Here is a 57,671-nt window from a genome sequence, read left to right on the forward strand (position 1 = left end):
AACTATGTGATGCATACCAATGATGGGCGGACCATCGTTACCGACGGGAAACCGCAAACCGATAATGACACTGGCATGATCTCGTATAAAGACGCGTGGGGCAACAAACAGCAGATCAATCGCTCTGACGTGAAACAGCTGGGTGAACTGGACGAGTAAGGCAGTAAAAAGGCAAAAAAAAGCACCGCGCGTTGCGGTGCTACATTAAATCACTATGGACAGACAGGGTAAATGTACAGGAAGTGAAAAGGGGTAGCTTTGCTACCAGGGTCTGCAAAGACAGACCAATTGCAAACACAACAACACAACATCACAACCGTAAGCCAAAAGCTTGATGGAACACGCATTCCAAAAAAAGCTTCTCGTTCCGGCTCAGGAAGTGCCGCCACTATAGGTATTTGCTGGTAGAACCTCAACGGACAATTTATAATGGCTCAGATAAAAAAAACTAATAGGTTAACCATTGTTTCCTATTTGTTAAATTGAGTTAACATCTAAGCCAGAATAACCATGTCGAAGCGATTACCACCTCTGAATGCATTACGTGTTTTTGATGCAGCCGCACGTCATCTCAGCTTCACTCGGGCAGCCGATGAGCTTTTTGTGACGCAGGCCGCAGTCAGCCATCAAATCAAGTCTCTCGAGGATTTTCTGGGCCTTAAGCTGTTCCGTCGACGCAATCGTTCGCTGCTGTTAACGGAAGAAGGGCAGAGCTATTTTCAGGATATTAAAGAGATTTTTTCGCAACTGACGGAAGCAACGCGTAAACTGCAGGCGCGCAGCGCCAAAGGGGCATTAACGGTCAGTTTATTGCCAAGTTTCGCCATTCAGTGGCTGGTGCCAAGACTCACAAGCTTTAACTCAGCTTATCCGGGAATCGACGTCAGGATCCAGGCAGTAGACCGTCAGGAGGATAAGCTGGCGGACGATGTCGATGTGGCGATTTTTTACGGCCGCGGCAACTGGCCGGGCCTGCGTGTGGAAAAATTGTACGCCGAGTATCTGCTGCCGGTCTGTTCCCCGCTCTTGCTCACCGGCGACAAAGCATTGAAAACGCCTGCCGATCTGGCGCAACATACGCTGCTTCACGATGCGTCCCGCCGCGACTGGCAAACTTATACCCGTCAGCTTGGTCTAAGCCATATTAATGTGCAGCAGGGGCCGATTTTCAGCCATAGCGCGATGGTGCTGCAGGCGGCCATTCACGGGCAGGGCGTGGCGCTGGCCAACAACGTCATGGCGCAGTCCGAAATTGAAGCCGGTCGCCTGGTGTGTCCGTTTAATGATGTTCTGGTCAGTAAGAATGCGTTTTACCTTGTTTGCCATGACAGTCAGGCAGAACTGGGTAAAATAGCCGCTTTCCGGCAGTGGATCCTGGCGAAAGCGGCAAGTGAACAAGAAAAATTCCGCTTTCGTTATGAACAATAATTACTTGTAGGGTAACAACATGACCAGCCGTTTTATGCTGATATTCGCCGCAATTAGCGGCTTTATCTTTGTGGCTCTGGGCGCTTTTGGCGCGCATGTATTAAGTCAATCGCTCGGCGCGGCGGAGATGGCCTGGATCCATACCGGCCTGGAGTATCAGGCCTTCCATACCCTGGCGATTTTTGGTCTGGCGGTGGCGATGCAGCGTCGGATCAGTATCTGGTTCTACTGGAGCAGCGTATTTCTGGCGTTAGGGACCGTGCTGTTCAGCGGCAGCCTCTATTGTCTGGCGCTCTCTCATTTACGTCTGTGGGCGTTCGTGACCCCGGTGGGCGGCGTAAGCTTCCTCGCCGGTTGGGTTTTAATGTTAATTGGTGCAATTCGTCTGAAACGTAAGGGCGTTGTTCATGAATAAGGTTGTCCTCTATTGTCGCCCTGGGTTTGAGAAAGAGTGCGCAGCAGAAATTACCGATAAGGCAGCCCGCCTTGAGGTGTTTGGTTTTGCCCGGGTCAAAGAAGACTCTGGCTATGTAATTTTTGAAGGTTATCAGCAGGACGATGGCGAGAAGCTGGTGCGCGATCTGCCGTTCAGCTCGCTGATTTTCGCCCGTCAGATGTTTGTGGTCGGCGAATTGCTGCGCGACCTGCCGCCGGAGGATCGCATCACACCGATCGTCGGCATGCTGCAGGGTGTAGTGGAGAAGGGTGGCGAGCTGCGTGTGGAAGTGGCGGATACCAACGAAAGCAAAGAGCTGATGAAGTTCTGCCGCAAGTTTACGGTGCCGTTACGCGCGGCGCTGCGCGAGGCGGGCGTGCTGACCAACTATGAAACGTCAAAGCGACCGGTGGTGCATGTGTTCTTTATCGCACCCGGCTGCTGCTATACCGGCTACTCATACAGCAACAATAACTCACCGTTCTATATGGGCATTCCGCGGCTGAAGTTTCCGTCCGACGCCCCGAGCCGTTCCACCCTTAAGCTGGAAGAGGCATTCCACGTCTTTATTCCGGCGGACGAGTGGGACGAGCGCCTGGCGAACGGCATGTATGCCGTCGATCTCGGCGCCTGCCCGGGCGGCTGGACCTATCAGCTGGTGAAGCGCAACATGTGGGTCTCTTCGGTCGATAACGGCCCGATGGCCCAGAGCCTGATGGATACCGGCCAGGTGACCTGGCTGCGCGAAGACGGTTTCCGCTATCGTCCGAACCGCAACAACATCTCGTGGATGGTCTGCGATATGGTGGAGAAACCGGCGAAGGTGGCGGCGCTGATGGCGCAGTGGCTGGTCAACGGCTGGTGCCGGGAGACCATCTTCAACCTCAAGCTGCCGATGAAAAAGCGCTATGAAGAGGTGTCGCAGAATCTGGCCTATATTCAGGCCCAGCTGGACGAGCACGGCGTTAACGCCCAGATCCAGGCGCGTCAGCTGTATCACGATCGTGAAGAAGTGACCGTTCACGTGCGCCGTCTGTGGGCCGCCGTCGGCGGACGTCGCGACGAGCGTTAATCCTTCCCCCTCAGGCCGGAGATGCGTGCGCGTCCTCCGGCCTTCCCCTTAAGGCTGCGGCGCATCCGACACAATATGCGTCACGTCATCCAGATGACCAATCCTCGCCTCGCCGGAGCGGTTGAACTTGCTTTTGTCGATCAGCAGCAGCGACTGCGCCGCCCGCTTAAGCAGGATTGATTTGAAGTCGGCATTGAACGCATTGGAGTCCCACAGCGCGCCCTGCGGGTCGATGCCTTCGCAGGAAAAAATAAACAGATCGATCTCCAGCGATTTCAGCTGGGAAATCAGCGCCGGGTTAACGTAGCAGCCATATTTCCGCTGCAGAGTACCGCCGGAGCAGGTGAGTGTGATTTGGTCGCGTTTGGCCAGCTCCTGGCAGATGGGCTGACTGTTGGTAAAGACGTGCAGCGGGCGGTCCGGCAGCTGGCGGGCGAGATACCAGCAGGTGGAGCTGGCATCGAGGGCGATCACCATCCCTTCGTCAATCCAGGCCAGCGCTTCGCGGGCGATGTCGGCTTTATGCGCGTAATGGCTTTTCAGGCGCATGTGGAAAGGATCGCCGCTGTCCTGGCTGCGCTGGTGGATCACTTTGGCCCGGCCGTGGTTGCGCAGCACTTTGCCCTGCGCCTGCAGCTCGCTCAGATCGCGGCGAATAGTTTCCCTGCTGACGTTGAGCTGTTTTGACAACGTTTCGGTGGTCAGGCTGCTGTGGGTGATCAGGAGATCGACGATTGCCTGCTGGCGGGCTGCTTTCATTTATTCTCATCCCATCATTGCTTGAGCGTCTGCATCAGGCAGACGCTCCGGCATGAGATTACGGTGTGACTCCTTTTTTTAAAAGGATATTTCCGTACTTAGCGCACTCTCCTGTGATAACGATCGCAAAGGCTTTTTGCGCCCGGTCGTAGAAGGCAAAGCGGTCAATCCGCACGATATCCGGGCAGGGGGCCTGCGCCGAGAGCGCCTGCCGATAGCGCTGTTCCACCGTCGGGTCGAGCGCATCGCCTTCGACGGCGGCCATCATCACCAGCGGCGGCGCATAGCTGTCTAATTCGAACAGCGGGATAATTGCCTGCAGCAGATCGCTGACTCGCAGGCCATCGGCGCGGATCACCTGCGGACCCATGCTGTGCGCCGGGAAGTGGGCATCGGAAAAAATGATTTCATCCCCATGGCCCATTTCAGCCAGCACTTTCAGCAGTTCCGGCGATATCAGCGGGGAAATGGTTTTGAGCATCTCAGGCTTCCTCTATCAGTTCAGGTTCAGTTTGCGGCCAGAAATAGCGGTAGCGGTACGCGACCTGCGCTCTGGCCTCTTCCGGAGAAGAGAACTCGCCCACGCCATACCAGCCAAACATCGCCGCGCCGGCCACGGTGGTTTCGGCATCATCAAGGACTTTGATCGGTATCCCGAGTCGGTTGGCTTTGATCTGGTTCCATAGCGCGTTGCGGCTGCCGCCGCCGACCAGCAGCAGCTCTTTCGCCCTGAAGCCGCCGATTTTTTCCAGGGTTTGCAGATGCTGCGCCAGCTGGCCGCTTAACCCCTCCAGCGCGGCGCGGTAAAAATGGCCGCGGGTGGTGTTGAGCGTGACACCCTGCCAGCCGGCGTGCTGGCTGGCGAGCAGGTCACACTGCATCCTGACGCCCTGGGCGCCGGACGGGATCGCCTGCGCTTCGTCAATCAGTGTCTGCCATGGGGTATCAGCGCTATACAGTAGTTTGCGCACCCACTCGAGCACGCCGGAGGCCAGCCACTGCATCCCCGGGTTATAGCGGCCCGGCTGGCTGTCCAGCTCGCAGGTGGAGCCGTTATAGTCACAGAGCAGCGAGGTGTCGACCTGCGCGCTGCGCACCATCAGGATCTCCCAGGTCCCGGAGGAGAGCACCGGCTCATCCTGCCTGGCGCCGGCGCCAAACAGGGCGAACTGGGTGTCATGCCCGGCCGAGATAACCGGGATCCCGACGGGAAGGCCCAGCAGCGCAGCGGCATCCGGCAGCAGGGCGCCGATGGGCTGGCCTGCTTCAACCAGCCGCGGGAACAGGCGGCGCGGTAGGCCGGTCGCCTGCAGGATTGGCGCGCTGAAATCGCGCTGCCGGAGATCGAGCATCTGGCTGGTGCCTGCCATGGTGAGGTCGGTGGTGAACTCCCCGGTCAGCCGATGGTTGATCAGCGATGAAATAAACAGCCAGGCATGGGCCTGCGCCAGCAGCTGCGGGTGGTTCTCTTTCAGCCACACCAGCTTATACAGGGTGTTGAATGCAAACGCGCCGACGCCGGCAATCTGCTGCAGCTGGCGCGCGGGCATATACTGGCTGATATTCTCCATCACCGCCGCGGTGCGCGGGCATTTCCAGCTGATGATCGGATACAGCAGGGCACCCTGCTCATCCACCAGCGCGCCATCGACGCCAAAGGTCGTGACGGTAATGCCGCGCACCGTGCAGGAGGCCAGCTGGTCATGGATCTGCCGACAGCAGTCGGCAAAGCGCTGCATAATGGCCTCCAGCGACCACTGGTGCCAGTCGCTTTTTTCCGCCGCGATGTCGCTGGCGTTAGCCGTTGCGGCGCGGGCGATAATTTTCCCTTGTCGATCCACGGCCATCGCCCGCACGTTCGTGGCGCCGCAGTCGAGGACCAGGATAACGTCTTGCTTCATAGTGACTCCCGAAACAACATTGCCGGATGGCGCAGCGCTTATCCGGCCTACAGACCGCGCGCGTCTGTAGGCAAGGTAAGCCTGCGCCTCCGGGCGAAACCAACCTGTTAATGCTTATACAGCGGCCCGTAGTTCTGGCAGGCGCGGTAGTCCTGGCCCTCGATATCCATGCCGTGCGCGGCCCAGGCGGAAGGGCGGTAGATTTTCGCCTCTTCCACGTTGTGCATGCAGACCGGAATGCGCAGCATGGCGGCGAGGGTAATGAAATCTGCGCCAACGTGGCCGATGGTCAGCACGCCGTGGTTGGCGCCCCAGTTGGCCATCACCGAGTACACATCGCTGAACGGGCCCTTGCCGGTCAGGCGTGGGGCAAACCAGGTGGTGGGCCAGGTGGAGTTAGTGCGGGCGTCGAGCTGGTCGTGCATCGCTTTGGGCAGCGCCACGCTCCAGCCTTCGGCAATTTGCAGCACCGGCCCCAGACCTTTGATGATGTTCACCCGGGTCATGGTGAACGGCACGCCGCCTTCGGTCAGGAAGCGGGAAGAGAAGCCGCCGCCGCGGAAGTATTCGTGGATCGCCGGGCACCATTCGGTCGCCGCGAGGCAGGCATCCGCCTCGTTCTGTTCAATCTCCCAGTGAGGTTTCATCGTCGGGTTGCCCTGCGCGTCGCGCTGCTGGCAGGAACCGTCCAGCGCCGCAGAGCCGGAGTTAATCAGGTGAATGATGCCGTGCTCCGCCCGCCCGGTGAGCGGCTGCCCGGTGACCCGTTCAACGGCATCCGGCGACCAATAGGTGCGGACGTCGGCAAACACCTGGGCGGTGCCGGTGAGCTGGTGGCCCATCAGCATGGCCACGCCGTTGAGGCTGTCGTTTTCGGTAGCGACGACAAACGGTTCGCGCACCCCGTTCCAGTCAAAAGAGCTGTTGAGCAGCGCTTCGGCGGTATCACCATTGGGGTATTGATCGGTCCAGTGGCGCTGACCCTGGAAACCGGCGGCGATAGCGTTGTAGCCCAGCGACTCCTCCACCAGTCCTTTTTCCGCCAGCTTCGGGTTGCCTTGCATCATGTCGCGGATGCACATCGCCATCAGCAGGCTCTCTTTCAGCACCGCGCGGCTCTGCGTTTCATTGCGCTTATACTGCTCAGCGTTCTGATCTTCGCCGTAGCGGAAGTGTGTATCCGCCCACGCCAGCGCCATCTCCAGCTCAGTTTCATCATAGATTTTTTGATCAATTCGCCGGCGCAGCTCCGTCATGTCGACAGCCTGAACCTTCATGCCGAGCCAGGATTCAAAGAAATTGTGGTCGACGATGGAGCCGGCGATGCCCATTGAGACGCCGCCCAGCGACAGATAGCTTTTCCCTTTCATACTGGCGACAGCCAGGCCGGCGCGCGCGAAGCGCAGCAGTTTTTCTTCGACATCCGCCGGGATCGAGGTGTCATCGGCATCCTGCACGTCATGTCCGTAGATGGAGAACGCCGGGATCCCTTTCTGGCTATGGGCCGCCAGCGCCGCGGCCAGGTAGACCGCCCCCGGACGCTCGGTGCCGTTAAAGCCCCAGATGGCCTTCGGGCGCAGCGGATCCATGTCGATGGTTTCGCTGCCGTAGCACCAGCAGGGGGTGACGGTGATGGTGACGCCGACGTTCTGGCTGCTGAATTTCTCTTCACAGGCGGCCGACTCGGCCATGCCGGCGATGCAGGTATCGGCAATCACGCACTCCACCCGGGCGCCGCAGGCGTGGCGCAGTTTCTCGCTAATAAGCGCGGCGGTGGCTTTCGCCATGTTCATGGTTTGCGCTTCCAGCGACTCGCGGACCCCCATGCGACGACCATCGATTACCGGGCGGATACCGATCTTCGGTAAGCTGATTTTTTTCATTACAGATCCCTCAGGTTATGCGGATAACAGGTTTAGTTCGTCGCCGCTTGTGAACGGAAACGGGCAAAAATAAAGATGATGGCGAAGCACAGCGCCGGGACCAGTTCGGCGGTCGGGATATTGCCGGCGGCGTCGCTGACAAAGCCCATCACCGGGGTAACGATCCCGCCGCCGATAATGGTCATGACGATAAATGACGAACCATATTTGGTGTCCTGGCCCAGATGCTTAATCCCCAGCGAGAAGATGGTGGGGTACTGAATGGACATAAAGGCGCTGCACAGGGTCAGGGCCAGCAGACCGACGTGGCCGCCGCTGAAGGCGGAGAGCAAGCAGAGCAGCATGGCGATAAACGCATAGATAGCGAGCACGTTATGCGGCGCGAAGCGGCGGATAAGCCAGGTGCCGGTAAAACGGCCAATAAAGAAGCAGACCATAGTGGCGGTCAGGTAGTTGGCGGCGAAACCGGCCGTCATGCCCGGGATCTCTTCGATAGCGTAGCGGATCAGGTAGCTCCAGCAGGCGGTTTGCGCGCCGACGTAGCAGAACTGGGCCAGTACCGCCCAGCGCCAGTGGCGGATGCGCATCAGGCGCGTCAGCGAGGCGAAAAAAGTGCTCTGCGCGCTGTCGCTGTGGTCATCGCTTTGCAGGGAGGGGAAGCGGGTGCAGACGATCAGCAGGGCGACCAGCAGGACGATAGCCACGATAATCATATAGGGGGTTTGTACCGACAGGACCAGACTGTGTTTCCAGGCGCTGAGCTGTTCCGGCGTCATTTTATCCAGCACCTCCTGCGGCTGATGCGGGACGTTAGACAAAATAAGACTCTGGCCAAATACCACGGCAATAATGGCGCCGAATGAGTTAAAGGTCTGGGCCAGATTAAGGCGGAAGTGACCGCCGCTTTCCGGACCGAGGACGGTGACAAACGGGTTGGCCGCGGTTTCGAGACAGCCAAGTCCGGCGGCAATAATAAATAATCCAATGAGAAATAAGGTGTAATTCATCACTTCGGCGGCAGGCCAGAACAGCGCGGCGCCGCAGGCATATAAAAACAGCCCCGTAAGAATGCCGGCTTTATAGCTGAACTTTTTCATCAACATTCCGGCGGGGATGGGAATAATAAAATAGCCAAAGTAAAAGGCCGATTGAATTAATCCGGCCTGGAAATTAGTCAGGGTAAAGGCCTGTTGAAATTGCGGTAATAAAATATCATTCAGATTATTAGCCACGGCCCACAGAAAAAAGAGGGAGCACAGCAGAGCGAAAGGAATAATGTAGCTCTTACTCTGCCCGCTCTCCATGGCACGGTAACTTTGCGTTGGTATCGTTGTGTTTCCCATAGCGTCCTCATCAGTTCAGAAGCATTTACAACAGCATTCAGGGCGCAGTCTGGTGCTGCAGCAGACCGCAAAATTAAGTGAGCTCAGGTGACGCGCCGGTGAGTGAAATGAAAGTCACGGCGGAACTCATGGCTTCATTTTCAAATAAAAACCGCCTGTTAATATGATGATGGTCACACTTAACGTACTGTGGGTCATTTTATGTGATAATTGTCACTTTAATTTTTCAAAAACGCTGACCGTTTGAGAAAATAAATTCACAAAACCACAACGCTAATGACCGAATGAATATATATTGTGGAAAACGGGCAAATGTTACAAAGAAATAAAATGCCCGCTTGATGAAATATTATTAAGAACGGGCATTTTAATCACTCTCTTAATGGGCATGGTTTCTTTATTCATGGCGGAATAATTGACGCGGCTCACAAAATATAATCATGAAAATTCCCCTTTGAGTATTCAGGTTGATGATGAAGACCATTATTCACCCTATCCCACGGTAGCCGACGATATTTCTGTTGCCCTGCCGTTGATGGATGATGAGTCACCAAAAGAGGAACGCAATGGAAAGAAACAGACTGGCCCGGCAGATTATCGATACCTGCCTGGAAATGACCCGCCTGGGGTTAAATCAGGGAACCGCCGGCAATGTCAGCGTGCGCTATCAGGGAGGAATGCTGATCACCCCCACCGGCATCCCGTATGAAAAACTGACGGAAGACAAGATCGTCTTTATCGATGCCGACGGCCAGCATGAGCAGGGAAAACTGCCCTCCAGCGAATGGCGTTTTCATCAGGCGGCCTACCAGACGCGACCCGATGCCCAGGCGGTGGTCCACAATCACGCTGTCCATTGTACGGCGGTGTCGATCCTCAACCGGCCCATCCCGGCCATCCACTATATGATCGCCGCGGCTGGCGGGAATTCGATCCCCTGCGCGCCCTATGCCACCTTCGGCACCCGCGAACTGTCTGAGCATGTCGCGGTGGCGCTGAAGCACCGCAAAGCCACGCTGCTACAGCATCACGGCCTGATCGCCTGCGAGGCCAGCCTGGAGAAAGCGCTCTGGCTGGCGCACGAAGTGGAAGTCCTGGCCCAGCTCTATCTCAGTACGCTGGCGATTACCGACCCGGTCCCGGTGCTGGATGACGAGGCGATCGCCATCGTGCTGGAGAAGTTCAAAACCTACGGATTACGCATTGAAGAGTGATGCCGCAACGCTAACAGGAGAGACGCGATGGCAAACAGAATGATCCTCAACGAAACGGCGTGGTTTGGCCGGGGGGCGATAAACGCATTAACCGATGAAGCGGTGCGGCGCGGCTATCGCAAAGCATTGATCGTCACCGACAGCACCCTCGTCCGCTGCGGCGTGGCGGCGAAAGTCACCGACAAACTGGATGCCGCCGGGCTGGCATGGGATATGTTCAGCGACGTGATCCCTAACCCGACCATTGCCGTGGTCCAGCAGGGGCTGCAGGCCTTTCAGCGCAGCGGGGCGGATTACCTGATCGCCATCGGCGGCGGTTCGCCGCAGGATACCTGTAAGGCGATCGGTATTATTCAGCGTAACCCCGAATTCGCCGATGTCCGTAGCCTCGAGGGGCTCTCGCCGACCCGTCAGCCCAGCGTGCCGATCTTCGCGGTGCCGACCACCGCGGGTACCGCGGCGGAGGTGACGATCAACTATGTCATCACCGATGAAGAACAGCGGCGCAAGTTCGTCTGTGTCGACCCGCATGACATTCCGCAGGTGGCCTTTATCGATGCCGATATGATGGACGCCATGCCGCCAGCGCTGAAGGCGGCCACCGGCGTGGACGCCCTGACGCATGCTATCGAAGGGTACCTTACTCGCGGCGCCTGGGCTTTGACCGATGCCCTGCACCTCAAGGCCATCGAGATCATTGCCGGGGCGCTGCGCGGCTCGGTTGCCGGAGACGCCGGCGCGGGGGAAGCTATGGCGCTCGGCCAGTACGTCGCGGGGATGGGATTTTCCAACGTCGGGCTCGGGCTGGTGCATGGCATGGCGCATCCGCTCGGCGCTTTTTACAATACGCCGCACGGCGTGGCGAATGCCATCCTGCTGCCGCACGTGATGCGCTTTAATGCTGAGGCGACGGGGGAAAAATATCGCGACATCGCCCAGGCGATGGGCGTCAGGGGGGAAGCGTTAAGCCTGACCGCCGCGCGCGAGGCGGCAGTGGAGGCGGTCTGCCAGCTAAACCGCGATGTCGGTATACCCGGCCATCTGCGTGAGGTGGGCGTCAGGAAAGAGGATATTCCGGCGCTGGCCCAGGCGGCGCTGGCGGATATGTGTACCGGCGGCAACCCACGCGAGGCGAGCCTGGCGGATATCGTCGCGTTATATCAGGTGGCCTGGTGATTGCCTGGCCCGGGTAAAGCAGGCAGTGCCGGAGGCAGTTACCCTGCACCGGCGCACTGCTTAACGATGGTCAGCGCGTCAGCCGCAGCTGCTGCAGATTACCGTCCAGCTGGAGGTCGGTCTGCAAGCGGGCCACCTCCCGGCAGATGAAGGCCATCTCCTGATGCGCGGCCAGTTTTTTGCGCCACTTTTCCGGAACCTCGGCCAGGCGGGCGTACAACCCCTCCAGGTCCTGAAACTCGTTCAGCAGCTGGGCGGCGCTTTTGGGACCAATGCCCGCTACGCCCGGCACCTTCGAACTGCTGATCCCCGCCAGCCCCCAGTAATCCGCCAGCTGCTCCGGGGTGACGCCGAACTCACTGGCGATGAAGGGCGCGTCCAGCCAGCGTTTCTGAAAGTAGTCGCGGATGCGGATGGTGGGCGACAGCAGCTGACAGTAGCCTTTGTCGGTGGAGACGATGGTGGCCTGATGGCCCGCCTGGGCCACCTTCACCGCCAGGGTGGCGGCGAGGTCGTCCGCTTCGCTGCCCGGCGAGGCCCAGCAGCGGATCCCCCGCTGCTCGAAAGCGGCCCGCAGCGCTGGCATCTCGGCGACCAGCGTCTCCGGCATCGGCGCGCGGCCGGCTTTGTACTCCGGCAGACGCTGGTGGCGCCAGCCGTGGGCGCGATCCTCATCATCAAACACCGCCACCGCGTGGGTGGGCTGACTGTGGACGATCAGCTGCTCCAGCGCATGCAGGCAGGTATCGACGCAGGGCGAACCCTGCACCGCGTGGATGCGGCGGATCAGATTTAACGCGTCGACGATTAACAGATGAACAGCCACAGATACCCCCTTATTCTTAGCGCCTTTAGGGTAACATCGCCATCGGATCGAGGCTATCTGCGCCTGAACAATCAGGAAGATAACGCGCAAATTTCGCTAACTGACCGCCATCAGCGGGCTGATGACGCCCGGCGCAGGTTCGCCGTACCACACCGCTTCGCGCACCGGGACCGGTTTGGCGATAAGCCCGAGGGCGTAAAAGCGATCGGCAATGGTCTGCTGGGCGCGGATCACCGACAGATCCATCGGCCTTGGGCGATGACTGCGGCGGGCGAGGGCGATGCGCAGCGAGCGGGCGTCAATCCCCAGCTCTGCCGAGAGTAAGCGGGCCGCTTCGCCGCGATGCGAGTCGATAAAATGCCCGGTGTGGGTCAGCTCTGTCAGCAGGCGGCGCATGATATCGCCATGCTGAGCGAGATAGTCCCGTCGCGAAAGATAAAACTGATGGTTGTTGACCCGGCCTTCGCCGCTGGCGACCACCCGCAGCTCGCCAGTGTGTTCGGCGTCGCTGAGCAGCGGATCCCACATCATCCAGGCGTCAACCGCCAGATAGTCGCTGGCGGTCAGCGGGTATTTCGGCGGGGTATAGACCACCCGCACGTCGTTCAGCCCCAGACCGGCGTCCTCGAGGATCTGCAGCAGCAGCCAGTGGACATTCGACCCTTTATTGAGGGCGATGCGTTTTCCGCGCAGATCGCTGAGCTGGCGGATGTCGCTCTCCTGCGGGACGACCATCGCCACGCTGCGCGGCGCCGGCGGCTCCCATGCGACGTACATCAGTTCGCTGTTGCTGGCCTGGGCGAACACCGGCGGCGCTTCCCCGGTGGTGCCAAAGTCGATTTCGTTGCAGGCGAGGGCGTGGAGAAGCTGCGGTCCGGCAGGAAACTCACTCCATAGCACGTTGACGCCGAGGCTGGCGAAGGCGGTTTCCAGACTCTGGCGGGCTTTCAGGATCCCGAGGCTGCCGAAGCGCTGGTAGCCAATGCGCAGTTCGCGATCGGCCCCGGTCGCGCTGGCGAACGCCCGCGGCGGCGCGGGCGGGCGGCGACGGCTTTTGATCAGCCCGAGATTAGCGAGCTGGGTACGCAAGGTGTGCCGACTGATCCCCAACAGCGCGGCCGCCTGGCTCTGGTTATCGTCGCAATGCGCCATGGCGTGGCGAATCAGGGCGCTGGTCACTCGCTGCCACAGCGGCTCGCCGGGAAGCGCCAGCTGGTGGCGAATAAAGTCGTCCAGTTCATGATCGCTTGCTGGCGCCGGGGCGTCGTTGAGCGTCGCCAGGCGCAGCTGGGCGGGGCTAATCTCCTCCTCTTTACTGAGCAGCACCGCGTTGTGCAGGGTGTTTTCCAGCTCGCGAATATTGCCCGGCCACGAATAGTCCATCAGCCGGGCCAGTGATTCCGGCGCCAGACGCAGGGTTGGCCGCCCGAGGCGCCGGGCGTAGAGCGATAAAAAGTGGTGCGCCAGCAACGGGATATCCTGCCGACGCTGGCGCAGGGGCGGCAGCGGCACCACCGCGATATTCAGCCGATAGTAAAGATCCTCGCGAAAGCGGCGCTCGCGGATCGCCTGGGCCAGGTCGACGTGGGTGGCGGCAATCACCCGGACGTTGACTTTGATGGCCTTGCGCGAGCCGACGCGGGTAATCTCACGTTCCTGCAGCACCCGCAGCAGTTTGACCTGCAGCGGCAGGCTTAATTCGCCGATCTCGTCCAGCAGCAGCGTCCCCCCTTCCGCGGCTTCAAACCAGCCGGGTTGTCCCTGCTGCGCGCCGGTGAAGGCGCCTTTCTCATGGCCGAACAGTTCGGCTTCGGCAAGGCTCTCGGTTAGCGCGCCGCAGTTGACCGCCAGAAACGGCTGCTGGCGGCGGGCGCTGTGGTGATGGAGATAGCGGGCCACCACCTCCTTACCGGTGCCGGTTTCGCCCACGATCAGCACGGTAGCCTCCGTCGGCGCGAGCTTGTCCAGCAGGCTCTGGAAAGCCTTCGACGCCGGGTCGATCAGCGCGGGAGCGGTGGAAGGGGATTCTGGGTTCAGCATAGCGGGCCTCCGGTCGTTGACGCCTTGAACTTATCCTGCGGCGGCGGCAGAAACCAGAGGGGGAAGGCCCGCGGCTGTTGCAAATGCGCCAGCGGATGCGCGGCGGCTGCGTAATTTGCAACAGCGTGGCGCAATAGGGATATTTCCAGTGCCTTGATTTTAAATGGTTAATTTTTTATTCACCATTGGCATGATTATCGCTAACACCCATATAACCAAATTAAAACATCTCTTCGATAAATATCGGATATGGTTATATAGGAAATAGATAATGACGCAGCAAGCTCCCGACAAGATCAATGTCTTCTGGTTCTTACCTACCCATGGCGATGGCCGCTATCTGGGCACCACCGAGGGTGGACGCCCGGTCGATTTACCTTATCTGCAACAGGTGGCGCTGGCGGCCGACAGTCTGGGCTATTACGGCGTGCTGATCCCCACCGGTAAAAGCTGTGAGGATTCGTGGCTGGTGGCCTCGGCGCTAGCGCCGTTGACCCGTCGTCTACGCTATCTGGTGGCGGTCAGACCGGGCCTGCAGCCGCCGACGCTGGCGGCGCGGATGGCGGCCACCCTCGACCGTTTATCGGAAGGTCGGCTGCTGATCAACGTCGTCACCGGCGGCGACCCGGTGGAAAACAAAGGTGATGGCATCTTTCTCAGCCACAGCGAACGCTACCAGGTGACTCGCGAATTTCTCGATGTTTACTCCCGCCTGCTGCGCGGGGAGAAAGTGGACTATCACGGCGAGCATATTCATGTCGAGGGGGCGGAAGTGCTGTTTCCGCCGGTTCAGGAAAATGGCCCGCCGCTGTACTTCGGCGGCTCTTCTGAGGCGGCTATCGATGTGGCGGCCGAACAGATCGACAGTTATCTGACGTGGGGCGAACCGCCGGAACTGGTGGCGGAGAAGCTGGCGGTTGTGCGTGAGCGCGCCGCGGCCCGCGGACGCACCCTGGAGTACGGCATTCGTCTGCACGTCATTGTGCGCGAAACGGAAGAAGAGGCATGGGCCGCCGCCGACCGGCTGATTGCCCATCTTGACGACGACACCATCGCTCAGGCGCAAAAGATCTTCGCCCGCATGGACTCGGCTGGCCAGGCGCGGATGAGCGCCCTTCATCAGGGGTCGCGCGACAATCTGCGCATTGCCCCTAATCTGTGGGCCGGCGTCGGGCTGGTGCGCGGCGGCGCGGGAACCGCGCTGGTGGGTAATCCGCAGCAGGTGGCGGAACGTATCCGCGAATATCAGGCGCTCGGCATCAGCAACTTTATCTTCTCCGGCTACCCGCATCTGGAAGAAGCGCACCGCTTTGCCGAGCTGGTGATGCCTCTGCTGCCGCTGGAAAACGCGGCCTCGTCGAAGGCGCGCAGCGTGAACACCGGTCCGTTTGGCGAAACCATCGGCGGTGATAAGCGCCCGGTGCGCCAGGTCAGCGCCAGCTGATGGCCCGGAGCGCGACCATGAGACAGCATACCGGAGGAGGGCAGCGATGAGTGCAGAACCGCATATCGTGATTATCGGCGGCGGCTTCAGCGGCGCGGCGGTGGCGATTGAGCTGCTGCGCCTGGCACCGAACGGGGTGCGCGTGACGCTGCTCGAGCCGCGCCAGTTCCCCGGGGCCGGGGTGGCCTACTCCACCGCGGAGCCGACGCACCGGATTAACGTCCCGGCCGCTCGCATGCAGCTGACCGGCGACGAAGAGGGCGCCTTCGATCGCTGGTACCGCCATCAACCGGCTTTTGCCGCTGATGCCCAGGCCCTGCGCCCGGACGGGTCCGTCTATCCTCAGCGCGGCCAGTTTGGTCGCTATGTGGCACAACGTTTTGCCGATGCCGCGGCGTCCAGCGGCGGACGGCTGCGCCACCTGCGCGATCGGGCGCTCGCTTTTCATCAGGGGACGGTCACCACCGAGGGCGGACTACAGCTTAAGGCCGACCTGCTGGTGCTGGCGATCAGCCATCCACCGCCTTCGCTGCCGGCGCAGGCCGAAGCCTGGCGTCATCATCCGGCGCTGATTGCCAACCCGTGGCAGCCCGGCGCGCTCGACGCCATCGCCCCGCACGCGCGGGTGGCGGTGATGGGCACCGGATTAACCATGGCCGATACGGTGGCGACGCTGGACCGACTGGGCCACCGCGGCAGTATCGTCGCCTTTTCTCGCCATGGCCTGCTGTCGCGCGGCAACCTTAGCGGTGCGGGGGTAACCTGGCCGGGCGACTATCAGCAGGGCAGCCTGCGTCAGCGCCTGCGCCAGATCCGCCTCGATGTGGCGTATGCGGCGCAGCAGGGCCTGAGCTGGCAGGTGGTGCTGGATGCGGTTCGTCAGCAGGGGCAGCGGATCTGGCAGGCGCTCAGCGTCGCCGATCGCCAGCGTTTTCTGCGCCATCTGCGCCATTACTGGGATGTCCACCGCTACCGCGTGGCGCCGCAGGTCGCCGAGGTGTTGGAGGCGCGCCAGCGCACGGGCAGTCTGCAGGTGCAGGCGGCCAGGCTACTGTCGATAAGCGGTGAAGGCGAAACGCTGCGTCTGACGCTGGCGCGGCGCGGCGGCGGCGTGCAGACGCTGAGCGTCGATCACCTGATCCTGACCACCGGACCCGCACACCGCGCCCTGACCGACAGCCAGCCATTTTTACAGGACCTCGCCCGCCGCGGCCTGATTCGCGCCGATGCCCTCGGCATGGGTCTGGAGGTGGACAGCCGTTCCCGGGCAGTGGCTGAGCCGCACGTTGAGGCACTGCCGGTGCTGGTGGCCGGTCCGGCCGCCCGTGGGCGTTTTGGCGAACTGATGGGCCTGCCGCAGGTAGCCGACCATGCCGCTGACGTGGCGGCGCAAGCATTACTCACGCTCGGGATCCCGCAGGACTCCCGATGTCCAGCGTACTGAATACCTCCCTTTATTTTCCCTGATTCATTTTGCCGCGTGCGCCCCGGCGACGGGCCGCGCTATGGAGATTGCTATGTCATCACAACGTGAAATTCGTCTTAACGCTTTCGATATGAACTGCGTCGGCCATCAGTCGCCGGGCCTGTGGGCGCATCCCCGGGATCGCTCCTGGCAGTATAAAGATCTGGAGTACTGGGTGGATCTGGCGCGACTGCTGGAGCGCGGCAAGTTCGACGGGCTGTTTATCGCCGACGTGCTGGGGATCTATGACGTACTGAACGGCAGCGGCGATGCGGCGATCCGCCAGGCGACGCAGGTCCCGGTTAACGATCCGCTGGCCCTGATCACCCCGATGGCGCTGGTGACGGAGCATCTCGGCTTCGGCCTGACCGCCTCGCTGTCGTTTGAGCATCCTTACCCCTTCGCTCGTCGTCTGTCGACGCTCGATCATCTGACCAAAGGGCGGGTGGGCTGGAATATCGTCACCTCCTATCTGGAGAGCGGGGCGCGCAATATCGGCCAGCAGACCCAGACCGACCATGACACCCGCTATGACTATGCCGATGAGTATTTGCAGGTGATCTACAAACTGCTGGAGGGAAGCTGGGAGGACGGGGCGGTGCTGCGCGACAGAGAGCGGAAGATCTTCAGCGATCCGCGAAAAATCCATCCCATTAACCATCAGGGACAGTTCTTTTCCGTGCCGGGGATCCACCTCTGCGAGCCATCCCCGCAGCGCACGCCGGTGCTGTATCAGGCAGGGGCGTCCAGTCGCGGCAAACAGTTCGCCGCCGGCCATGCCGAATGCGTCTTCGTCGCTGTGCCGTCGAAGGTGCTGCTGAAGAAGACGGTGGCGGATATTCGCCGCCGGGCGGCTGAGGCGGGGCGCGATCCGCACAGCATCCTGATCTTCAACCTGCAGACGGTGATCGTCGGCGACACCGACCGCGAGGCGCAGGCGAAGTGGCAGGAATATAAGCAGTACGTCAGCTATGAAGGCGCGCTGGCGCTGCTCTCCGGCTGGACGGGGATCGATTTCGGCCAGTATCAGCCGGATCAGGTGCTGAAGTATCTGCACACCAACGCCATTCAGTCGGCGGTGGAGGCCTTTTCCACTGCGGACCCAAACCGGCAGTGGACGGTGCAGGCCCTGGCCGATTGGGCGGGGATCGGCGGCTTCGGTCCGCTGGTGGTCGGCAGCGCGCAAACCGTGGCGGACGAACTGCAGTCCTGGGTCGAAGAGACGGACGTCGATGGCTTTAACCTCGCCTATGCCGTCACTCACGAAACCTTCCGCGACGTCGTCGAGCTGCTGGTGCCTGAGCTGCAAAAGCGCGGCGTCTTTAAGCAGGAGTACCGCGAGGGGACCCTGCGCGAAAAACTGTTCGGCGCCGGCCCGCGTCTGGCCGCGCCTCACCCGGGCGCCAGCTACCGCCGCGATGCGCGCACGGCGGCATCGGTAGAGGAGAAGGTGACATGATCGCTATCGATGACCTGCATAAAAGTTACCGCACGGCGGATGGCCGGCTCAGCGCGGTGCTGAAAGGGCTGTCGCTGCAGGTGCCTGAGCGCTCCATCACCGCGGTAGTGGGACCGAGCGGCGCCGGTAAATCAACCCTGGCGCGCTGCATCAGCCTGCTGGAGCAACCGGACAGCGGCAGCATTCGTATCAATGGTCAGGACCTGTCGGCGCTGTCCGGCGAGGCGCTGCGCCGGGAGCGGCGGGCGATTGGCACCGTTTTCCAGTCTTCGGCGCTGTTGAGCCGCAGGACCGCCTGGGAGAATGTCGCCCTGCCGCTGGCGTGGCTTGGTGTGGTGGAGCGCGATATTAAAGCGCGAGTCGGCGAGCTACTTGAGAGCGTCGGCTTGAGCCACAAAGCCGATGCCTGGCCGGCGCAGCTCTCCGGCGGCCAGCGCCAGCGGATCGGCATTGCCCGCGCGCTGGCGCTGCGCCCGTCGGTTCTGCTGGCGGATGAAGCCACCTCCGGCCTCGATCCCCAGGCCACGGCCTCGGTGCTGTCCCTGCTCAAGCAACTGCGTGACGAGTACCAGCTGGCGATCGTCCTGATCACCCATGAAATGGACGCCGTGCGCTCGGCGGCGGATGCGGTGGCGGAGATCCGCGACGGGACGATCGTCCAGTACGGGCGGATCGAAGAACTGCTGGCGCGTCCCGATTCCCTGCTCGGCCAGCAGCTGTTGCCGCTGACGCCGGCGGTTGCAGCCCACAGCGATCTGCTGCTGCGGCTGAGCTACCGCTGGGATGTGCCGGTGGCCACCGACTGGATCAGCCGCCTGAGCCAGCAGTGGGCGCTGCAGATCGATCTTCTTGGCGGCCACGTCGAGGTGATCAATGGTCGGCTGGCCGGTCGCCTGCAGGCCGGAGTACGCTTTCAGGGCGAACGCCTGTCGCCCGCGCGACTTCAGGGTCTGCTGGCGCAGCTCGGCATTACGGCAGAGATCCTCGACAGCGCGCCGTTGCTCAGGGAGGCGGTATGAAACCGACAGTCATCAGTCAGGATACCCCCTGGGGCGAAATCCCTTCGCTGCTGCTCCCCGCCTATGGCGAAACCTGGCTGATGGTGGCCATTGTGATGCTGTTTGTCGTCACGCTGGGAGGGCTGGTGGGGGTGGTGTTGTTTAACGCCTCGCCGCGGGGCTTATTTCCGCACGCCCTGCTGTACCGGCTGCTGAACTGGGTGGTCAATATGGGACGTTCGCTGCCGTTTCTGGTGCTGATGGCCGCTATTATCCCGTTCACTTACTGGCTGACCGGCACCACGATTGGCATCCCCGCCGCGGTGGTGCCGATGATCGCCGCCGGCGTCCCGTTCTTTGGCCGTCTGGTGGAGAACGCGCTGCGCGAGCTGCCGGCGGAGGTCACCGCAGTGGGGGTCGTCTGCGGCGGGTCGCGCTGGCAAATCATTGCCAGCGCGCAGCTCAGTGAAGCCTTGCCCGCGCTGGTGGCGGCGGTGACGCTAAACCTGGTCTCGATGATCGAGTATTCGGCTATCGCCGGGACCATCGGCGCCGGCGGCATCGGCTACTTGGCCGTGGTGTACGGCTATCAGCGCTTCGACAACCACATCATGATCGCGACGATCGTCGCCCTGATCGCCACGATCCAGTTGATTCAATTTTTGGGTGACCGTCTGGTCAACCGTTTACGCCACACGCAGGGGAACCTTGTATGACAACAGAGCAATTTGAGTTACGTAAAGCGCGGCGCTGGCCCTGGCTGGCGGCGCTGGCGGTGATTATCCTGCTTGCCATCGCCTTCTGGTGGTGGCGGGGACATACCCAAAGCCAGCAGGTGGTCTTCGGCAGCACGTTAAAAATTCACTACGAGCCGGCGATGGCTGGCGAGCAGCGGATCATTGAGTATATTAATCAGCATATTGCGCCCGATTACGGCCTGAAGCTGGAGGCGGTGGGGGTGCAGGATCCGGTCCAGGCTGACCGCGCGGTAGCGGAAGGACAGTATGCTGGGACGATCTATCAGCATCAGTGGTGGCTTAAACAGGTGGTGGACGCTAACGGCTTTGCGCTGTCGACCACGGTGCCGGTGTTCCAGTGGGCATTTGGCATCTATTCCGACCGCTACTCGTCGGTACAGGCGTTGCCCAACGGCGCGACCATTGTCGTGCCTGATGATGGCGCCAATCAGGGGCAGGCCCTGTGGCTGCTCCAGCGCATTGGGTTGATCTCGCTCGACCCGGCGGTGGAGCCGCGCACGGCGAAGCTGAAAAATATTGTCGGTAACCCGCATCAGTTTGTCTTTAAAGAGCTGGATCTGCTGACCATGCCGCGGGCGTTAAATTCGGTGGATGCCGCCATCGGCTATGTCTCGCAATTTGACGCCGGGAAAGTCCCGCGTGAGAAAGGCATATTATTCCCGCCGGCGCCGCGCACCTTTGCTTCGCAATTAGTGATTGGTACACCGTATTTATCGCAGGAAAATATCGTCAAATTAAAACAGGCTTTTTCTGACCCGCGGATCCAGACGTGGTTAAAAACCACCGATGACCCGCTGGTAAAAGACGTGTTAGTTCCAGTGTCCGCGGAATAAGCGTCCTGCACGACGTCTATTTTCGTTGTTATTTATTTCCCTTGAGGATGCGCGAAAGCGCGTCCTTTTTGTGCTGGTAATTTTTATTAACTTATTGATTATATTGATTTTTATAGAATGATTTGTTGTTTTGATTCTCGCCGCGCGCGGTCTATAACCGCTAATGACCTGCACAAAATAATAAGGTGAAAAAATGAGTACATTACCAGTGGATAATCCCGGTATCGCTTCGGTACCGGTCAGTAGCGTCGGGGATGTGGCGCGGCTAATTAATTCCGGCAAGGAACAAGCGAAATATGCGCGGATGATTGTTTTCCTCGCGCTGGGGGGCGTTTTTCTCGACGCGTATGACTTAACTACGCTCTCCTACGGTATTGATGACGTTGTACGTGAATTTCAGCTCTCTCCGCTGCTGACCGGCCTGGTAACCTCTTCCATTATGGTCGGGACCATCGTCGGCAATATTATCGGCGGCTGGCTGACCGATAAATATGGTCGCTATTCGGTCTTTATGGCCGATATGTTCTTTTTCGTGATTTCGGCTATCGCCGCCGGGCTGGCGCCGAATGTCTGGGTGTTGATTGGCGCCCGCTTCCTGATGGGCATCGGCGTTGGCATCGACCTGCCGGTAGCGATGTCCTATCTGGCCGAGTTTTCCCGCTTTGCCGGCAAGGGCAATAAAGCGGCTCGCCTCGCGGCATGGTGCCCAATGTGGTACGCCGCCTCAACCGTCTGCTTTCTCATTATCTTCGGCCTCTATTTCCTGCTACCGCAGGAGCATCTTGACTGGCTGTGGCGCGCCTCCCTGCTGTTCGGCGCCGTGCCGGCACTGCTGATTATTGCCGTCCGCAGTCGGTTTATGAATGAATCCCCGCTGTGGGCGGCGAACCAGGGCGATTTGACCTCCGCAGTGCGTATTTTACGCGACTCCTGGGGGATCCATGCCCATGAGGTTCCGGCGGCGAAGCCGGCGCCAGCGCCGAAAGTGAGCTTCCGCGTGCTGTTCGAAAAGCCCTACCGCGAGCGGACTATCGTCGCCGGGGTGATGAATATCTGTATCTCCTTCGAGTACACGGCGATTGCCTTTTTCCTGCCGTCAATTCTTGCCCAGTTCCTCGGGGCTGGCGTCTTCGAAACTATTTCGGCATCGCTGGGGCTGAACGCCCTGTTTGCTTTTACCGGCGGGCTGCTCGGTATGCATCTGGCGTGGAAATATCCTTCGCGTCATGTGGCGATAGCCGGCTTCGCCCTGCAGTTTGTGGCGCTGATTGTGCTGGCGCTGGTGGGGCAACCGCACGCAACGGCAGGCATCGTGCTGGCCATCGCGATGCTGGGGCTGTGGCTGTTCGCCGAAGGGTTTGGCCCGGGTGCGCAGCTGATGATCTACCCGGCGCTTTCCTATCCCACCGCCATTCGCGCCACCGGGGTCGGCTTCAGCCGGGCGCTCTCCGGGATCGGCAGCGCGCTGGCGCTGTTTATTCTGCCGCTGCTGCAGGCCTCGCTCGGCACGCAGATGTTTTGGGTGGTCTCGCTTGCCGCCATTATTCCCATTTTCTTCCTGCTGGCGGTCCGTCATGAACCGACGCGAGAAGATATCGACGCAATCCATGAATAAGGAACTGACAATGACCTTGCTCTCCACTGGCACCGATTATGATGCGCTGGCGGCTGCCTTCCGCCCGATATTCACCCGTATCGCCCAGGGCGCTGCGGAGCGCGAACAGCAGCGTATTCTGCCAGAGGAGCCGATCCGCTGGCTGAAAGAAGCGGGCTTCGGCACGCTGCGTATCCCGCGCGAGAAGGGCGGCTGGGGCGCTTCGCTGCCGCAGCTCAGCGCGCTGCTGATCGAGCTGGCGCAAGCGGACTCTAACCTGCCGCAGGCCCTGCGCGCGCACTTTGCTTTTGTGGAAGATCAGCTTAATCAGCCGGATTCCGCCGGGCGCGACCGCTGGTTTCGTCGCTTCCTCGACGGCGAGCTGGTGGGCAGCGGCTGGACGGAGATCGGCGCGGTTAAGCTGGGGGAGGTGAACACCCGGGTGACGCCGGAAGAGGGCGGCTGGCGACTCGACGGCGAGAAGTTCTACAGCACCGGCGCGCTGTACGCTGACTGGATCGATGTGTTTGCCCGGCGCAGTGACACCGCCGGCGATGTGATAGTCCTGGTCAGCACCCAGCAGACCGGCGTGGTGCGGGAAGATGACTGGGATGGCTTTGGCCAGCGGTTGACCGGCAGCGGGACTACCCGCTTTACCGGCGCCCGGGTGGAACCCGACCATGTCTATGATTTTGCCCAGCGCTTTCGCTATCAGACCGCCTTCTACCAGCATGTGCTGCTGGCGACCCTCGCGGGCATTGGCCTGGCGGTTGAGCGGGATGCGGCGCAGGGCGTCAAACAGCGTTCCCGGATGTACAGCCACGGCAACGCCGCCGTGCCGCGCGATGATGCCCAGGTACTGCAGGTGGTTGGGCAGATCAGCAGCTGGGCATGGGCGACCCGGGCTGCGGTCCTGCAGGCCGCGGAATCGCTGCAGCAGGCCTATGTGGCGCACATCAGCGACGACGACGCGTTGATTGCCCGGCGTAACCAGCAGGCGGAAGTGGAAGCGGCGCAGGCGCAGGTGATCGCCAGCGACTGGATCCCGCGGGCGGCGACGGAGCTGTTTAATGCCCTCGGGGCGTCGGATACGCGAACCCGTCTGGCGTTGGATCGCCACTGGCGCAATGCGCGGACGGTCGCCTCGCATAATCCGGTGATTTATAAGGCACGCAATATTGGTAACTGGCTGGTGAACGGTGAAGCGCCTACCTTTATCTGGCAGATAGGCAATGGAGAGAAAACGGCGGGGTAAGCCTGTCGGCGACGGGAGGCGCAGTGCTTCCCGTCGTCAGGAAAATCAAGGTTTATCCAGCGACCAGGTGGCGCTGCGCACGTCGACTTTCACCGGCAGCAGGCCGATGCGCGTAAAGGTATCCGCCAGCGCCTGCTGTTCGTTATACACCGCCGGGGTCATGCGTTCGGCGCCGTAGGGCAGGCGGGCCAGGGTCTTCAGCCAGATGGCTTTATCCAGTCCGGTTGAGGTCGACAGCAGCCCGGCGGCCTCGTCCTGATGGCTGTTCGCCCACGCGCTGAGTTTACCCAGCTCATCCACCACCTGCTTTGCTGTCTCCGGGTAGGTATCTGCAAACTTGCGGCTGGCGAGATAGAAGGTGTAGTGCGGCACCAGCCCCTCGGCATTGCGGATCTGTCGGGCTTTCGCGTTGGTTTCCACTTCTGCGAGGAACGGATCCCATATCACCCACGCATCAATCGCACCGCGCTGGAAAGCGGCGCGGGCGTCCGCCGGCGGCAGATAGACCGGGGTGATGTCTTTATAGCTGAGGCCCGCTTTTTCCAGTGCGGCAACCAGCAGGTAGTTGACGTCAGACCCCTTGTTCAACCCCACGCGCTTGCCCTTCAGGTCGGCCACGCTGTGGATTGCCGACTGTTCAGGCACCACAATCGCTTCCGTTTTCGGGTTAGCGGGGGAGTGGGCAAGGTAGACCAGATCGGCTTGCGCCGCCTGGGCAAAGGCCGGAGGCGCATCGCCGGTCGCGGCCAGATCGATACTCCCGACGTTGAGCCCCTCCAGCATTTGCGGCCCGGCGGGGAATTCGACCCAGCGTACGGCAATTCCCTGTTTTTTCAGGCTTTCATCCAGCGTGCCGCGATATTTCAGCAGCGCGAAGATGTTTGCCTTTTGATAGCCGATGTTGACGGTCTCCGGCGCTTTGGCCAGCGCGGAGGCGGAAAGGGCGGCGAGGACCAGCAGCCAGGCGGGGCGGAATCGGTTGGACATTGTCTGTTCTCCTTAGCGGTTTTGCGTAAGGTAACAAACAGCGCTTATAACCATTAAATAACTAAATTTTAATTGATATAACCAAAGGTGGGGGTGAGAGGGCCCGACACGCCGACGCGTGCCGGGTTAGAAGATTAATCGCAGGCGACGATCTTCATCGCCAGGCCACCGCGAGAGGTTTCCCGGTACTTGGCGTTCATGTCTTTGCCGGTTTCGTACATAGTTTCAATGACTTTATCGAGACACACACGCGGCTCGCTGGTCCGGCGCAGCGCCATTCGCGCGGCGTTGACCGCTTTCACGGCGGCGATAGCGTTGCGTTCGATGCACGGCACCTGCACCTGGCCGGCAACCGGGTCGCAGGTCAGGCCGAGGTTATGCTCCATGGCGATCTCTGCCGCGATGCACACCTGACCCGGACTGCCGCCCAGCAGTTCCGCCAGACCGGCCGCTGCCATCGAGCAGGCGACCCCCACTTCACCCTGGCAGCCGACTTCGGCGCCGGAGATGGAGGCGTTCATCTTATACAGCGAACCGATGGCGCTGGCGACCAGCATATAGCGGGCCAGGGAGTTGCTGTTCACCTTGCGGATAAACTTGTCGTAGTAGGCCAGCACCGCCGGCACGATACCGCAGGCGCCGTTGGTTGGCGCGGTAACGACCCGGCCACCGGCGGCGTTCTCTTCGTTCACCGCCAGGGCGAACATATTGATCCAGTCGACCACCGCCATCGGATCGCTGTTGGTGGTGTCCTGGCTCACCAGCATGCGGCGCAGCGCGGCGGCCCGGCGCGGGACGCGCAGTTTGCCCGGCAGGACGCCTTCGGTGGTGATGCCGCGCTCGATACCGGCGCTCATCACTTCCCACACCGCGGCGAAGTGTTGTTCAAGGGCTTCTTTGCTGTGCAGCGCCAGTTCGTTCTGCATCATCAGGCCGGAGAGCGACAGCCCGGTTTCACGGCAGTGACGCTGCAGGTCGGCGGCGTTTTTGTAAGGGTAAGGAACGGCAACCGGCGCCTCGGTAGTCTGGCCGAAGTGCTCCTCATCGACGATAAAGCCGCCGCCGATAGAGTAATACGTCTGGCTGTAGAGCACCTTGTCGCCGGCCAGGGCGGTGATACGCATGCCGTTCTCATGCAGCGACAGGTTGTCGGCATGGAAATTCATGCACTGATCCACCGGGAAGTCCACTTCGTGCTGACCGTTGGCCAGCATCAGGCGGCCATGGGTATTAACGTCCTGAATAAAGCCCGGAATGGCGTCGATGTCGACGGTGTCCGGCAGGTTGCCGGCGAGTCCCATGATAATCGCGATATCGGTATGGTGGCCTTTACCGGTCAGGGAGAGGGAGCCGTAGACGTCGACGACGACTTTGCTGACGTTGGCCAGCAGGCCGCGCGCGATCAGGTCGTCAGTGAATTGTTTGCCCGCTTTCATCGGTCCAACGGTATGGGAGCTGGAAGGGCCAATGCCGATTTTAAAGATATCGAATACGCTGATCATATGTATTCCCGTGCTGTCGGAAAGCGCGCCGCCGTAAAGCGGCGCGGGGGGAGGCGTTGAATGAATTAGCTGAACAGCGAGTAGAAAATCGCGGAGATGGCAATCAGGCCCATAATCACCACGAAGACGTTGCTGATATGGCCGCTGTATTTACGCATCGCCGGGACTTTCTGAATCGCGTACATCGGCATCAGGAACAGGATCATCGCGATAATCGGGCCGCCAAGGGTCTCGATCATACCGAGGATGCTCGGGTTCAGGGTTGCCACAATCCAGGTGGTGATCAGCATGAACAGCGCGGTCAGCTTGTTCAGTTTGTTGATTTCAATCGATTTGCCTTTACTGCGCAGGGATTTAATCACCATGCCGTTAAAGCCTTCGCGGGCACCCAGATAGTGGCCGAGGAAGGATTTAGTGATGGCGATCATCGCGATGATCGGTGCCATCCAGGCGATAACCGGCGCGTTAAAGTGGTTTGCCAGGTAAGACAGAATCGAGATGTTCTGCTCTTTCGCTGCGGCGAGGTCAGCCGGAGAGAGGCTCAGGACGCAGCTGAAGACGAAGAACATCACGGTCAGCACCATCATGATGTGAGCGCGAGCGAGGATACTGGAACATTTCTTCTCGGCGCCTTCGCCGTACTCTTCACGCTTAGCCACCGCGAAGGAGGAGATGATCGGCGAGTGGTTGAAGGAGAAGACCATCACCGGGATCGCCAGCCACAGGGTCATCAGCAGGCCATTGCCGGTTGCGGAGGCGCTGCTCAGGGAGAGCGTCTCCAGCGCTGCGCCGTTCCACTGCGGGATCAGATACAGAGCGAGCACCATCAGCGCGATGACGAACGGGAACACCAGCACGCTCATCGCTTTCACAATCATCTGCTCGCCGAAACGCACGATAGTCATCATGCCGACGATCAGGATCAGTGACAGAATGGCACGCGGCGGCGGCGTCATGTGCAGCTGGTGCGCCATGAAGGTTTCGACGGTGTTAGTGATGGCCACGCTGTAAACCAGCAGGATCGGGTAGATAGCGAAGAAGTAAAGCAGGGTAATCAGCTTACCTGCGCCTACGCCGAAGTGTTCTTCCACTACTTCGGTGATGTCTTCGCCCGGGTTTTTCCCGGAGAGCACGAAGCGGGTCATGCCGCGGTGGGCGAAGAAAGTCATCGGGAAGGCCAGAATCGCCATGATAATCAGGGGGATCATACCGCCGACGCCGGCGTTGATCGGCAGGAACAAGACGCCCGCGCCAATCGCTGTACCGTACAGGCCCAGCATCCACATGGTGTCGGTTTTACGCCATCCGCTACGGGTTTCGCCCGAAACGATGGTGCTGGTTTGAGTGGTTTCCATCTGTATCTCCTGGAGGAATCAACAAAATCTAATGAATAAATACAATTGCGTAACACGAAATTTGTCTAATTACGGTTTTTTTAGAAATTTTCTCCGTAATAATTGGGCCGGAAAGATACATTTATATGGTTTATGCATCAGTGATCGCGATCTCAAATGCAATAATCCACTTTCAATGTGCGTATTTTTAGTCCAACAGCCTGTTTCTGGTGATCAGCCAGCGATTTGTGGCGCGCAGGCTACCATTTGCAGCATATGAGATAAAAGCGGAGCGGCGTAATAACGAGGGATTTACTGTAAAAAAGAGATGTAGTCGACGTTTTTGCGCTTAAAACCATTTTTTGCAGTGATAATTGTCGCAGTTTTTACCAACGCAAACGTTTGGCTATGTAGAAATGATTCAGGTGCTTGATTGGTAACTGAAAGCTTTTTGGCGCGTTCTGGAAGCCAGAGGAAAAGGGCCCGCCGGGGCAGGCGTCAGGCGAGGCCCCGGCGGGAGAGCAGGAAATCAGGCAATGATTTCGTAGCAGGGAATATAGGCGGTGCCGCCCGGGAGCTTCATGCGGTGCTGGGCGACGAAGCCTTGCAGCAGATCGTCCATGCGGCGCATCATCTCCGGGTCGCCGTGCAGTTTGTAAGGGCCGTATTGCTCGATGGCCCGGATACCTACCTCTTTGACGTTACCCGCGACAATGCCGGAGAAGGCACGACGCAGGTCGGCAGCCAGCACTTCTACCGGCTGGTCCGGGGAGAGTTTGAGGTTGGCCATGTTCTCGTGGGTCGGATCAAACGGCATCTGCAGGTCCGGCGAGATGCGAATCGACCAGTTAAAGCTATAGGCGTCATCGGTCTCGCGACGGCTCTCTTTTACCAGCGGCATCGCTTTTTTCATCTGTCGCGCCACTTCCGCCGGATCGTCGATGATGATCCGATAGTGGCGACGAGCGGATTCGCCCAGAGTATGGGTGATAAACTCGTCCAGCACGCGGAAGTAGTCGGCACTCTCCTTCGGTCCGGTGAGGATCAGCGGCAGCACCTGCGCTTTGTTCTCCGGATGCATCAAAATACCCAGCAGATAGAGCAGCTCTTCAGCGGTGCCGACGCCACCCGGGAAGATAATGATCCCATGGGCGATGCGCACGAAGGCTTCCAGACGTTTTTCGATATCCGGCATGATGATCAGCTCATTGACCAGCGGGTTTGGCGGTTCCGCGGCGATAATGGACGGCTCGGTCATGCCAATAAAGCGACTGTCTTTGTAGCGCTGCTGCGCGTGGCCGACGGCGGCGCCTTTCATCGGGGCCTCCATCGCGCCAGGCCCGCAGCCGGTGCAGATGTTCAGTTCCCGCAGACCCAACTGCGTACCGACGCGGCGGGCGTAGAGGTATTCGTTTTCGTTGATGGAGTGGCCGCCCCAGCAGACGATCATATTCGGTGCCTCGCCGACGTGCAGCGCGCGGGCGTTGCGCAGGATCGAAAATACCAGGTTGGTAATATGGACTGAACTTTCCAGATCGAGGTTCGGGAAGCGAACCGTATTGTGGATCTGGCCGTAAACGAACAGGATATCGCGCAGCACGGCGAACAGGTTGGCCTGCAGGGAACGGATGATGCGCCCGTCAACAAAGGCCTCTTCCGGCGGGTTGATCAGTTCCAGCTTCACGCCGCGTTCGCGACGCAGCACGTTAATATCGAAATTTTCAAAACGGGAGAGCAGCTCCTTGCTGTTATCGGTCAGGCTCCCCGAGTTGAGCACCGCAAGCGAGCAGTTGCGAAAGAGTTGATACAGGTCGCTGCTGGCGGTGCGCTTAAGCATATCCACTTCCAGCTGCGACAGCATATCCATTGAACCAAGCGGGCTAACATGTGTAATCAAGTGAACTCCTTACAGGACGCTTATCGTCTTCCTGTGATTACAATAGCCCTGTGAACCGCGTTTTCACAACCTTGCGCGCGCCTAAACGCACGCAAATTGTGAAATTGTTTATTATTGTCGGGCGAGGCGGCCGGTAGCGGGGGAGAAGTCGCCGTTGCTGCGCCAGGGGTTGATATCCAGACCACCGCGTCGCGTATAGCGGGCGTAAACGGAAAGTGATTCCGGCTGGCAGAAACGGAGAATATCGTTAAAGATGCGTTCGACGCACTGCTCATGGAATTCGTTATGGTGGCGGAATGAGACCAGATAGCGCAGGAGCAACTCGCGGTCGATTTTTGCTCCCCGATACTGGATCTGCACCGAGCCCCAGTCCGGCTGGTGGGTGATCAGGCAGTTGGATTTCAGCAGATGGCTGACCAGCGTCTCTTCCACGATTTTGCCGCTGGCGGCGCCCTGCAGATAGTCGGCGCTGAACTGATAGTTATCGATCTCGATATCCTGATCGTCGATGCAGGTGCCGTGCAGATGGGCGATCGGCTGGCCTTCCAGTTCATCCAGCCGATACAGCGACACCTTAACTTCACCCTGCGCGCAGGCGCTGAGATCGCGCGTCAGCGTCTCTGCAACGTCCTGCCAGCTGGCGAACCGCGTCTGGTTAAAGCTGTTGAGATAGAGCTTAAAGCTTTTCGACTCCACCAGGTTGACGCTGGTATCAGGCAGCTCGACGTGGCCGACCGCCACCTGCGGCAGGCCTTTGGCGTTCAGCCAGGAGAGTTCATACAGCGTCCAGATATCGGCGCCGTGAAAAGGCAGGTTATCGGCATGCAGGCCCAGCGGGTCGCGGTTTAAACTGCGCGGCACGCCCTGCAGCAGCGAGGCGTCATAGGTATCGCGGTAATCGGTTGATTTACCGAGCGTCAGGCCGGCCAGCGCCTGATGATTATCGTAAGAAGACATGTTTCACCATAGTAAAGCGGGTACACTATCTTCCCAGTGTATCCTGTCTAACGTGAAGAGAGAAACCGGTGGACCATCAGACCGCAGAAGCGCTGCGCGCTTTTACCCAACGTTATTGCGACGCCTGGCAGCAGCAGCGCCACAGCCTGCCGCGCAGTGAAGAGCTTTACGGCATCCCGTCGCCTTGCGTCGCTGATACCCAGGGCGAGGCCGTATTCTGGCAACCACAGCCGTTTACGCTGGCGCAAAATATCAGCGCAGTTGAACGCGCCCTGGATATTGTGGTACAACAGCCGCTTCATTCTTATTATACCACTCAGTTTGCCGGCGATATGACCGGCCGGTTTGCCGGCGAAACGCTGACGCTGTTGCAGACCTGGAGTGAAGAGGATTTCCAGCGGGTGCAGGAAAATTTAATCGGGCACCTGGTGGTACAAAAGCGCCTGAAGCTGGCGCCGACGCTGTTTATCGCCACCCTCGAGAGTGAACTGGATGTGATTTCCGTCTGTAATCTCAGCGGCGAGGTAGTCAAAGAGACCCTCGGCACCGCCAAACGCATTACGCTTTCTCCCTCGCTTGCGAGTTTCCTCAGCCGGCTTGAGCCGGTTCTGTAAGCCAGTCTGCTTAGTCATTTGTGAGAGATCTCTTACAAAACCTGTAAGAGATCGTCATCATTTAAGGCAAATTTAATCCATCCTTTTTTGGGTAAGTTATTGGTATTGAATTAGATCTTAATTTTTTCGTCCTTTTGAGTGGGGACTAATCTTAAGAGATTGTCTCAAGAAGGGTTGTAAGACGAGGCAGAATCAGTGATCCTATGTCTGTCGACAGGGAGTCGCGAAATGAAGCGAACATCAGGATGATGGCGCTTCTGCAGGACCCGCCAGGATGGCGTTGCAAGGACAGGCTTCAGGATGAAGCAAGGATAACGCAGGATAGCGTAACGGACACCTCCAGGATGGAGAACGAGAGCCGCTCAGGATGAACGGTGGATCAGGAAGATCGGGACAAACTTAAGGATAAGTCATTTCGCATCGGGGTGGTGTGAAAGCAGGATGCACTTGTTTAAGGATGAACGTGGTCAGGAGACCTCAGGAAAAGTTTTCAAGGACGAGCAGGGAGCACCAATGTAGCGGGACTGCTGCAAAACGAACCGGGAGCACTGTTTATACAGTGCTCCCTTTTTTTATTTCTCCTGCGGATTTGCTATCCTGCGCGCGGTTTTTAACTCATCGAGGTTTCCCCATGACTCTTCACGATAGCGTGCGCGATCGCCTGCGCGCCATTGAAGCCCTGCTGCGCGAAACAGATCACTGGCAGGAGATGGCCCCGGATAGCAGCGCCTTTGCCAGCGATAAGCCGTTTTGCCTGGATACCCTTGAGCCGCTGGAATGGCTGCAATGGGTCCTGATCCCGCGTATGCACCAGCTGCTGGAGAGCGGTCAGCCGCTGCCGCAAAATTTTGCCGTCGCGCCTTATTATGAGATGGCCCTGGATCAGGCGCACCCGGTTCGCGAATCCATGCTGGCAGAACTTCTGCTGTTAGATGCGCTGTTTGCCGGTGAGCAGGCCTGATGCTGGAGATTATCTACCAGGACGACTGGCTGGTGGCGGTCAACAAACCGTCGGGCTGGCTGGTGCATCGCAGCTGGCTCGATCGCGATGAGAAAGTGGTGGTGATGCAGACTGTGCGTGACCAGATTGGCCAGCACGTTTTTACCGCCCACCGCCTCGACCGGCCCACCTCCGGCGTCCTGTTGATGGGGCTGTCAAGCGAGGCGGGGCGGCTGCTGGCGCAACAGTTCGAGCAGCATCAGATCCAGAAGCGCTACCATGCGATCGTCCGCGGCTGGCTGATGGACGAAGCGCTGCTGGATTACCCGTTGGTGGAGGAGCTGGATAAAATCGCCGATAAGTTCGCCCGCGAAGATAAAGGGCCGCAGCCGGCGGTAACCCACTACCGCGGTCTGGCGACAGTGGAGATGCCGGTCGCCACCGGGCGTTATCCCACCACGCGCTACGGGCTGGTGGAACTGGAGCCGAAAACCGGCCGCAAGCACCAGCTGCGTCGCCATCTTGCCCATCTGCGTCATCCGATCCTTGGCGACAGCAAGCATGGCGATCTGCGGCAAAACCGCAGCGCCGCGGAACATTTCGGCTGTCACCGCCTGATGCTGCACGCCAGCGAACTGACGTTAACCCATCCATTTACCGGCGAGCCGCTGACGTTGCGCGCCGGTTTTGACGATGTCTGGATGCGCGCGCTGTCGCAGTTTGGCTGGCGCGGGCTTCTCCCGCTAAATGAAAGGGTTGAGTTTGCCGACGACTGCGGTCAGGATGAAGAGAATAAGGTCAATCCAGGGAGACAATAGCATGGCGGAAGTCGGAATTTTTGTCGGCACCATGTATGGCAACTCGCTGCTGGTCGCGGAAGAAGCAGAAGCCATTCTGAGCGGGCTGGGGCATAAAGCGACAGTATTTGAAGACCCGGAAGTGAAAGACTGGGAATCTTATACGGGGAAATATGTGCTGGTGGTCACCTCCACGACCGGGCAGGGCGATCTGCCGGACAGCATCGTCCCGCTGTATGAGGGGATCAAAGATATGTATCAGCCTCACCTACGGTACGGCATTATCGCGCTGGGCGACAGCACCTATGCCAACTTTTGCGGCGGCGGCCTGAAGTTCGATCAACTGCTGCAGGAGCAGGGCGCGAAACGCATCGGCGAGATGCTGCAGATTGACGCCAGCGAAGATCCGGAACCAGAAGGTGTCTCTAATCCATGGGTCGAGCAGTGGGCTACCCTGCTCGAATAAAAGCGCTGCCCTCTCCCTACGCAGAGGGCGCCCTTTACTCACGTCGCGGCCAGATATGCGGACGCAGAAATTGTAGCGCTTTCCGCGCACCACGCCTTTAGGCAAACGCCACAATATCCTTAGCAATATCATGGGGTAAGCCAGCCAGTTTCACCGGGTCAAGAGAGGTATTTCACACTCTGGCCCTTTTTGCCGCGCTTTTGACTACCCGCAGCGCTGGCTTTTCATTTCCGTGAACTTCCCCCCATTCTTTCAGGCATACGCCATAAATCACCTGCAACAGCGGCGCAAAAGCTGTGTAGATGCACGGTGAGCTGCGGAGAGCCTCTTCATATACTGCTCCAGCCAGTGACAAATGCAGTGCCAGATATAACGACAACTATCAAAACACGACCACGTCATTCTGATTACCCTACAGGTTGTGCTGTTCAGAATGAACGTAGCTAAACGCTATGATTCAGGAGTACAACAATGAGTTCATTAAGTCAGGCGGCGACGGCGGCTGAAAAGCGCACCAACGCCCGCTACTGGATAGTGGTGATGCTGTTTATCGTCACTTCTTTTAACTATGGCGACCGGGCGACGCTGTCGATCGCCGGTTCGGAAATGGCCAAAGATATCGGCCTGGATCCGGTGGGGATGGGGTATGTGTTCTCCGCCTTCTCATGGGCTTATGTCATCGGCCAGATCCCGGGCGGCTGGCTGCTCGACCGCTTCGGTTCGAAGCGCGTCTATTTCTGGTCAATCTTCATCTGGTCGATGTTTACCCTGCTGCAGGGCTTCGTCGATATCTTCAGCGGCTTTGGCATTATCATCGCGCTGTTCACTCTGCGTTTCCTCGTCGGCCTTGCCGAGTCGCCGTCATTCCCCGGCAACAGCCGTATCGTCGCCGCCTGGTTCCCGGCGCAGGAGAGGGGAACGGCGGTATCGATTTTTAACTCCGCCCAGTACTTTGCCACCGTTATCTTCGCGCCGATCATGGGCTGGCTGACGCATGAGGTGGGTTGGTCACACGTGTTCTTCTTTATGGGCGGGCTGGGGATTGTGATCAGCTTTGTGTGGCTGAAAGTGATCCACGATCCGAACAATCACCCGGGCGTGAACAAGAAGGAGCTGGACTATATCGCCGAAGGCGGGGCGCTAATCAACATGGATCAAAAGGGTAGCGCGCAGAAAGTACCGTTCAGCGTCAAAATGGGTCAGATCAAGCAACTGATCGGATCGCGGATGATGGTCGGTATCTATATCGGTCAGTATTGCATCAACGCCTTAACCTACTTCTTTATCACCTGGTTCCCGGTTTACCTGGTGCAGGCGCGCGGCATGTCGATCCTCAAAGCGGGCTTTGTCGCCTCCATTCCGGCGGTGTGCGGCTTTGTCGGCGGGGTATTGGGCGGAGTGATCTCCGACTGGTTAATGCGTCGCACCGGCTCGTTGAACATTGCGCGCAAAACGCCGATTGTGCTGGGGATGCTGCTCTCCATGACCATGCTGATGTGTAACTATGTCAACGTGGAGTGGATGGTGATCGGCTTTATGGCGATGGCCTTCTTTGGTAAAGGCATCGGCGCGCTGGGCTGGGCGGTAATGGCGGATACCGCGCCGAAAGAGATTAGCGGTCTCTCCGGCGGTCTGTTCAATATGTTCGGCAATATCTCCGGCATTGTCACCCCTATCGCCATCGGCTATATCGTCGGCACCACCGGCTCGTTCAACGGCGCGCTGATCTACGTTGGCATCCATGCCCTGGTGGCGGTGCTGAGCTACCTCGTGCTGGTGGGCGATATCAAACGTATCGAACTGAAACCTGTAGCGGGACGTTAATCATGACTACCCAATCCAGCCCAATTATTACTGAGATGAAGGTCATTCCGGTGGCCGGGCACGACAGTATGCTGCTGAACATCGGTGGGGCCCATAACGCCTGGTTTACCCGCAATATCGTGGTGTTGACCGATAATGCCGGACACACTGGCGTAGGCGAAGCACCCGGCGGGGAGGTTATCTACCAGACGCTACTGGCGGCGATCCCGCAGGTGGTGGGCCAGGAGGTCGCCCGACTCAATCGCGTGGTGCAGCAGGTGCATAAAGGCAATCAGGCGGCGGATTTTGATACCTTCGGCAAAGGGGCGTGGACCTTCGAACTGAAGGTTAACGCGGTGGCGGCGCTGGAAGCGGCGCTGCTCGATCTGCTTGGTCAAGTGCTGAAGGTGCCGGTCTGCGAGCTGCTGGGGCCGGGTAAGCAACGTGATGCCGTCACGGTGCTGGGCTACCTGTTCTATATCGGCGATCGGCAGAAAACCGACCTTGGCTATCTGGACCATACGCCGGGCGATCACGAATGGTATCGCCTGCGCCACCTGCAGGCGTTGAGCAGCGAGGCGGTAGTGCGTCTGGCGGAAGCCGCCCAGGATCGCTACGGTTTCAAAGACTTTAAGCTCAAAGGCGGCGTGCTGCCCGGCGAGCAGGAGATCGACACCGCCCGGGCGCTGAAAAAGCGTTTCCCGGATGCGCGCATCACCGTCGACCCGAACGGCGCCTGGCTGCTGGATGAGGCCATCGCGCTGTGCACAGGCCTGCAGGATGTCCTGACCTACGCCGAAGATCCGTGCGGCGCCGAGCAAGGCTTCTCCGGCCGGGAGGTGATGGCCGAGTTCCGCCGCGCCACCGGGCTGCCGGTCGCCACCAATATGATCGCCACCAACTGGCGCGAAATGGGCCATGCGGTGATGCTCAACGCCGTCGACATCCCGCTGGCGGACCCGCATTTCTGGACGCTCTCCGGTGCGGTGCGGGTGGCGCAGCTGTGCGACGACTGGGGGCTCACCTGGGGCTGCCATTCCAACAACCACTTTGATATTTCCCTGGCGATGTTTACCCACGTCGGCGCCGCCGCGCCGGGCAACCCCACCGCCATCGATACCCATTGGATCTGGCAGGAGGGCGACGCGCGCCTGACCAAAAATCCGCTGCAGATTATTCACGGCAGCATTGCCGTGCCAGACGCGCCGGGGCTCGGCGTGGAACTTGACTGGGAGCAGGTGCGCAAAGCCCATGAGGCCTATAAAGCGCTGCCGGGCGGCGCACGCAACGATGCAGGCCCGATGCAGTACCTGATCCCCGGCTGGACATTCGACCGTAAACGTCCCGTTTTCGGTCGTCACTAATTAAAAAGGATGATGCTATGACGACTTTCACTTCAACACCTATTGTTACGACCATGCAGGTGATCCCGGTTGCTGGCCATGACAGTATGCTGATGAACCTGAGTGGCGCGCACGCCCCGTATTTCACCCGTAATATCGTGATTATCAAAGATAACGCTGGCCATACCGGCGTCGGTGAAATTCCGGGAGGTGAAAAAATTCGCCAGACGCTGGAGGATGCCATTCCGCTGGTGGTGGGCAAAACGCTGGGCGAGTATAAAAACGTGCTCGGCGCGGTACGCAACCAGTTTGCCGACCGCGACGCCGGGGGCCGGGGCCTGCAGACCTTCGACCTGCGTACCACCATTCACGTGGTGACCGGCATCGAAGCCGCACTGCTGGACCTGCTGGGCCAGCACCTTGGCGTCAATGTCGCTTCCCTGCTCGGCGATGGCCAGCAGCGCAGCGAAGTGGAAATGCTGGGCTATCTGTTCTTTATCGGGAATCGCCATGCGACGCCGCTGGCCTATCAGAGCCAGCCGGATGAGCAGTGCGAGTGGTATCGCCTGCGTCATGAAGAGGCGATGACGCCGGATGCGGTGGTCCGCCTGGCGGAAGCGGCGTATGAAAAATACGGCTTCAACGACTTTAAGCTGAAGGGCGGCGTGCTGGCCGGTTTTGAAGAAGCTGAAGCGATCAGCGCCCTGGCGAAGCGCTTCCCGAACGCCCGTGTCACCCTCGACCCGAACGGCGCCTGGCTGCTGGAGGAAGCCATTCAGATTGGTAAACAGCTGAAGGGCGTGCTGGCCTATGCGGAGGATCCGTGCGGCGCTGAACAGGGCTTCTCCGGCCGCGAAGTGATGGCCGAGTTCCGCCGTGCGACAGGCCTGCCGACCGCCACCAATATGATCGCCACCGACTGGCGGCAGATGGGACATACGCTGTCCCTGCAGTCGGTGGATATCCCGCTGGCGGATCCGCACTTCTGGACCATGCAGGGGTCGGTGCGCGTAGCGCAGATGTGTCATGAATTCGGCCTGACCTGGGGTTCGCACTCTAATAATCACTTCGACGTGTCGCTGGCGATGTTTACCCATGTTGCCGCGGCGGCACCGGGTAAAATTACCGCTATCGATACCCACTGGATCTGGCAGGAGGGTAACCAGCGTCTGACCAAACAACCTTTTGAAATCAAAGGCGGTATGGTGCAGGTTCCGAGTACCCCGGGCCTGGGGGTTGAGCTGGATATGGACCGCGTGATGCAGGCAAATGAGCTATATAAGAAACATGGTCTTGGCGCCCGCGACGATGCGATGGCGATGCAGTATCTGATCCCGGGCTGGACCTTTGACAACAAGCGTCCCTGCATGGTGCGCTAAATGGCCGCCGGCCTCTGCGGGGGCCGGCATTGCGCGACAGCGCCAGGAGTTGGCTCAGAGTAAGGACAGCACATGAAAATAGTGATCGCACCGGATTCCTGGAAGGAGAGTCTGAGCGCGCTGGAAGTGGCCACGGCGATAGAGCAAGGCTTTCGCGAGATTTATCCTGATGCGGAGTACGTCAAGCTGCCGGTTGCCGACGGTGGGGAAGGGACGGTGGAAGCTATGGTGGCGGCGACCGGCGGGCATCAGGTTCCGCTGATGGTCACCGGGCCGCTGGGAGAATCCGTTGAGGCATTTTATGGGCTATCCGGCGATCGCCAGTGCGCCTTTATCGAAATGGCGGCCGCCAGTGGGCTGGAGAGCGTCCCGCCGGCGCAACGTAATCCGCTGCTGACCACTTCCTGGGGCACCGGGGAGTTAATCCGCCATGCGCTGGACGCCGGCGTGCGGCAGATCATTATTGGTATTGGCGGTAGTGCGACCAATGACGGCGGCGCTGGCATGGTGCAGGCGCTGGGGGCGAAACTGTTGACCGCCGATGGCGAGCAAATCGCCTCCGGAGGTGGTGCGCTGGAGACGCTGGCGCGTATCGACCTTAGCGAACTCGATCCGCGGCTGGCAGATTGCCAGATTGACGTCGCCTGCGATGTCACCAACCCGTTGACCGGCCCGCAGGGGGCCAGTGCGGTGTTCGGCCCGCAAAAAGGAGCGACGGCGCAGATGATCGACCGGCTCGACAGCGGCCTGCAGCACTATGCCCGGATCATCGCCCGCGATTTAGATATCGACGTGCTGAGCCTTGAGGGCGGGGGTGCGGCGGGCGGCATGGGCGCGGCACTGTATGCGTTCTGTGGTGCTCAGTTGCGTCCGGGCATTGAGATTGTCACCGATGCGCTGCAGCTGGCTGAGCGGGTGGCGGATGCCGATTTAGTGATCACCGGCGAAGGGCGTATCGATAGCCAGACGATCCACGGCAAGGTCCCGGTGGGAGTGGCGAAGGTAGCGAAGCGTTTTAACGTCCCGGTGATCGGCATTGCCGGCAGCCTTACCGCCGATGTTGGCGTCGTGCATCAGCACGGGCTGGATGCGGTATTTAGCGTGTTGTATACCATTTGTACCCTCGATGAAGCGCTGGCCAACGCTGCCGCCAACCTGCGAATGACGGCGCGTAACGTAGCCGCGGTTTTGCAGATGGGTGATAAGCGGTAATGGGTGCATCCCGGCTGGCGCAGTGGTATTTGTAGCCCGGATAAGGTGCGTAGCACCGCGATCCGGGAACCGTCCCCGGTGGCGCTTACGCTTACCGAGGCTACCAACCGAATACCGGACCGTAACACTGCGATCCGGGAACCGTCCCCGGTGGCGCTTACGCTTACCGGGGCTACCAACCGAGTACTGGACCGTAACACTGCGATCCGGGAACCATCCCCGGTGGCGCTTACGCTTACCGGGGCTACCAGCCGAATACCGGACCGTAGGGCGTAGCGCCGCTATCCGGGGTTTACACCCCCATCCGGCACGCTTCGCGCGCCACATTATCCATCTCATCTAACAGCTCAAGCAGCTCCGGCTCCAGATCCTCGGCGGCGGTGCCTGCCCGCAGCTGACTTTCCAGGGTATGACAAAGCTTTTTGAGTCGCGGCACGCCGCTATAGCTGCAGCTGCCGTGCAGTTTGTGGATCAGATCCACCAGCCCTTCCGGCTCTTCGCCGACCAGTTGCTCTTCCACTTTATTTCTCACCTCCGGCATAAAGGCGATCAGCATTTGCAGCATTTCCCGGGCCAGATCCGGCTTCATAGCCGCCTGACGCAGCGCCAGCTGCCAGTCGAGCGTCTGGTTATGGTCGATAACCGGCTCGGCAGGCGCTACCGCCGCCGGGGTGACGTTATGCAGGCCGGGCTGATAGCGTAGCAGCAGAGCGTGCAGTTTCTCTTCTTCAATTGGCTTCGCCAGATAATCGTTCATGCCGGCGCTCAGTAACTTCTCACGCTGGCCTTCCAGAGCATGCGCGGTGACCGCAATAACCGGCGTTTGTTGATGATGTGACAGGTGATGAATAAGCTCGCAGGCGCGGATGCCGTCCATATCCGGCATCTGAATATCCATCAGGATCAGATCCATCTGCAGCTGCTTGGCCTTGTCCACCGCCTGCTGGCCGCTGTCGCAGAGGATCACCTGCTGCACGAGGTCGTCCAACAGGGCGCCAATCAGCTTCAGGTTAGCCGGGTTGTCGTCGACGGCCATCACGGTCATTGGCAACTTATGACTGTCGACCTGCATCAGCGGTGCGGAGGCAAGCGCGTGGCTGGTAGCCACCAGCGCCGGTAACAGACGGGTGGTGGTGAGCGGTTTCAACAGGCAGGCAGCAACGCCATCGCGCTTCAGGGCTTCGGCGCTGACCTGGGCATGACATGGCAGAGCGAGCAGCACGTTGTCAGACATTGCGCAGGCTTTGACTAATTTTTCCCGGTGCGGCGATAAATCGCGCATTGAGACCGGGATGCCGACCAGCAGAATGTCATACTGCGCTTCCGCCAGCGAGGAGAAGGTAGGGCTATAAACCACCTCAAGCGGCGTGGCGGCCAGCATCTCCAGCGTACATTGCGCCGCCGTCGCGTTGGCCTCCACATAGGCCAGACGCTTGCCCGCCAGCCCGTCGGTGTTTAGCATATCCGGAATAGCGTTCGGGTTGAGATCGAGGCTGATATGGAACCAGAAGGTAGACCCGCGGTTCGGCTGACTGTGGAACGAAATATCCCCGCCCATCTCCTTGACCAGCCGCTGGGTGATCACCAGCCCAAGCCCGGTGCCGCCGTGACGGCGTGAAATGCTGGCATCGGCCTGACGGAAGGCCTGGAACAGTCGGGACTGATCGCGCTCGGGGATGCCGATGCCGGTATCGTGGATCTGAATTTCGATCTGTACCCGCGAATTACTGATGGCCCGCTGCTCCACCAGCACGTCGATATTGCCGTGCTCGGTAAATTTGATGGCGTTGCCCACGAGGTTGGTCACAATCTGCTGCAGACGCAGCGGGTCGCCGATGACGTTATCCGGCACATTGTTCTTAATGTTCAGCGTCAGCTCCAGCCCTTTATCATGCGCGGAATGCGCCAGCAGGGTGACCACTTCATCAAGCGAGGTGCGCAGCAGGAACGGAATACTCTCCAGAATGAGCTTCCCGGCTTCCAGCTTGGAAAAGTCGAGCACGTCATTGATGATCGCCAGCAGATTGTTGGCCGAACGTTCGATGGTGGTCAGGTGGTCGCGCTGCGTGGCGTTGAGATCGGTTTTCAGCGTCAGGCGGGTAAAGCCGATCACCCCATTGAGCGGGGTGCGCAGTTCGTGGGACATATTGGCCAGGAACTCAGACTTAATGCGCGCCGCCTCCTGGGCGCGCTTTTTCGCCAGGTCCAGCTCGACGTTCTGGATCTCCATCTGCTCAAGCGTTTCCCGTAGATCGGAGGTCGCCTGGTCGACGTTGTGCTGCATCTCCTCATGATACGCCGCCAGCGACATGGCCATCGAGTTAATGCCATTTTTTAGCATATCCAGTTCGCCGAGCATAAAGCCCTCGACGCGGCTGTCCAGCTGCCCGCGGCGGATGCGGTCAACGGTATTGACCATATTGCGGATGGGGCCAGTGACGTCGCGCATCAGGCGCCAGCCGAAGATCAGCGCGATGCCGATGCAGAACAGCATCATCACGCTGGAGATGAAAATTTCTTTGTACTGCTGGAGGCGGACCGATTGCAGATCTAGCTCCAGCGCGACATAGCCCAGCATATTGCCCGGCATTTTGGCATCAGATTCGGGGGATTCATCCGGAGAATAGCTTTCCGAAACAATCGGCGTGCGCAGGATCATCATGTCGCCGTCGCGGATGACGCTGAGATGGCGGGGGAACGCTTCGCCTTTCGGGATCTGGAGTTCGCTGGGATTCAGATGGTAATTGGAGGTGACAAACAAGCGGTTATGCGAATCGTACACCGAAATGGCCCGCACGATCTCGGAGTGACGACGATGCAGAACGCTGATCAGCTGGCCGATGGATTCGCGGTTTTGCAAGTTCATGCCATATTCGCTGGAGACCGCCAGTGGTTCGATAATACTGGCGCCAGCGTCCTCCAGCTGGCGTTGCAGGTCGTTATAACGATGAGCAACAAAGAAAATACTGAGCAACAACCCAATCAGGACGGTTGGCGCCAGAATCAGAATCATCATGCGAGCACGCAGGCTGTAGTTGGTCATGCGGTTCCATTATGGGAGAATATAGACATCATCGTTCGGTGCGCGTCGGTGCGCCTCGCGGCGCTGTCGCTCTGAACGAGCTCGTTTTATTTGATTGAGACAACTCTCTACGATGGCGCAATTCTACTCTGCAAAACGGCGTGTGACGACGCGCCAGATCATAACCGTTACAGTCAATGACCTCGATCCCTTTGGTCAGGGCGTTGCCCGCCACCAGGGAAAAGCGCTGTTTGTCGGCGGCGTGCTGCCCCAGGAGCAGGCCGAGGTGGTGCTGGTGGAAGACAAAAAACAGTATGCCCGCGCCGAGGTAAAACGCCGTCTAACCGACAGCCCGCAGCGCCAGGCGCCGCGCTGCCCGCATTTTGGCGTCTGCGGCGGCTGTCAACAGCAGCATGCCAGCGTGCCGCTTCAGCAGCAAAGTAAACGCGCCGCGCTGGGGCGACTGATGAAGCGCGAGGTGGATGAAGTCATCGCCGGCGCGCCGTGGGGCTACCGCCGTCGCGCGCGCTTGAGCTTGAATTATCAGCCGAAGACCCAACAATTGCAGATGGGTTTTCGCCAGGCCAATGCCAAAGCGATCGTCGATGTGGTGCAGTGCCCTGTTTTGGTGCCCCAACTTGAGGCATTGCTGCCCGCCGTGCGCGAGTGCTTAGGCGCGCTGAGCGCATTACGTCATCTCGGCCACCTCGAGCTGGTGCAGGCGGATAACGGCCCGCTGATGGTACTGCGTCATACCGCGGAGCTGCCGGCAGTTGACAGGGAAAAACTGGAACGCTTTTCGCAAACTCACGGTCTTTCCCTGTACCTCGCGCCGCAAAGCGAGATACTGGAACATATTCATGGCGAAGCGCCATGGTATACCTCAGACGGACTACGCTTAGTGTTCAGTCCGCGGGATTTTATCCAGGTCAACGACGGTGTGAATCAGCAGATGGTGCGTACCGCGCTGGAATGGCTGGAGCTGCAACCCGAAGACCGGGTGCTGGATCTGTTCTGCGGGATGGGCAATTTTACCCTGCCGCTGGCGACGCGCGCTGCTCATGTGGTGGGCGTGGAAGGGGTGCCGGCGCTGGTGGAGAAAGGGCGGGAAAACGCTGCCCGCAATGGTTTATCAAATGTCACTTTCTTCCATGAAAATCTGGAAGAAGACGTCACCCGTCAGGCTTGGGCGAAGCACGGCTTTGATAAAGTGCTGCTTGACCCGGCCCGCGCCGGCGCGCCGGGCGTGATGCCGCATATTATAAAGCTGGCACCGCGGCGGGTGGTGTATGTTTCCTGCAACCCCGCGACGCTGGCGCGAGACAGCGAAACCCTGTTGCAGGCTGGATATCAGATTCAACGCCTGGCGATGCTGGATATGTTCCCGCATACCGGCCATCTGGAATCAATGGTGTTGTTTGAGCGCAGGCTTACATAAGGTCATTCACAACGTCGCAGAAGAGCCGCCCCGGCCATCAATGCTGACGCGACCTGCAGGATGACATGTAGAAAGTTGAGGCTTGCCGACTTCGGCAGGCCGGTCCCTTAAGGAGAGGACAATGGTTGCGGTAAGAAGTGCACATCTTAATAAAGCTGGTGAATTTGACCCGAAGAAATGGATCGCGAGTCTGGGAATTTCCAGCCAGCAGTCGTGTGAGCGCTTAGCCGAAACCTGGGATTATTGTCGCGAAAAAACGCAAGGACACCCGCAGGCGGACCTGCTGCTGTGGCGGGGCGTCGAAATGGTGGAGATCCTGTCCACCCTGAGTATGGACATCGATACGCTGCGCGCGGCGCTGCTGTTCCCGCTGGCCGACGGCGAAGTCGTCAGCGAAGAGGTCATGCAGGAGACCGTGGGTAAATCGGTCGTGACCCTGATTCACGGGGTGCGGGACATGGCCGCTATCCGCCAGCTGAAAGCCACCCATACCGACTCGGTCTCTTCCGAGCAGGTGGATAACATTCGCCGCATGCTGCTGGCGATGGTTGACGATTTCCGCTGCGTGGTCATCAAACTTGCCGAGCGTATCGCGCATCTGCGCGAGGTCAAGGACGCGCCGGAAGATGAGCGCGTTCTCGCGGCGAAAGAGTGCACTAATATCTATGCTCCGCTGGCGAACCGCTTAGGTATCGGCCAGCTGAAGTGGGAGCTGGAAGATTACTGCTTCCGCTATTTGCACCCGGCGGAATACAAGCGCATTGCCAAACTGCTCCACGAGCGCCGTATCGACCGCGAGCATTACATCGAAGAGTTCGTCGGCCACCTGCGCTCAGAGATGAAAGCTGAAGGGGTCAAGGCCGAGGTCTATGGCCGGCCGAAGCATATCTACAGTATCTGGCGCAAAATGCAGAAAAAACACCTCGCTTTCGACGAGCTGTTTGACGTTCGCGCGGTGCGTATTGTGGCTGAGCGTTTGCAGGATTGCTATGCCGCGCTGGGGATCGTCCATACTCACTACCGCCATCTGCCGGATGAGTTTGACGACTACGTAGCTAACCCGAAACCCAACGGTTACCAGTCTATCCATACTGTGGTGCTGGGGCCGAGCGGCAAGACAGTAGAGATTCAGATCCGCACCCGGCAGATGCATGAAGATGCCGAGCTGGGCGTGGCCGCGCACTGGAAGTACAAAGAGGGCGCGGGAGCGGGCACCGGCGGTGGCCGTGGCTATGAGGATCGCATTGCCTGGCTGCGCAAGCTGATTGCCTGGCAGGAAGAGATGGCCGACTCCGGCGAAATGCTCGACGAAGTGCGCAGCCAGGTCTTTGACGACCGGGTGTATGTCTTTACGCCAAAAGGCGACGTGGTGGACCTGCCGGCGGGGTCGACGCCGCTTGACTTTGCCTACCATATCCACAGCGACGTCGGCCATCGCTGCATCGGCGCCAAAATTGGCGGCCGCATCGTGCCGTTCACCTACCAGTTGCAGATGGGCGATCAGATCGAAATTATTACCCAGAAGCAGCCGAACCCGAGCCGTGACTGGCTGAACCCGAACCTCGGCTATGTAACCACCAGCCGCGGACGTTCGAAGATCCACGCCTGGTTCCGTAAACAGGACCGCGACAAGAATATTCTCGCCGGTCGGCAGATCCTCGACGACGAGCTGGAGCATCTGGGCATCAGCCTGAAGGATGCGGAAAAGCACCTGCTGCCGCGCTATAACTTCAACGAGCTTGATGAACTGCTGGCCGCCATCGGCGGTGGCGATATCCGTCTCAACCAGATGGTCAATTTCCTGCAGGCGCAGTTCAACAAGCCGAGCGCCGCCGAGCAGGATGCGGCCGCGCTGAAGCAGCTGCAGCAGAAAACCTACGCGCCGCAGAATCGCACTAAGGACAATGGCCGGGTAGTGGTGGAAGGGGTAGGCAACCTGATGCACCATATTGCCCGCTGCTGCCAGCCGATCCCGGGCGACGAAATCGTCGGCTTTATCACCCAGGGGCGAGGGATTTCCGTGCATCGCGCCGACTGCGATCAGCTGGCTGAACTGCAGTCGCATGCCCCGGAGCGCATCGTCGATGCGGTATGGGGCGAAAGCTACTCGGCGGGCTACTCGCTGGTGGTCAGGGTGGAGGCGAACGATCGCAGCGGTTTACTGCGCGATATCACTACCATCCTCGCCAATGAGAAGGTGAACGTGCTGGGCGTCGCCAGCCGCAGCGATACCCGTCAGCAGCTGGCAACCATCGATATGACCATTGAGATTTACAACCTGCAGGTGCTGGGCCGGGTGCTCGGTAAGCTTAACCAGGTGCCGGATGTGATCGACGCGCGCCGTCTGCACGGCGGTTAATTCGTCTGTAGGCCGGATAAGGCGAAGCCGCCATCCGGCAATTTCGCAACGTCGGATAAGGTCTAAACGCCTTATCCGGCCGACTATTTTTAAAATTTCCAGGATTGTCACATGACTCAAATTGACCGCTTGCTCGGCATCATGCGCCGCCTGCGCGACCCGGAAAATGGCTGCCCGTGGGATAAAGAGCAGACTTTCGCCACCATCGCTCCGTATACCCTCGAAGAGACCTATGAAGTGCTGGACGCCATTTCGCGAGAGGATTTTGAGGACCTGCGCGGTGAGCTGGGCGATCTGCTGTTCCAGGTGGTGTTCTATGCGCAAATGGCGCAGGAAGAGGGACGCTTTAACTTTGACGATATCTGCACCGCCATCAGCGACAAGCTGGAGCGTCGCCATCCGCATATCTTCGGCGAGGCATCGGCGGGCAATAGCGCGGAAGTCCTGGCTCGCTGGGAGCAAATCAAAAGCGCCGAGCGGGCGGAAAAAGCCCAGCATTCGGCACTGGACGATATTCCCCATAGCCTGCCGGCGCTGATGCGCGCGCATAAAATCCAGCGCCGCTGCTCGGCAGTGGGTTTCGACTGGACCTCGCTTGGGCCGGTGCTCGACAAAGTGCATGAAGAAATTGATGAAGTGATGCATGAAGCGCAACAGGCGGTGGTGGATGAAGCAAAACTGGAAGAGGAAGTGGGCGATCTGCTGTTTGCCACGGTGAATTTATCCCGTCATTTGGGCGTCAAAGCCGAGGTGGCGCTACAGAAAGCAAATCTCAAATTTGAGCGTCGCTTCCGTGAAGTCGAGCGTATTGTCGCCGCCCGCGGCCTGGAAATGACCGGCGTCGACCTCGATACCATGGAAGAAGTGTGGCAGGAAGTAAAACGCCAGGAAACTGATCTCTAACGGGTTTTCGTGATCAAGCGCGATTTGTGTGATTTTATAAATAACAAGCGCTTGATTTACGTCAAAAACATTTCGCCAAAAGCGTCTATTTTCTCTTTCCGTTATGTCGTTGAAACACCATGTAGCCTGCCTCTTCGAGTTGTTCGAGTCGCAACACAGGTGCAACTTGAAGAACGAAGGGGAGGGGAAGAATGAAAGTTTGTGGCGTCACGCATGTTCGGGTATACTACTTTCCCGTCCTGGTTATTCCATCGTTTTACCCTAACTTCTCAGGTTCAGCATGACAACGAACTATATTTTTGTGACCGGCGGGGTCGTATCCTCTCTGGGTAAAGGCATTGCCGCAGCCTCCCTGGCAGCCATTCTTGAAGCCCGTGGTCTCAACGTGACCATCATGAAACTGGATCCGTATATCAACGTCGATCCGGGCACCATGAGCCCAATCCAGCATGGGGAAGTGTTCGTTACTGAAGACGGCGCAGAAACCGATCTGGACCTGGGCCACTATGAGCGTTTCATTCGCACCAAGATGACGCGCCGCAACAACTTCACCACCGGCCGTATCTACTCCGACGTGCTGCGCAAAGAGCGTCGTGGCGACTACCTGGGCGCGACCGTACAGGTTATCCCGCACATCACCAACGCGATCAAAGAGCGCGTGCTGGCGGGCGGCGAAGGCCATGACGTGGTGCTGGTGGAAATCGGCGGTACCGTAGGCGATATCGAATCCCTGCCGTTCCTCGAAGCCATTCGTCAGATGGCGGTAGAGATCGGCCGCGAGCATACTCTGTTTATGCACCTGACGCTGGTGCCGTACATGGCCGCTGCGGGCGAAGTCAAAACCAAACCGACCCAGCACTCTGTTAAAGAGCTGCTCTCCATCGGTATCCAGCCAGATATCCTGATCTGCCGCTCCGATCGCGCGGTTCCGGCCAACGAACGAGCGAAAATTGCTTTGTTCTGTAACGTTCCGGAAAAGGCTGTGATTTCTCTGAAAGACGTCGATTCCATTTATAAAATTCCGGGCCTGTTGAAATCTCAGGGGCTGGACGATTATATTTGTAAACGATTCAGCTTAACTTGTCCGGAAGCAAACCTGGCCGAATGGGAACAGGTAATCTATGAAGAAGCTAATCCGGCAGGCGAAGTCACCATTGGTATGGTCGGTAAGTACATTGAACTGCCGGATGCCTACAAGTCGGTGATTGAAGCGCTGAAACACGGTGGTCTGAAAAACCGCGTGACCGTCAACATCAAGCTGATCGATTCGCAGGATGTGGAAACGCGCGGCGTCGAAATCCTTAAGGATTTAGATGCTATCCTTATCCCGGGCGGCTTCGGCTACCGCGGTGTGGAAGGTAAGATCGCCACCGCGCGCTATGCGCGTGAGAACAATATTCCTTATCTGGGCATCTGCCTGGGTATGCAGGTTGCGTTGATTGAGTTTGCGCGCAACGTAGCGGGTATGGAAAACGCCAACTCAACGGAATTTGTGCCAGACTGTAAATACCCGGTTGTGGCCCTGATAACCGAATGGCGTGACGAAGATGGCAACGTTGAAGTTCGCTCTGAGAAGAGCGATCTGGGCGGCACCATGCGCCTGGGCGCCCAGCAGTGCCAGCTGGATGATGCGTCTCTGGTACGCCAGTTGTACGGCGAGCCGACCATCACCGAGCGCCATCGTCACCGCTACGAAGTCAACAACATGTTGTTGAAACCGATTGAAGCTGCCGGTCTGCGCGTTGCGGGCCGTTCCGGGGATGATCAGTTGGTCGAGATCATCGAAGTGCCGAACCATCCGTGGTTTGTGGCCTGCCAGTTCCACCCGGAGTTTACTTCGACGCCGCGTGATGGGCACCCGCTGTTTGCCGGCTTTGTGAAAGCCGCGAGCGAGTACCAGAAACGCCAGGCGAAGTAAAAAGAGTTAGAACGGCAATGCACCCATTTGGGTGCATTGTTTGTCTGGAGTTTTAGTTTAACTTGTACTGAGGAAAACCTAATGTCCAAAATCGTTAAAGTCATCGGTCGTGAAATCATCGACTCCCGTGGTAACCCGACTGTTGAAGCCGAAGTACACCTGGAAGGTGGTTTCGTCGGTATGGCAGCTGCTCCGTCAGGTGCTTCTACTGGTTCCCGCGAAGCGCTGGAACTGCGCGATGGCGACAAATCCCGTTTCCTGGGTAAAGGCGTAACCAAAGCTGTTGCTGCGGTAAACGGCCCGATCGCTCAGGCAATCCTGGGCAAAGATGCTAAAGATCAGGCTGGCATCGACAAGATCATGATCGACCTGGACGGTACTGAAAACAAATCTAACTTCGGTGCGAACGCTATCCTGGCTGTTTCTCTGGCAAACGCCAAAGCAGCTGCAGCGTCCAAAGGCCTGCCGCTGTACGCGCACATCGCGGAACTGAACGGCACTCCGGGCAAATACTCCATGCCGGTTCCGATGATGAACATCATCAACGGTGGTGAGCACGCTGACAACAACGTCGACATCCAGGAATTCATGATTCAGCCGGTTGGCGCGCCGACCCTGAAAGAAGCTGTACGCATGGGTTCTGAAGTGTTCCATCACCTGGCTAAAGTGCTGAAGTCTAAAGGCATGAACACTGCTGTTGGTGACGAAGGCGGCTACGCGCCGAACCTGGGTTCTAACGCCGAAGCGCTGGCTGTTATCGCTGAAGCGGTTAAAGCTGCTGGTTACGAGCTGGGCAAAGACATCACCCTGGCGATGGACTGCGCAGCATCTGAATTCTACAAAGACGGTAAATACGTTCTGGCTGGCGAAGGCAACAAAGCGTTCACCTCCGAAGAATTCACTCACTTCCTGGAAGAGCTGACCAAACAGTATCCGATCGTTTCCATCGAAGATGGCCTGGACGAATCTGACTGGGATGGTTTCGCATACCAGACCAAAGTTCTGGGCGACAAAATCCAGCTGGTTGGTGACGACCTGTTCGTAACCAACACCAAGATCCTGAAAGAAGGCATCGAAAAAGGCATCGCTAACTCCATCCTGATCAAATTCAACCAGATCGGTTCTCTGACCGAAACTCTGGCTGCAATCAAGATGGCGAAAGACGCTGGCTACACTGCTGTCATCTCTCACCGTTCTGGCGAAACTGAAGATGCGACCATCGCTGACCTGGCTGTCGGTACTGCTGCAGGCCAGATCAAAACTGGTTCTATGAGCCGTTCTGACCGCGTTGCTAAATACAACCAGCTGATTCGTATCGAAGAAGCGCTGGGTGAGCAAGCGCCGTTCAACGGTCGTAAAGAGATCAAAGGCCAGGCTTAATCCTGTCTTTGTGAAATAATAATGCCAGCCTTAGGGCTGGCATTTTTTTTACCTCGTTGGCCATTATTTGAAATCGACGGCCATTTGCTGGGGGATCGACAGCCCGCGCGTGGTTTCCACGCAGCGGTCAATGTAATCCGTAAAACGCGGTGGTTTTGGCATTCCCATGCTCAGCAGCTTGTCGTTGCTAAAGCGCACATTCAGCGTGGCGAAGGCGCCATATAAACGCATGGCTTTCAGCATCAGACGTTCGTTGCAGGGGCCAAAAATTCCTTTCAGTTCACGACGCATTTTGACCAGCGCCTCATAGCTCACTTGAGCGTACTTATCCCCTACCGGCGCCTGCTCCAGGGCCTGGGCCATCGCCCGATCGATTTCGGCAAACTTCACGCTGTTCTCTTCCCCAGCAGAAATATGCACCACCTCACCGTGAGCCAAAGGCTGGTTTAGCAGCATCAGCAGGGCGTCGGCGCAGTAGTCCACCGGGATAACATCGATCCGGTCCTCCATTGAGCACATAAATTTCTGCAGCATCAGCCCCATGCTGAATACCCAGAAAATACTGCTGGAAGGCCGGCAGCCATGATGGGTATGGCCTACCACGATAGAAGGGCGGGCAATGACCAGCGGCAGCGTAGGGCACTTCTGCTGCATCAACTGCTCGATGGTTGATTTCGAATGGGTGTATTCCACCAGGTGCTCAGCGCGTTCCCGAAGCTCCGCGCTTTCGGCGACCAGTGAATCCGGTTCAGGCGAACATGACATCGCCGTGCCGACGTGCAGAAAGCGCTGCAGACCCACAACCTGCGCCATCCGTTGCGCCAGGCGCAGCGTGCCATCAACGTTAACCTTCCAGATAAGCGGATTGCTGCCAAATGAGGCGACAGCGGCGCAGTTGAGAACGTGCGTCACCTGCTCAAGGCGCGGGTCGTTAAGAAAATGCGGCGGAGAGGCGAGATCGCCCAGCAGGATATGCTGGGGGTGAAGCATCGCCAGCTTCTCCTCGGCGATGTTGAACTTACGCATGTTCTCTTTGACCCGCTCCAGGCCTGCCTCGGGGCTATCGGCACGCACCAGCAACAGTAAATCTAACCGGCTTTCCTGATAGAGTATTTTCTCTAACGCTGCGCCGCCCAGAAAACCGGTGACGCCGGTAATGAATAATGTGGTCATAAACGCTATCTCATTATGGTTGGTTTGCGGGATTCTAGGAGGGCCAAAGTAAACAACGATTAAATAAAAAATGGCGGGGAACAGGGCTTTATTAAGAGGGGCTTAAGCTTATTTTTGGCGGTGAATTGGATTCGACTCTCAGCCCAGGTAAATAATTCATTCTTTCATGTATCAATTTGTACATATATGTATTTAAAAGATTTTTTATTTTAATGTTGGCGTTTTAATGTTCTGTCATATAATGCGAAAAACATCTTCTGTTACATCTTTCTTCACTGCGGTACTCTCGGTTTTTTTATTTTAATCCTTACCACACTCATGAAATAAACGAAAACTGGTGCATGCTTTTAATTAACAATTAATAACGTCCGGGGTGAGAAAGCGATGCCGTGAGGGAAAAACGATCGCAGCGCAGGACAAGACCTGTGCGCTGAAATCTGCGATAATGGATGTTTATGACCCTAAACAGAGATGACTATGCAGTACCCGATTAACGAGATGTTCCAGACCCTGCAAGGCGAGGGTTACTTCACCGGCGTGCCTGCCATTTTTATTCGTTTGCAGGGATGCCCGGTAGGATGCGCGTGGTGTGACACCAAGCATACCTGGGACAAGCTGGCCGATCGGGAAGTGTCGTTGTTCAGTATCCTGGCGAAAACCAAAGAGAGCGACAAGTGGGGCCCGGCAAGCAGCGAAGATCTGCTGGCGATTATTGGGCGTCAGGGATGGACTGCCCGTCACGTGGTGATTACCGGCGGTGAACCCTGCATTCACGATTTAATGCCGTTAACTTCCCTTCTGGAACAAAACGGTTTTAGCTGTCAGATTGAAACCAGCGGCACCCATGAAGTGCTTTGCAGCCACAACACCTGGGTGACGGTTTCCCCGAAGATCAACATGCGCGGTGGGTATGATGTGCTGTCTCAGGCTCTGCAGCGTGCGGATGAGATCAAACACCCGGTAGGACGCGTCCGCGACATTGAAGCCCTGGACGAACTGCTGGAAACGCTGAGCGATGACAAACCGCGGATCATCGCCCTACAGCCGATCAGCCAGAAAGAAGACGCGACGCGCCTGTGTATCGACACCTGTATCGCCCGCAACTGGCGCCTGTCTATGCAGACGCACAAGTATCTGAATATTGCTTAGCTGTTTCGCCGGGTGGTCAATCGCCACCCGGTGTAGCGGTTACGCGTTCGACCAGCTTTGAATCGCATCAGTGTTTTCCAGATTCCCGTGGATGACTTGATATGATTTCTTCAAAATGACATCGGTATATTGCGTTAACTCTCTGAAAATCCCTTTATTTAACGCCTCATAGCGCATTGCGTTTTGTTCAACAGGCATAAATACATCTTTTACCCGGACCATATTTTTGATGGCCACTTCGTAGGAAGGATACAGACCCAATCCTACCGCGGTGTTGATCGCGGCACCCAGGCTTGCGCAGCCGTTAATAGCGTTGCGCCGCGCCGGAAGATTGAACACATCGGCAAAGATTTGCATAAACAGGTCGCTGTTTGACCCTCCGCCGGTAATGATGATGTGTTTAGCGAAGTGGTTCATTTCATTGCACATGTTGTCGTAGTTATTTTTCAACGTCAGGGCGACGCTCTCCAGAATGGAGCGGTAAATCCAGGCATAGTCCATACTGGAATCAAAACCGATCATAATACCGCGTTTGTAGGGTTCCCACGGGTTGGTTAGCCAGTCCAGCACGGTCATCAGGCCGTTACAGCCCGGCGGTACCGTTGAGGCTTTTTTATTGAGCAAATCTTCCGCTGAGAGCCCCTGCGTTTTAGCATCCTGAAGCAGCGATTCACCCAGCATGTCCCGCAGCCAGCTTACCGTCCACATTCCCTTACGAATGCCGTATCCTTCATACAGCAGCGTTTCTGGAATAGAGGACATAATCGGCCAGTACGCCACGGGATCCTTCGGCAGGTGCTTACCGTTCATCATCAGGGCGATATAGGTGCCTAATGAGATAACCGCTGTTTCGTCATCCAGAAGCCCAGCGCCCAGCGCTTCGACCGGCTTATCACTGGTGGTACAGACCACGGGCAAACCAGCCGGGAAACCGGTGGCAAGAGCGGCTTGTTCGGTAAGATGGCCTAAAATTGTTCCCGGCATCTGCACATCAAAGAGCATGTGACGCGGGATATTAAACTTCTTCATTACCGCGTCATCGTCACTCCAGGACCAGGTTTTATAATCAACGGGCCATTGACCAAAGTAATTGGCGATATTGTCTTTAAACTCGCCGGTTAAGCGGTGCGACAGATAACCTGAAAATGAGGTGACCCAGGCGACATCGGGGTTGGTATGTTCATAAGGCCGGGTAACGCGGGCGTCCTGCCAGCTAATTAACGGTTCTGCTGGCGTACCATCCGCTTTAAGCAACGCGCGGCAGCAGCGGATGGAGCCGAGCCCGATACCGACAATATCTTCTCTGTTGCCTGCAAACTGACTCATCAGATCTTTTCCGGCGAAACATAAAGAAGTCCATAAGTCATCGTCAGGATGTTCCGCCGTATTAGCATCCGGGGTATGCATTGGCTGCAACAGGCCTTTTCCCTCACAAACTACATTGCCCTGCAGATCGTACATCACGACTTTGGTGCTTTGACTCCCGCCATCAATACCAATGATGTATTTATTTGACATTGTTATTCTCCTTTAAATTTTCCCATCACTCGCCAGTCGTTTCAGCGGCCAGCAAGGTTTTGTTTTCTGGTGCGGTGTCAGCGCTGCGTATTTTCCTGAACAGCAGGTAGGTAAAGAGGATCACCATGCACAGCGCGGCCAGGCCCATCAGCCACATATTGCGATAGGCGTCTTCGGCAGGGAGGGTATCCTGCCAGTGGCCAACAATCGGATAGACAAAGACGTCGGGCAGGAAACCAATGACTGAGCAAATACCAACGGTGGTTCCCATGATGTAGTTAGGGGTTCTTGCTTCGCCGGGGCATGCCCAGTAAAGCCCACGCGAGGCGTAGCAGGTAAAGCCCAGCAGCAGGATCAGGCCGATCCCCATGGCGACGGACTGTGGATGAGAGTTTGTCGTCAGCAGCGCGATAAGCGCCAGCACCCCAACGATCGATAGCAGCTGAATGACACGGGTCGGCGATTTCACCTTGCTATAAGTCGTGATAATGCCGCCCAGTGGGCCACAGATGGCACGGAAGATTTTATTAATGACAATCCCCATATAGCTCGCGGCCACCAGCGACATACCGTACATTTCGGTCAGATAGTTGGTGGAGTAGCTGAGGATGGCATAGATGGTAAAGACGCCAAAAATTACCATACTGCAGTACCAGGTAGTGCTGATGCGCAGGACGGCGAGAATGTCACTTAACTGAAACGCTTTCTTTTCTTCTTTCGCGGTATTGCTATGCTGAGGGGCATCGCTGACGAAGAACCAGCACAGTATTCCCAACAGAATATAAACCACGCTATAGATAATGATTACCGCCTTCAGGCTGTTGCTGTCGTCGGGGGTGAAGCGGGAAAATACCCACATGGTAAATACCGCCAACGACATCACGCCCACGCCACGGAGTCCTTCCATCCAGCCCATGATCTTGCCCTGTTCGCTATGGTCGCCAAGTAGCGAAGCGGCTTTAATTGACACCGACCACAGCATCAGAATCGTGGTGATAGCGAAGGCGACTTGAATACAAAGCATGACCCACAGCGGTGGATAAGTTGCCATTAAGAAACCGAGAAGACCGGTAATCACCATGGCCGAAGTAATCATTTTGCGATGGGAAAATTTATCAGCAATAACGCCGCTAGGCGCGTAAAGAATAATGGCGGCAATGCCAAATGTGCTCATAATTAAGCCAATTTCGGTATTGCTGAATCCCATAAATTTAGCCATGGGAATCTGGTAGATGTATCTTAAATAGGCAAGATCAAAGCTGACACCACCGCTAAAGCTAATAATGGCAAGGGTTATCCAACGGCGATATGAAGTCTGTTGCATATCGTAATCTCATTTTAAATATACCCTTCATACTTCGAGTTGCTGATGCGTTGGCTGCGTTCACTCACCCGAATCACTTACTACAGTAAGCTCATTGGGATTCGTTAACTTGCCGCCTTCCTGCAACTCGAATTATTTTGGGTATAGACGAAAAAAAGAGAAAAGTAAACCGCCTTTATCAGGTGGATTACTTTTCTCTGGTCTCTAGTAATTGAGATTAGAAATAGCATGGCTGCGTGAATTTTAGTGTGAGAGTAATCACGATTCATAATTTTAAACGCATTTGTGATGTGAAATAATCATCTGTGATTGCGATCACATTAGATGCTTAAGCACTATGCTAAAAATTACTCCAGTTACCAGAGACAATGAGAAAGGTGACTTCCCTCTCGCAGGGGAAGTTGCCTTTCTTTTTTTTTGCCTAAAGGAATTTGGAGCCAAACTATGTCGATCGAATCTCTTGATGCATTCTCAATGAATTTCTTCTCACTGCAAGGTAAAACGGCGATAGTCACCGGGGGGAATAGTGGATTAGGGCAAGCCTTTGCAATGGCGCTGGCAAAAGCAGGTGCCAATTTATTTATCCCAAGTTTTGTTAAGGATAACGGAGAAACCAGGGAACTCATTGAAAAGCAGGGTGTTGAGGTTGAATTCATGCAGGTGGATATCACCGAAAAAGGTGCTCCTGAAAAGATTATCGCTGCCTGCTGCAAGCGTTTCGGGACGGTGGATATTCTGATCAATAACGCCGGGATTTGTAAGCTGAACAAAGTACTGGACTTCGGCCGTGCAGACTGGGATCCGATGATTGATGTTAACCTGACGGCAGCTTTCGAACTCAGTTATGAAGCAGCTAAAATTATGATCCCGCAAAAGAGTGGGAAGATTATTAACATTTGCTCTTTGTTTTCATTTCTTGGCGGGCAATGGTCTCCGGCTTATTCAGCAACTAAACATGCGCTTGCCGGTTTCACTAAAGCCTATTGCGATGAGTTAGGGCAATATAATATTCAGGTTAATGGTATTGCTCCAGGATATTACGCAACGGATATTACGTTAGCGACCCGCAGTAATCCTGAGACGAATCAGCGGGTACTGGACCATATCCCGGCTAATCGTTGGGGTGATACACAGGACTTAATGGGAGCTGCAATATTTTTAGCCAGTCAGGCATCAAATTATGTTAACGGTCATCTGTTAGTTGTCGATGGTGGTTATCTGGTGCGTTAATTTATAAGCGGTGGTTTCTGTTTTTATTATTCCGAATTAATTATCAGGAAGGAATGACTATGTCTTTATCCCGTGAAGCAATTGTTGACCAGTTAAAAGAAATTGTCGGTGTTGACCGCGTTATTACTGATGAAACAGTCTTAAAACGAAACAGCATCGACCGCTTTCGTAAATATGCTGATATTCATGGCGTCTTTACTTTGCCGTTGCCTGCAGCGGTCGTTAAGTTAGGTTCCACCGAACAAGTTTCTAACGTGTTGGCGTTTATGAACCAGCATAAGATCAATGGGGTTCCTCGCACTGGCGCATCGGCAACCGAAGGTGGTCTGGAAACCGTGGTTGAGAATTCCGTGGTGCTGGACGGTGCCGGGATGAATCAAATACTGAATATCGATATTGAAAATATGCAGGCAACCGCGCAGTGCGGTGTACCGCTGGAAGTGCTGGAAAATGCGCTGCGGGCGAAAGGTTACACCACCGGGCATTCGCCGCAGTCCAAACCGCTGGCGCAAATGGGGGGGCTGGTGGCAACCCGCAGCATTGGTCAATTCTCCACGCTATATGGCGCAATTGAAGATATGGTTGTTGGGCTCGAGGCCGTGCTGGCGGATGGTACTGTTACCCGCATCAAAAACGTCCCGCGTCGTGCCGCCGGGCCGGACATTCGCCACATTATCATCGGCAACGAAGGCGCATTGTGCTATATCACTGAAGTCACGGTGAAAATCTTTAAATATACCCCTGAGAATAACCTGTTCTACGGCTATATCCTCGACGACATGAAGGTCGGGTTCAACATCCTGCGTGAAGTGATGGTGGAAGGGTATCGCCCGTCAATTGCCCGTCTGTATGATGCAGAAGATGGCACTCAGCACTTTACCCATTTTGCCGACGGCAAATGCGTACTGATCTTTATGGCGGAGGGCAATCCGCTGATCGCCAAAGCGACCGGGGAGGGCATTGCGGAAATCGTGGCACGTTACCCGCAATGTCAGCGCGTGGACAGCAAGCTGATTGAGAACTGGTTTAATCACCTGAACTGGGGCCCGGAAAAAGTGGCCGCCGAGCGCGTGCAGATCCTGAAAACCGGCAATATGGGCTTTACGACAGAAGTGTCGGGCTGCTGGAGCTGTATCCACGAG

General features: G+C 57.9%; 46 protein-coding genes (2 of these 46 only partly in view). 30 read left to right on the top strand and 16 right to left on the bottom strand.

From position 1 onward, the window contains the following. From LGL98_RS04765 to rlmM, 4 genes are all read left to right on the top strand, one after another. On the top strand, positions 1 to 159 hold the 3' portion of the coding sequence (locus LGL98_RS04765; protein ID WP_002915549.1) for a YgdI/YgdR family lipoprotein. The gene continues 66 nt to the left of window position 1, outside the view; only the last 159 of its 225 coding nucleotides appear in the window; its start codon lies off the left edge, out of view; the stop codon is at positions 157 to 159. A gap of 351 nt (positions 160 to 510) precedes the next feature. Next, entirely contained in the window at positions 511 to 1,428 is a 918-nt protein-coding gene (gene gcvA / locus LGL98_RS04770) for a glycine cleavage system transcriptional regulator GcvA (RefSeq protein ID WP_002915545.1), read from the top strand. 19 nt (positions 1,429 to 1,447) lie between these two features. After that, on the top strand, positions 1,448 to 1,843 hold the full coding sequence (locus tag LGL98_RS04775; RefSeq protein WP_002915543.1) for a DUF423 domain-containing protein: 396 nt from the start codon (positions 1,448 to 1,450) through the stop codon (positions 1,841 to 1,843). Continuing rightward, positions 1,836 to 2,936 carry a 23S rRNA (cytidine(2498)-2'-O)-methyltransferase RlmM gene (rlmM, locus tag LGL98_RS04780; protein WP_136029342.1) on the top strand — a complete coding sequence of 367 codons (1,101 nt, stop codon included), beginning with the start codon at positions 1,836 to 1,838 and terminating at the stop codon, positions 2,934 to 2,936. The genes LGL98_RS04775 and rlmM overlap by 8 nt, the downstream gene beginning before the upstream one ends. A 48-nt stretch (positions 2,937 to 2,984) precedes the next feature. On the opposite strand, the gene fucR is transcribed toward rlmM, so the two are convergent. From fucR to fucP, 5 genes are all read right to left on the bottom strand, one after another. Further along, a complete protein-coding gene (gene fucR, locus LGL98_RS04785) occupies positions 2,985 to 3,695 on the bottom strand; it encodes an L-fucose operon activator (protein ID WP_004142883.1) in 711 nt (236 codons plus the stop codon). Between the two features lie 58 nt (positions 3,696 to 3,753). After that, positions 3,754 to 4,176, bottom strand: coding sequence for an L-fucose mutarotase (gene fucU, locus LGL98_RS04790; protein WP_017899197.1), 423 nt, complete (start codon positions 4,174 to 4,176; stop codon positions 3,754 to 3,756). A gap of 1 nt (position 4,177) precedes the next feature. Continuing rightward, a complete protein-coding gene (gene fucK / locus LGL98_RS04795; RefSeq protein ID WP_136029344.1) occupies positions 4,178 to 5,596 on the bottom strand; it encodes an L-fuculokinase in 1,419 nt (472 codons plus the stop codon). Between the two features lie 107 nt (positions 5,597 to 5,703). Then, positions 5,704 to 7,479, bottom strand: coding sequence for an L-fucose isomerase (fucI, locus tag LGL98_RS04800; RefSeq protein WP_136029346.1), 1,776 nt, complete (start codon positions 7,477 to 7,479; stop codon positions 5,704 to 5,706). Between the two features lie 32 nt (positions 7,480 to 7,511). Then, positions 7,512 to 8,822 carry an L-fucose:H+ symporter permease gene (fucP, locus tag LGL98_RS04805; RefSeq protein ID WP_004151076.1) on the bottom strand — a complete coding sequence of 437 codons (1,311 nt, stop codon included), beginning with the start codon at positions 8,820 to 8,822 and terminating at the stop codon, positions 7,512 to 7,514. A gap of 566 nt (positions 8,823 to 9,388) precedes the next feature. Here fucP and fucA point away from each other — a divergent pair. Together fucA and fucO are read left to right on the top strand one after the other, a co-directional pair. Further along, positions 9,389 to 10,036, top strand: coding sequence for an L-fuculose-phosphate aldolase (fucA, locus tag LGL98_RS04810; protein WP_002915470.1), 648 nt, complete (start codon positions 9,389 to 9,391; stop codon positions 10,034 to 10,036). Between the two features lie 27 nt (positions 10,037 to 10,063). Further along, positions 10,064 to 11,212, top strand: coding sequence for a lactaldehyde reductase (gene fucO, locus LGL98_RS04815; RefSeq protein WP_136029348.1), 1,149 nt, complete (start codon positions 10,064 to 10,066; stop codon positions 11,210 to 11,212). Between the two features lie 70 nt (positions 11,213 to 11,282). On the opposite strand, the gene xni is transcribed toward fucO, so the two are convergent. Next, the gene (xni, locus tag LGL98_RS04820) at positions 11,283 to 12,038 is read right to left on the bottom strand and encodes a flap endonuclease Xni (protein ID WP_136029350.1); all 756 of its coding nucleotides are present in this window, start codon (positions 12,036 to 12,038) and stop codon (positions 11,283 to 11,285) included. 96 nt (positions 12,039 to 12,134) lie between these two features. Beyond that, positions 12,135 to 14,078, bottom strand: coding sequence for a sigma-54-dependent Fis family transcriptional regulator (locus LGL98_RS04825; RefSeq protein ID WP_136029351.1), 1,944 nt, complete (start codon positions 14,076 to 14,078; stop codon positions 12,135 to 12,137). Between the two features lie 271 nt (positions 14,079 to 14,349). Here LGL98_RS04825 and ssuD point away from each other — a divergent pair, with 271 nt between their 5' ends. From ssuD to LGL98_RS04865, 8 genes are all read left to right on the top strand, one after another. Further along, complete coding sequence (gene ssuD, locus LGL98_RS04830; RefSeq protein WP_023290851.1) at positions 14,350 to 15,522, top strand: FMNH2-dependent alkanesulfonate monooxygenase; 1,173 nt, start codon at positions 14,350 to 14,352, stop codon at positions 15,520 to 15,522. Positions 15,523 to 15,568: 46 nt separating this feature from the next. Beyond that, on the top strand, positions 15,569 to 16,966 hold the full coding sequence (locus LGL98_RS04835) for an FAD/NAD(P)-binding protein (protein WP_136029353.1): 1,398 nt from the start codon (positions 15,569 to 15,571) through the stop codon (positions 16,964 to 16,966). A 73-nt stretch (positions 16,967 to 17,039) separates the two neighbouring features. After that, the gene (locus LGL98_RS04840; protein WP_136029355.1) at positions 17,040 to 18,446 is read left to right on the top strand and encodes an LLM class flavin-dependent oxidoreductase; all 1,407 of its coding nucleotides are present in this window, start codon (positions 17,040 to 17,042) and stop codon (positions 18,444 to 18,446) included. Beyond that, a complete protein-coding gene (locus tag LGL98_RS04845; RefSeq protein WP_136029357.1) occupies positions 18,443 to 19,465 on the top strand; it encodes a methionine ABC transporter ATP-binding protein in 1,023 nt (340 codons plus the stop codon). The genes LGL98_RS04840 and LGL98_RS04845 overlap by 4 nt, the downstream gene beginning before the upstream one ends. Next, positions 19,462 to 20,160, top strand: a complete 699-nt coding sequence (locus tag LGL98_RS04850) for a methionine ABC transporter permease (RefSeq protein WP_008806263.1) — start codon at positions 19,462 to 19,464, stop codon at positions 20,158 to 20,160. The genes LGL98_RS04845 and LGL98_RS04850 overlap by 4 nt, the downstream gene beginning before the upstream one ends. After that, on the top strand, positions 20,157 to 21,035 hold the full coding sequence (locus LGL98_RS04855) for a MetQ/NlpA family ABC transporter substrate-binding protein (protein ID WP_002915265.1): 879 nt from the start codon (positions 20,157 to 20,159) through the stop codon (positions 21,033 to 21,035). Before LGL98_RS04850 ends, LGL98_RS04855 begins: the two co-directional genes overlap by 4 nt. A gap of 193 nt (positions 21,036 to 21,228) precedes the next feature. Beyond that, on the top strand, positions 21,229 to 22,650 hold the full coding sequence (locus LGL98_RS04860; RefSeq protein WP_004181124.1) for an MFS transporter: 1,422 nt from the start codon (positions 21,229 to 21,231) through the stop codon (positions 22,648 to 22,650). 10 nt (positions 22,651 to 22,660) lie between these two features. Next, complete coding sequence (locus tag LGL98_RS04865; RefSeq protein ID WP_136029361.1) at positions 22,661 to 23,884, top strand: acyl-CoA dehydrogenase family protein; 1,224 nt, start codon at positions 22,661 to 22,663, stop codon at positions 23,882 to 23,884. Positions 23,885 to 23,929: 45 nt separating this feature from the next. On the opposite strand, the gene LGL98_RS04870 is transcribed toward LGL98_RS04865, so the two are convergent. The 5 genes from LGL98_RS04870 to queF form a co-directional block, all read right to left on the bottom strand. Continuing rightward, entirely contained in the window at positions 23,930 to 24,871 is a 942-nt protein-coding gene (locus tag LGL98_RS04870) for an aliphatic sulfonate ABC transporter substrate-binding protein (RefSeq protein WP_044524545.1), read from the bottom strand. A gap of 134 nt (positions 24,872 to 25,005) precedes the next feature. Then, the gene (locus LGL98_RS04875) at positions 25,006 to 26,373 is read right to left on the bottom strand and encodes an L-serine ammonia-lyase (RefSeq protein ID WP_136029363.1); all 1,368 of its coding nucleotides are present in this window, start codon (positions 26,371 to 26,373) and stop codon (positions 25,006 to 25,008) included. Between the two features lie 65 nt (positions 26,374 to 26,438). After that, positions 26,439 to 27,728 (bottom strand): HAAAP family serine/threonine permease, encoded by a 1,290-nt coding sequence (locus LGL98_RS04880; RefSeq protein WP_136029365.1) that lies wholly within the window; start codon positions 27,726 to 27,728, stop codon positions 26,439 to 26,441. Positions 27,729 to 28,236: 508 nt separating this feature from the next. Then, positions 28,237 to 29,604: a nucleotide 5'-monophosphate nucleosidase PpnN gene (ppnN, locus tag LGL98_RS04885; RefSeq protein WP_136029367.1), complete on the bottom strand. Its 1,368-nt coding sequence runs from the start codon at positions 29,602 to 29,604 to the stop codon at positions 28,237 to 28,239. Between the two features lie 111 nt (positions 29,605 to 29,715). After that, positions 29,716 to 30,561 (bottom strand): NADPH-dependent 7-cyano-7-deazaguanine reductase QueF, encoded by an 846-nt coding sequence (gene queF / locus LGL98_RS04890; protein WP_136029369.1) that lies wholly within the window; start codon positions 30,559 to 30,561, stop codon positions 29,716 to 29,718. Between the two features lie 68 nt (positions 30,562 to 30,629). Here queF and syd point away from each other — a divergent pair, with 68 nt between their 5' ends. The 8 genes from syd (at position 30,630) to LGL98_RS04930 (ending at position 39,115) form a co-directional block, all read left to right on the top strand. Next, positions 30,630 to 31,175 (top strand): SecY-interacting protein, encoded by a 546-nt coding sequence (gene syd, locus LGL98_RS04895; protein WP_136029371.1) that lies wholly within the window; start codon positions 30,630 to 30,632, stop codon positions 31,173 to 31,175. A 631-nt stretch (positions 31,176 to 31,806) separates the two neighbouring features. Then, positions 31,807 to 32,136, top strand: coding sequence for a YqcC family protein (locus LGL98_RS04900; RefSeq protein WP_136029373.1), 330 nt, complete (start codon positions 31,807 to 31,809; stop codon positions 32,134 to 32,136). Beyond that, the gene (gene truC / locus LGL98_RS04905) at positions 32,136 to 32,933 is read left to right on the top strand and encodes a tRNA pseudouridine(65) synthase TruC (protein ID WP_136029375.1); all 798 of its coding nucleotides are present in this window, start codon (positions 32,136 to 32,138) and stop codon (positions 32,931 to 32,933) included. The genes LGL98_RS04900 and truC overlap by 1 nt, the downstream gene beginning before the upstream one ends. Position 32,934: 1 nt before the next feature. Then, complete coding sequence (locus tag LGL98_RS04910) at positions 32,935 to 33,378, top strand: flavodoxin (protein ID WP_136029377.1); 444 nt, start codon at positions 32,935 to 32,937, stop codon at positions 33,376 to 33,378. Positions 33,379 to 33,849: 471 nt separating this feature from the next. Next, positions 33,850 to 35,202 carry an MFS transporter gene (locus LGL98_RS04915; RefSeq protein ID WP_136029380.1) on the top strand — a complete coding sequence of 451 codons (1,353 nt, stop codon included), beginning with the start codon at positions 33,850 to 33,852 and terminating at the stop codon, positions 35,200 to 35,202. Between the two features lie 2 nt (positions 35,203 to 35,204). Then, positions 35,205 to 36,545, top strand: a complete 1,341-nt coding sequence (locus LGL98_RS04920; RefSeq protein WP_136029382.1) for an enolase C-terminal domain-like protein — start codon at positions 35,205 to 35,207, stop codon at positions 36,543 to 36,545. 17 nt (positions 36,546 to 36,562) lie between these two features. Further along, a complete protein-coding gene (gene gudD, locus LGL98_RS04925; RefSeq protein ID WP_136029384.1) occupies positions 36,563 to 37,903 on the top strand; it encodes a glucarate dehydratase in 1,341 nt (446 codons plus the stop codon). A 72-nt stretch (positions 37,904 to 37,975) separates the two neighbouring features. Further along, positions 37,976 to 39,115 (top strand): glycerate kinase, encoded by a 1,140-nt coding sequence (locus LGL98_RS04930; protein ID WP_136029386.1) that lies wholly within the window; start codon positions 37,976 to 37,978, stop codon positions 39,113 to 39,115. A gap of 292 nt (positions 39,116 to 39,407) precedes the next feature. Here LGL98_RS04930 and barA read toward each other — a convergent pair whose 3' ends face one another. Beyond that, positions 39,408 to 42,158, bottom strand: a complete 2,751-nt coding sequence (gene barA / locus LGL98_RS04935; protein WP_136029388.1) for a two-component sensor histidine kinase BarA — start codon at positions 42,156 to 42,158, stop codon at positions 39,408 to 39,410. A 112-nt stretch (positions 42,159 to 42,270) separates the two neighbouring features. Between barA and rlmD the strand changes: the two genes are divergently transcribed. From rlmD to eno, 5 genes are all read left to right on the top strand, one after another. Beyond that, a complete protein-coding gene (gene rlmD / locus LGL98_RS04940) occupies positions 42,271 to 43,575 on the top strand; it encodes a 23S rRNA (uracil(1939)-C(5))-methyltransferase RlmD (protein WP_136029390.1) in 1,305 nt (434 codons plus the stop codon). A 121-nt stretch (positions 43,576 to 43,696) separates the two neighbouring features. Continuing rightward, the gene (gene relA / locus LGL98_RS04945) at positions 43,697 to 45,934 is read left to right on the top strand and encodes a GTP diphosphokinase (RefSeq protein WP_136029392.1); all 2,238 of its coding nucleotides are present in this window, start codon (positions 43,697 to 43,699) and stop codon (positions 45,932 to 45,934) included. 111 nt (positions 45,935 to 46,045) lie between these two features. Continuing rightward, a complete protein-coding gene (mazG, locus tag LGL98_RS04950; protein WP_136029394.1) occupies positions 46,046 to 46,837 on the top strand; it encodes a nucleoside triphosphate pyrophosphohydrolase in 792 nt (263 codons plus the stop codon). A gap of 280 nt (positions 46,838 to 47,117) precedes the next feature. Further along, entirely contained in the window at positions 47,118 to 48,755 is a 1,638-nt protein-coding gene (gene pyrG / locus LGL98_RS04955; RefSeq protein WP_136029395.1) for a glutamine hydrolyzing CTP synthase, read from the top strand. Positions 48,756 to 48,836: 81 nt separating this feature from the next. Then, complete coding sequence (eno, locus tag LGL98_RS04960; protein WP_025713721.1) at positions 48,837 to 50,135, top strand: phosphopyruvate hydratase; 1,299 nt, start codon at positions 48,837 to 48,839, stop codon at positions 50,133 to 50,135. Positions 50,136 to 50,198: 63 nt separating this feature from the next. On the opposite strand, the gene LGL98_RS04965 is transcribed toward eno, so the two are convergent. Beyond that, on the bottom strand, positions 50,199 to 51,308 hold the full coding sequence (locus LGL98_RS04965; protein WP_136029397.1) for an SDR family oxidoreductase: 1,110 nt from the start codon (positions 51,306 to 51,308) through the stop codon (positions 50,199 to 50,201). A gap of 477 nt (positions 51,309 to 51,785) precedes the next feature. Here LGL98_RS04965 and queE point away from each other — a divergent pair, with 477 nt between their 5' ends. Further along, on the top strand, positions 51,786 to 52,457 hold the full coding sequence (queE, locus tag LGL98_RS04970) for a 7-carboxy-7-deazaguanine synthase QueE (RefSeq protein WP_136029399.1): 672 nt from the start codon (positions 51,786 to 51,788) through the stop codon (positions 52,455 to 52,457). 39 nt (positions 52,458 to 52,496) lie between these two features. Here the strand turns inward: queE and LGL98_RS04975 are convergent, their stop codons facing one another. Then, positions 52,497 to 53,975, bottom strand: coding sequence for an FGGY-family carbohydrate kinase (locus tag LGL98_RS04975; protein WP_136029401.1), 1,479 nt, complete (start codon positions 53,973 to 53,975; stop codon positions 52,497 to 52,499). Between the two features lie 25 nt (positions 53,976 to 54,000). Continuing rightward, the gene (locus tag LGL98_RS04980; RefSeq protein ID WP_136029402.1) at positions 54,001 to 55,299 is read right to left on the bottom strand and encodes an MFS transporter; all 1,299 of its coding nucleotides are present in this window, start codon (positions 55,297 to 55,299) and stop codon (positions 54,001 to 54,003) included. Between the two features lie 444 nt (positions 55,300 to 55,743). Here LGL98_RS04980 and LGL98_RS04985 point away from each other — a divergent pair, with 444 nt between their 5' ends. Together LGL98_RS04985 and LGL98_RS04990 are read left to right on the top strand one after the other, a co-directional pair. Beyond that, positions 55,744 to 56,529: an SDR family oxidoreductase gene (locus tag LGL98_RS04985; protein ID WP_136029404.1), complete on the top strand. Its 786-nt coding sequence runs from the start codon at positions 55,744 to 55,746 to the stop codon at positions 56,527 to 56,529. A 59-nt stretch (positions 56,530 to 56,588) separates the two neighbouring features. Beyond that, positions 56,589 to 57,671, top strand: partial view of an FAD-binding oxidoreductase gene (locus LGL98_RS04990; RefSeq protein ID WP_136029406.1) — the 5' portion only. It continues 372 nt past the right edge of the window; 1,083 of the gene's 1,455 nt are visible here — the first part of the coding sequence; it begins with the start codon at positions 56,589 to 56,591; its stop codon lies off the right edge, out of view.

The organism is Klebsiella africana, from assembly GCF_020526085.1.
GTDB classification, from domain to species: domain Bacteria; phylum Pseudomonadota; class Gammaproteobacteria; order Enterobacterales; family Enterobacteriaceae; genus Klebsiella; species Klebsiella africana.

Bases quoted from the DNA above. Each gene is read 5' to 3' on its own strand.
- LGL98_RS04850 (WP_008806263.1), top strand. From the start codon at position 19,462: ATGAAACCGACAGTCATCAGTCAGGATACCCCCTGGGGCGAAATCCCT.
- LGL98_RS04825 (WP_136029351.1), bottom strand. From the start codon at position 14,078: ATGCTGAACCCAGAATCCCCTTCCACCGCTCCCGCGCTGATCGACCCG.
- fucU (WP_017899197.1), bottom strand. From the start codon at position 4,176: ATGCTCAAAACCATTTCCCCGCTGATATCGCCGGAACTGCTGAAAGTG.
- eno (WP_025713721.1), top strand. From the start codon at position 48,837: ATGTCCAAAATCGTTAAAGTCATCGGTCGTGAAATCATCGACTCCCGT.
- rlmM (WP_136029342.1), top strand. From the start codon at position 1,836: ATGAATAAGGTTGTCCTCTATTGTCGCCCTGGGTTTGAGAAAGAGTGC.
- LGL98_RS04920 (WP_136029382.1), top strand. From the start codon at position 35,205: ATGACTACCCAATCCAGCCCAATTATTACTGAGATGAAGGTCATTCCG.
- LGL98_RS04860 (WP_004181124.1), top strand. From the start codon at position 21,229: ATGAGTACATTACCAGTGGATAATCCCGGTATCGCTTCGGTACCGGTC.
- LGL98_RS04855 (WP_002915265.1), top strand. From the start codon at position 20,157: ATGACAACAGAGCAATTTGAGTTACGTAAAGCGCGGCGCTGGCCCTGG.
- queF (WP_136029369.1), bottom strand. From the start codon at position 30,561: ATGTCTTCTTACGATAATCATCAGGCGCTGGCCGGCCTGACGCTCGGT.
- LGL98_RS04870 (WP_044524545.1), bottom strand. From the start codon at position 24,871: ATGTCCAACCGATTCCGCCCCGCCTGGCTGCTGGTCCTCGCCGCCCTT.
- gudD (WP_136029384.1), top strand. From the start codon at position 36,563: ATGACGACTTTCACTTCAACACCTATTGTTACGACCATGCAGGTGATC.
- rlmD (WP_136029390.1), top strand. From the start codon at position 42,271: ATGGCGCAATTCTACTCTGCAAAACGGCGTGTGACGACGCGCCAGATC.
- barA (WP_136029388.1), bottom strand. From the start codon at position 42,158: ATGACCAACTACAGCCTGCGTGCTCGCATGATGATTCTGATTCTGGCG.
- pyrG (WP_136029395.1), top strand. From the start codon at position 47,118: ATGACAACGAACTATATTTTTGTGACCGGCGGGGTCGTATCCTCTCTG.
- LGL98_RS04980 (WP_136029402.1), bottom strand. From the start codon at position 55,299: ATGCAACAGACTTCATATCGCCGTTGGATAACCCTTGCCATTATTAGC.
- queE (WP_136029399.1), top strand. From the start codon at position 51,786: ATGCAGTACCCGATTAACGAGATGTTCCAGACCCTGCAAGGCGAGGGT.
- LGL98_RS04775 (WP_002915543.1), top strand. From the start codon at position 1,448: ATGACCAGCCGTTTTATGCTGATATTCGCCGCAATTAGCGGCTTTATC.
- LGL98_RS04975 (WP_136029401.1), bottom strand. From the start codon at position 53,975: ATGTCAAATAAATACATCATTGGTATTGATGGCGGGAGTCAAAGCACC.
- LGL98_RS04880 (WP_136029365.1), bottom strand. From the start codon at position 27,728: ATGGAAACCACTCAAACCAGCACCATCGTTTCGGGCGAAACCCGTAGC.
- LGL98_RS04900 (WP_136029373.1), top strand. From the start codon at position 31,807: ATGACTCTTCACGATAGCGTGCGCGATCGCCTGCGCGCCATTGAAGCC.
- LGL98_RS04985 (WP_136029404.1), top strand. From the start codon at position 55,744: ATGTCGATCGAATCTCTTGATGCATTCTCAATGAATTTCTTCTCACTG.
- gcvA (WP_002915545.1), top strand. From the start codon at position 511: ATGTCGAAGCGATTACCACCTCTGAATGCATTACGTGTTTTTGATGCA.
- LGL98_RS04840 (WP_136029355.1), top strand. From the start codon at position 17,040: ATGTCATCACAACGTGAAATTCGTCTTAACGCTTTCGATATGAACTGC.
- fucK (WP_136029344.1), bottom strand. From the start codon at position 5,596: ATGAAGCAAGACGTTATCCTGGTCCTCGACTGCGGCGCCACGAACGTG.
- ssuD (WP_023290851.1), top strand. From the start codon at position 14,350: ATGACGCAGCAAGCTCCCGACAAGATCAATGTCTTCTGGTTCTTACCT.
- fucO (WP_136029348.1), top strand. From the start codon at position 10,064: ATGGCAAACAGAATGATCCTCAACGAAACGGCGTGGTTTGGCCGGGGG.
- fucI (WP_136029346.1), bottom strand. From the start codon at position 7,479: ATGAAAAAAATCAGCTTACCGAAGATCGGTATCCGCCCGGTAATCGAT.
- LGL98_RS04915 (WP_136029380.1), top strand. From the start codon at position 33,850: ATGAGTTCATTAAGTCAGGCGGCGACGGCGGCTGAAAAGCGCACCAAC.
- LGL98_RS04965 (WP_136029397.1), bottom strand. From the start codon at position 51,308: ATGACCACATTATTCATTACCGGCGTCACCGGTTTTCTGGGCGGCGCA.
- fucA (WP_002915470.1), top strand. From the start codon at position 9,389: ATGGAAAGAAACAGACTGGCCCGGCAGATTATCGATACCTGCCTGGAA.
- LGL98_RS04875 (WP_136029363.1), bottom strand. From the start codon at position 26,373: ATGATCAGCGTATTCGATATCTTTAAAATCGGCATTGGCCCTTCCAGC.
- relA (WP_136029392.1), top strand. From the start codon at position 43,697: ATGGTTGCGGTAAGAAGTGCACATCTTAATAAAGCTGGTGAATTTGAC.
- LGL98_RS04930 (WP_136029386.1), top strand. From the start codon at position 37,976: ATGAAAATAGTGATCGCACCGGATTCCTGGAAGGAGAGTCTGAGCGCG.
- fucR (WP_004142883.1), bottom strand. From the start codon at position 3,695: ATGAAAGCAGCCCGCCAGCAGGCAATCGTCGATCTCCTGATCACCCAC.
- fucP (WP_004151076.1), bottom strand. From the start codon at position 8,822: ATGGGAAACACAACGATACCAACGCAAAGTTACCGTGCCATGGAGAGC.
- mazG (WP_136029394.1), top strand. From the start codon at position 46,046: ATGACTCAAATTGACCGCTTGCTCGGCATCATGCGCCGCCTGCGCGAC.
- LGL98_RS04910 (WP_136029377.1), top strand. From the start codon at position 32,935: ATGGCGGAAGTCGGAATTTTTGTCGGCACCATGTATGGCAACTCGCTG.
- LGL98_RS04865 (WP_136029361.1), top strand. From the start codon at position 22,661: ATGACCTTGCTCTCCACTGGCACCGATTATGATGCGCTGGCGGCTGCC.
- LGL98_RS04835 (WP_136029353.1), top strand. From the start codon at position 15,569: ATGAGTGCAGAACCGCATATCGTGATTATCGGCGGCGGCTTCAGCGGC.
- truC (WP_136029375.1), top strand. From the start codon at position 32,136: ATGCTGGAGATTATCTACCAGGACGACTGGCTGGTGGCGGTCAACAAA.
- LGL98_RS04845 (WP_136029357.1), top strand. From the start codon at position 18,443: ATGATCGCTATCGATGACCTGCATAAAAGTTACCGCACGGCGGATGGC.